This window comes from Burkholderiales bacterium, from assembly GCA_035560005.1.
Classification (GTDB): domain Bacteria; phylum Pseudomonadota; class Gammaproteobacteria; order Burkholderiales; family Eutrophovitaceae; genus DASRFY01.
The window spans coordinates 1-56865 of record DATMAN010000031.1; the positions used below are offsets into that span (position 1 = coordinate 1).

The following is a 56865-nucleotide window of genomic DNA, read 5'->3' on the forward strand; positions in this document are numbered from 1 at the left end:
GGGGGGTCGATCAGCCCGCCGTTGATCACGATCTGCAGCTCCGGAAAGTCCCGTTTGAGACGGAAGACGTAGTCGTACTTGAGCGGCGGAATCTGACGATTTTCCCTGGGCGATAGGCCTTTGAGGACGGCGTTGCGGGCATGAACGATGAAAGTAGCGGCACCCGCGCGCGAAACGATCTCGACGAAGCGGTGCACAAAATCGTACGCCTCGATGGAGTCGATGCCGAGGCGGTGCTTCACGGTCACCGGCACGGTCACGGCGTCCCGCATCGCGCCTATACAGTCGGCCACCAGTTCGGGTTCGGCCATCAGGCAGGCGCCGAAGGCTCCCTTTTGCACCCGCTCCGAAGGACAGCCGCAGTTCAGGTTGATTTCGTCGTAACCCCAGTCCTCGCCCAGTCGCGCGCACTGCGCCAGTTCGCGCGGCTCGCTGCCGCCGAGCTGGAGCGCGACGGGATGCTCCTCGGGGTCGAAGGCGAGATGCCGCCGCAGGTCGCCGTGAAGAAGCGCCCCGGTGGTTACCATCTCGGTGTATACGACCGCGTGCGACGCGAGCTGGCGGAAGAAGTAGCGGCAGTGCCGATCCGACCAGTCCATCATCGGTGCGGTGCACAGGCTGTGTATCGGGGTGACCATTTCAAGCGTGCAAATGGCGGGTGCGAACCGCACCCTATTCGACGGCGGTGGGCATACGTCGGCTCCGGTCTCAGCGCAGGCGGTACTCGAGCTTCAGGCCCACGATCGACAGCGTACTCTCGGGTTGCAACAGGAACACCGGCGTGCCGGAAGCCACCTCGTTGACTTGGACGACGTTGGACTCCCTGAAGCGGTATCCGTCGTAATAGCCGACCAGGCGCAGGCCCGATTCAAAGTGGTATCCGACCTCGGCATAGGCCGAGACCGCGCCTTCGGGTTTGAGTTTCGGATTCGCATCGAACCCGATGTTGTCGAGATGCGCATCTTCGCGGGTCCAGAAAGGATACTTGGCGCCGGCCGCGAACGACCAGGAATCCGAATTGCGCGAACTGCCCTCGATGCCCAGGCGGGCATAGAGCACCTGGTAGTCTTCACGCTGCACTGCCGAGAGCTTGCGCTCCCAGCTCTCGTAGCCCAGCCCGAGCACCAGATCGGTGACCTGGCCGCGCTCTGCGGGTACGCGGTGGCGCAACTGAAGTTCGTTGCCGAAGCCGGTGTAGTGGGTCGTGCTCTCGATCAGAGTTCCACTGAACAGCAGCGCGCCGTCGTAATCTACCCGGCCCAACCAGAACTTGCCGCGGTAGCCGAGGACCGGTCCTTCCTCTCCCCGCGTGAAGTATTCGATCCCGAACGCATAGAGCGGGCCGGTTTCCGTCACCGAAGGCGTCGTATCCTCCTTCCACCAGAAGTACTCCGCGCCGACGGAAACGGCGAGTTGCGAGACCGCCGGACTCGGAACGAGCGCCGCGAGCAGGAAGAGCTTGGGAAGTAATCGCCGCATCGGTCGCCTCCGCAAGGATGACCGGCGTATTGTGCCCGCGCGCAGCGCGGCGTCAATGCAAACGACAAGGCGCGCCGCAGCGCGCCTTGTCGTGGCCGGCTCCGCGTGGCGAACTAGCCGGCCACGACCTTCTGGCGCTGCTCGCCGAGGCCGTCGATGCCGAGCCGCATCTCGTCCCCATGCCTCAGGAAGATGGGGCTGGGCTTGATGCCCATGCCCACGCCGGGCGGCGTGCCGGTGGTGATGACGTCGCCGGGCAGCAGCGTCATGCAGAACGAGACATAGGCCAGGAGCTTGTAGCAGTTGAAGATCATCGTACTGGTGTTGCCGGTCTGCATGCGCTTGCCGTTGACCTCCAGCCACATCGCGAGGTTATGCGGGTCGCGGATCTCGTCGCGGGTTACCAGCCAAGGGCCGAGCGGGGCGAAGGTGTCGAAGCCCTTGCCCTTGTCCCAGGTCGGGCCGCGTTCGATCTGCCACTCGCGCTCGGAGACGTCGTTGCAGATCGTGAATCCGGCGATGTAGTTGATTGCGTCGGCTTCGGACACGCTCTTCGCTGTTTTGCCGATCACGAAGGCCAGTTCCACTTCCCAATCCCCCTTCTTGGAGCCCTTGGGCAGGACCACGGTGTCGTTCGGTCCGATGATCGCCGAAGTCGCCTTCATGAACACCACCGGCTCGGCCGGGATCGGCAGATTGGATTCCTTGGCATGGTCGCTGTAGTTCAGGCCGATCGCTACCAGCTTGCTTGGGCGCGCGACCGGAGGGCCAAGACGGGGATTGCCGGGCACCTTGGGCAGCGCATTGACATCGAGTGCGCGCAGCCTCTTCAGCCCGTCGTCCGACAAGGCTTCGCCGTCGATGTCGCGAACGATGCCCGAAAGGTCGCGGATCGCGCCTTGCGCATCGAGCATTCCCGGCTTTTCCCTGCCTGCCTCTCCATAACGTAGCAGTTTCATTTCTTTCTCCCGATCGAACTGAAGCTCTGGTGAGAGCCTGCTCTAGATTGTTATTCCACCGTCGATGATCACCGCCTGGCCGGTCATGAACGCCGACTCGTCGGAAGCCAGATACACCGCGAGTTCGGCGACCTCTTCCGCCCGGGCAAGCCGTCCCATCGGTTGCCGCGCGATGAACTCGGCGCGCGCCCTTTGCTCGTCGCCCAGGGCCTTGATGCGCTCGTCCAGGCTCGGGGTGTCCACGGTTCCGGGGCAGATGGCGTTGGCCCGGATGCCCTTCTTCACGAAATCGATCGCAAGCGATTTCGTCATCCCGATCACGGCGGCCTTGGTCGCGCCATACACGAAGCGATTGGCGATGCCCTTGATCGAGCCGGCGACGGAAGCGACGTTGATGATCGAGCCCCCGCCATTGGCCAGCATCCCCGGCAGAAAGGCACGGGTGACGACGTAGGCCGCCCGGACATTGAGATTGAAGGAAAACTCCCAGTCCTTGTCCCCGCACTCCAGTATGGTGCCGTGGTGCACGTAGCCGGCGCAGTTGAACAGCACGTGGGGCACGTCCACCTCGGCGGCTGTGCGCGAAATCGCCGCGTCGTCCAGCACGTCGAGCCTGCGCACCTCGATTCCCGGAACGCCTTTCAGCTCGGCGAGCCTGGTTTCGTTGACGTCGGTGGCGAAGACGTTCGCACCCTCGCGCGCGAACGCGATCGCCGTGGCGCGCCCGATGCCCTGGGCCGCGGCTGTCAGGAACGCCACCTTGCCGCTCAATCTGCCCGCCACGCGCCCGCCTTTTTCATGTCCGCGTCTTTCGAAAGGGCGCTATTGTGCCACAGGCGATCGGCGCCGCCGGCTTCGACAGCCGCCGGCAGTCGCTCTTTCGGCTGCCGGGCAATTTCATTAGACTCCCGGCGCAACGAGTCCGGATTCGAGCTCGTGCGGGAGCGTCGGCGCGATCTATTCGCGCTGCAATGTGCAAACGACAGAGCTTTCTTCCAGGATGGCCGGACTCATCTGCTTGCCGGCGATCAGCCACGTCCTGGTCTTCCGCGTTCTTTGCGTTCCTCGCGTTCTTCCCGGCGAGCAGGTTTGCGTCTTGAAGTGGAGGAAAAGATGGCCGTAAGGAAAAGGCTTCGCAGTCACGACTGGTTTGGCAAGCCGGGCATCGACAGCATGGTTCACCGGTCCTGGTTGAAGAACCAGGGGTTGCCGCGTCATCTCTTCGAGGGCCGTCCGGTGATCGGGATCTGCAACACCTGGTCGGAGCTCACGCCGTGCAACGCCCACTTCCGCCAGATCGCCGAGCGGGTGCGGCGCGGGGTGCTGGAAGCGGGCGGTTTCCCGCTCGAGTTCCCGGGGATGTCGCTGGGTGAACCGGTGATGCGGCCCACCGCGATGCTGTTCCGCAATCTCGCAGCGATGGACGTCGAGGAAACCATCCGTGCCAATCCGCTGGACGGCGTGGTTCTGCTGACCGGCTGCGACAAGACCACGCCGGCACTGTTGATGGGTGCAGCCTCCTGCGATGTCCCGGCCATCGTCGTCTCCGGCGGCCCGATGCTGAACGGCCGCTGGCGCGACGAGACCATCGGCTCGGGCACGCACGTCTGGAAGTTCAAGGAGATGTTGAAGACCGGCGAGATGACCGACGAAGACTTGCTGGAGGCGGAGCAATGCATGTCGCGTTCGGCCGGTCACTGCATGACGATGGGCACCGCTTCGACCATGGCTTCGATGGCGGAGGCGCTCGGTATCGCGCTGCCCACCAACGCCGCGATCCCGGCGGTGGACTCGCGCCGCTACGTGCTGGCGCACATGGCCGGGATGCGCATCGTGCAGATGGTGAAGGATGACCTGCGCATGTCGAGAATCCTTACCAGGCAGGCTTTCGAAAATGCGATTCGCGTCAACGGAGCCATCGGCGGTTCGACCAACGCGGTGGTGCACCTGCTGGCTATCGCGCGCCGCATCGGGGTCAAGCTCACGCTGGATGACTGGGACCGGCTCGGCCGCGACGTGCCCTGCATCGTGAATCTCATGCCCTCGGGCGCGTATCTGATGGAAGATTTCTACTACGCCGGCGGGCTGCCGGTTGTCATCAGAGAGCTGGGCAAGGCCGGCCTGCTGCACAGGAACGCCGTTACGGCCAACGGCCAGACGATCTGGAACAACGTCAAGAATGCGAAGAACTACAACCCGAAAGTGATTTTCTCGGTCGACAAACCGTTCAAGAAGCAGGGCGGCATCGCGGTGCTGCGCGGCAACCTGGTGCCCAACGGCGCGGTGATCAAGCCTTCGGCCGCCACGCCGCATCTGATGAGGCATCGCGGCCGGGCGGTCGTCTTCGAGAACATCGAGGACTACAAGAAGCGCATCGACGATCCCGCCCTCAAGGTCGACGAGACCTGCGTGTTGGTGCTGAAGGGCTGCGGGCCGAAGGGCTACCCGGGCTTCCCCGAGGTCGGCAACTTCGCTCTGCCCGCGAAGATCCTGAAGAAGGGCATTACGGACATGGTGCGCATCTCCGATGCGCGCATGAGCGGCACCGCCTATGGAACCGTGGTGCTGCACAGCGCGCCGGAAGCCGCCGTAGGCGGACCGCTCGCGCTGATCCAGGACGGCGACATGATCGAGATCGATGTTCCGCGGCGGCGCCTGCACCTGGACGTGTCGGACGCCGAGCTGGAACGACGCCGCAGGAAATGGCGGGCGCCCAAGCCGCTGGCCGATCGCGGCTACGTCAGGCTCTATATCGAGCACGTCAACCAGGCCGACGAAGGCTGCGACCTGGATTTTCTGATCGGCGGCAGCGGCACGCCGCCTCTTCGCGAGTCGCACTGAGACGGGCAGGCGCCGGACCGGACCGGGGGTTGGCGGTGGTCGGCGACGCGGGAAACTACAAAGGACAAAGGATCACAAAGGCGATCTGTTCGTCTTCGTGTTTCTTGCCTTGATGTCTTGATGGCGAAATCTTCTCTCGCAAGGACAAAGACCGTCTAACCGCGGAGCACAAGCTCGCGGCGCACGCCGCGGGTTTCCAGCTCGACCTCCGAATCGAGAATCGGCGGGCGTGCGAAATGCACCCGCAGTCCGCGAGCCGCCGCGCCATGCAATCCCGGCACCACCACGGTTTCCAGAAGATCGCCGATGTCGCGCGTGACGCACAGATCGGTGTGGGTCGAGTCCGCCCAGGACAGCCCGAGCTTGCCGAGCCGCTCGGTGATGACGCCGATCACGTACTCCAGCTTTTTCTTCATCCCTTCACGCGAGACGTCACCCTGAGCGACGATCCTTCCACGCGGATCGATGTCCGCGGTGCCGGAGACGCAGAACGTCGTCCCGCTCTGTTCGGATGCCGCGGCATAGGAAAACGCGTGCACAGACGGCACGGCGGGCGCGTCGAGAAACGGCGCGACGTTGGTGCGGGATACCGCGCTGTATTCACCGAAGATCAGACCCCACTTGCGCAGTTGATCGATGTAGGGCGCGTTGAACGACCGGAAGCCTTCGAAGCTGAGCTGGCGCGCAATGCGCAGTTCCATTCCGCACAAGGCCTGCCGCGGGCGGCCTGCGTCGCGCAGCGCAGCCTCGATGGCGGACCAGGCGCGGTCGAGCGGCATCCACGGGTGGAACAGTACGTGCACGATCTCGTATCCCGCCATGGCAATCGCGCCGGCGTTGAAGACCGGGCCGGCGGGCAGGAACCGGTAACCTCCGGCAGCGTTGTCGATCAGGGATGCCGGCTGCGCGGCCGTGGACTCCGGCCGGCTGAAAACGGACACGGTCGCGGCAAGTGCCATGCTCCGTAGCAGGAAGCGGCGTCGGGCGGGCGCGACGGCGGACAGTTTCAAGGGGGCCATGGGCAACTCCGGTCGAGGGGGCGGTTGCAGCCGCTCGATTATAGGCCCGCGTGCGACCCCTCCGAGCGTATAATCGCGTGCTCGATCAGTGCCCGTGGGCAGCCTGGAGCGAGCGTACCCACGCCACCGCAGAGCGCAAGGAGACACCCAAATGCTGCAAGCCGCCGATCTGACCATTCGTCTGAATCCCGCCGACGACGTGGTGATCGCCCGCATCGAGCTTCCCGCCGGCACGGAGATCATCCGCGAAAAAGTCCGCACCGTCGTGACCGTTCCGGCCGGGCACAAGATCGCCACGCGCGAGATCAAGGTCGGGGAGCCCGTGCGCCGCTACAACCAGATCATCGGTTTTGCCACGCAGCCGATCAAACCGGGCGATCATGTCCACGTGCACAATCTGGCGATGGGCGACTTCCAGCGCGACTACGCGTTCTGTGCGGATTACAAGCCGGTGGACTACGTGGCGAACCCGGCGACCTTCATGGGCATCAAGCGGCCCGACGGGCGCGTGGCCACCCGCAACTACGTGGGTGTCATCTCGAGCGTCAACTGCTCCGCGCACGTGTGCCGCCAGATCGCGAAGTATTTCGACGAAGACTACATGGCGCAATATCCGAACGTCGATGGCATCGTGCCGATTCACCACAAGACCGGCTGTGGCATGGGCTCCGAGGGCGAACCGGTCGATCTGTTGCGCCGCGTGCTCGCCGGGTATGCCACGCATCCCAACTTCGCGGCTGCGCTGATGATCGGTCTGGGCTGTGAAGCCAACCAGATCAACAATCTTCTGGCCGCGCAGGGACTGAAGCGCTCCGACAAGCTGCAGACGTTCACCATTCAGGAGACCGGAGGGACCCGCAAGACCATCGAGAACGGAATTGCCCGTGTCAAGGAACTGCTGCCGGAAGCGAACCGGGTCAAGCGCGAGGAAGTACCGGCGAGTCATCTGATTCTCGGTCTGCAGTGCGGCGGCTCGGATGGATACTCCGGCATCTCCGCCAATCCCGCGCTCGGCGCCGCGGTCGACATTCTGGTCCGCCACGGAGGCACCGCCATTCTCTCCGAGACACCGGAGATCTACGGTGCGGAACACCTGCTGACGCGCCGTGCGGTGTCGCGCGAAGTCGGCGAAAAGCTCATCAAGCGCATTAAGTGGTGGGAGGACTACACGCGCAGGCTCGGCGGCGAAATGAACAACAATCCTTCTCCCGGCAACAAGGCGGGCGGGCTCACCACCATCCTGGAGAAATCGCTCGGAGCGGTCGCCAAGGGTGGCACGCAACCGCTGATGGACGTCTACGAATACGCGCAGCGCGTGACGGCCAGAGGCTTCGTGTTCATGGATACACCCGGCTACGATCCGGTGTCGGCGACTGGGCAGGTGGCCGGCGGCGCGAACATGATCTGCTTCACCACGGGCCGCGGGTCGGCGTATGGCTGCAAGCCCGCGCCGTCGCTGAAACTCGCGACCAACACCGCGCTGTTCAATCGTCAGGAAGACGACATGGACATCAACTGCGGCGTGATCGTCGACGGCAAGGCCAGCATCGAGGAAGTGGGCCAGCAGTTCTTCGAACTGATTCTGAGGACCGCCTCAGGGCAGAAGTCCAAGAGCGAGCTATGGGGCTACGGCGAGGATGAATTCGCGCCCTGGGTGCTCGGTCCGACGATGTAGCTCTTGCGGCAGCGCGGTTCTGTTCGCAGGGCTTGACTGACCCACGGCTGCCGGTACCGATACCGGCGGCCGTTTTCATTTGGAGAGCGTCGTGGCCGAAGATTTCTCGTCCAAGGACTGGTTCGAGCACTTTCAGAAGATGTGGAACCCGATGAACTTTCCGCTGCCCGGCATGTTTCAGCCCACGATGGACATCGGCGAGATCGACAGGAAGATCGCCGAGTTGAAGGCCGTGGAAAGCTGGCTGCGGATGAACCTCGGTTTTCTCGACATGACGATCAAGGCGCTGGAGATGCAGAAAGCGGCGCTGCAGGCACTGCACGAAGCCGCGAAGAACCCGGAAGGCGGGAAGCCGAAGGGCGAAGGCGGCTCAAGCTGACGCGGCAAGCACGAGCAGCCTTTCAGGCCGCACCCGACACGATGCGGATCTCGCGTTGCGGAAACGGGATGCAAATGGCCTTCGCGCGGAAGGCCTCCACGATCGCCTTGTTGATCTCGCCTGTCGTGATCCAGTAATCCGGGACATTCACCCAAGGCTTGACCGCGATTTCGATCGACGAATCGGCGAGCAGGCTGACGGCAATGACCGGCGCCGGATCCTTCAGCACCCGCGGATTGCCGTGCAACAGCTCGTTCACCGCAGCGAGCGCACGGTTCAGATCGGTGTCATAGGCCACGCCCACGGAGACGCCGATCTGGCGGATCTTTCCGTAGTTGTGCAGGATCTCGCCGACGATCTTGCGATTGGGCACGACCACCCTGGACAGATCGGCATGGCTGAGCACGGTGTTGAACAGCGTGATCGCCTCGACCCTACCCTCGACGCCCAGCATCGACACGTACTCCCCGACCCGGAACGGCCGGGTGAAGATGATGGTCAGTCCGGCTACCAGATTGCTCAGAACTCCCTGCATCGCCAGCGCGACCCCGGCGCCTGCCACGCCGAGGCCTGCGATGAGCGGCAACAGTTCCACGCCAAGGTTTTGCAGCGCCATGATCGCAAACAGGCCGAGGATCACGATGCGCACGATGCGCACCAGCAGTTCGCGCACCGGAGCTTCGAGCTCGAGGTTCCTCAGCCCACGCGACAGCGCTTCGGCCGCCCATCGCCCGACGACGACGCCGGCCGCGATGATGAGGATCGCCACGAGTACCCTCGGTCCGAACTGGGTGGCCAAGTCGATGACGGCACGCTTGACATGCTCCAGCGTCTGCAACTGCTCTTCCATGATCGTGTCCCCCGCGTTGCAATCGGGCGCAGTGTGCCGGGAGCGGTGCCCGAGGTCCAGACCGTCGGTATGCGCCCGCGCACGGGCGCGTTGCCCTCGCCGGCGCGATGGTACTATCCGCCGTCGCGCGCGCGGTGAACGTTTCCATGCAGATCCTGAACAAGTGGCTCAATCGCGTGATCGCTTTCCTGGGGCTGGCGATCCTGGCGGCCATGCTCGCCACGGGGATCGTCGCGGCGAGGGCGTGGAAGCTCGGCAAGGACGCGCAAGATTATTTCGAATCGAGCGTGCGCTCGATCGCGACCGGCTGGGAAGTGAGCGAGCTGAAGAAGCGCTTCGTGCCCGAGATGCTTTCCCCGCAGGCCGAGAGGGCTTTCAGGGCGTATTTCTCCCGTCTGTCCGCGCTGCGCACCATGAAGCGACTCGGAAAGCCGGCCGGGCGGATCGGGACCGGCGCCTATCCCGGGACGACCATCAACGGCACCTGGGCGGAATACACGGCCCACGCGGAGTTCGAAAGCGGCGGGGCGCAGATCACGCTGGTCCTCAAGCGCGTGTCGGGTGGCTGGCAGATCGCGGTCTTCGAGGTTGGGCTACCGGCCAAGCCGCAAGCCCGGTCTGCCGACCCGATGCTCGTCAGCCGGCGCTCGCGGGCCGGATCCGCTCTTTGAGTTTGATTAGCGCGGCGATCGGTTGGGCGCAGATGCCCGGCTTCCGGACCGAGTGACCGGCGTCGGCCACCACGATACAGTCGGCCTCCCGGCAGGCCTGATGCAATGCCGTGGGGGCTGCCGGTACGTTGAACGGCGTGCGTCCAAGGCCAGATAATCGCCGGCGTGCAGCTCCGGTTCCAGAGCTTGGTGCGCACCACGCAGGATGCGTTCATCGGCTGCGCGCTACAACTGCTTGATGCGGTAACCCTTCTTCTTCAGCAGCGCCATGATGCCATCGTCGCCCAGCACATGCGCCGCGCCCACCGCGACAAAGGCCACCGTGCGCTCGCGCAACAAGGCCTCGATCTTTTCCGTCATCGCGGCGTTGCGGGCAGCGAGGAACTTGTCGTGAAACTCGGCCGCCCGTGCGTGCGAAAGCCTCCTTTCCTCGGCCGTCAGCACTGCGGAGAGCTTGTCCAGATCCGAAGTCGTCCAGGCTTTCACCATCGCCTCCACCAGGGAGGGCAGTTCGTTGTCCTCGATCTCCTTGAGCGTGAGCTCGAGCAGCTCCTGCTGCAGCCCCGGGGACAGACTGTTCATCATGGCGAACTGGCTCGCGGCCGATTCCAGCTGCACGATCTTCTTGCCATCCTTGACGGCGCGGTCCGCGAAATGGATATCCAGGCCCATGGCACTGTCGTAGCCCAGCCGCGCGTATTCGAGCGAAGTCAGTGTGAGCATGACCATGAAAGGCTTCATCGGCTGCACCTGATCGAAGGGCAGTCCGAGACGGTTGAGCACCTTCTTAAGCCTGGCTCGCAGTTCCTCCGGCAGGTGCGACTCCAGCTTGTCCGGCGGCGTGTAGAACGCAGTGGATACCGCGTCTGTCAGCGCCTGCACGTCGGTCGAGTCGACCTCCAGCGCCAGCACCGAAGCGCGGCGGTATGCGTTCTCCACCGCCGCCGGCAGAGGATAGAACTCCCGCTTGCCGACGTGGATCGTTCCGAAGAGGTACACCGTGGTGGAGTCCGAGCGGATTTCCCACAGTGGCATCCGGACATCGGCTTCGAGCGCGGGTACCGGAATGGACAGCAGCAGCGCCGCGAGGAGCAGGAGCGCGCGGCCGAGAATGCGTAGCGCGTAGGCGAACATGATCTCACCGGATGAAGGTTGGAAGCGGCGGGCTGCTCCGCTGTGCGCGAACGACGCAGCAGCGCGGGCCGCTACGGACGGCAGCGTATAATTCGACCCTCTCGGAGTCAAACATCTTTCCGAAACAATGGACGAGCAGTTGCGCAGGGCCGCGCTCGACTATCACAGCAATCCCATCCCCGGAAAACTCTCGGTGACGCCGACCAAGGGCCTCACCAATCAGCGTGATCTCGCGCTGGCCTATTCTCCGGGCGTTGCCGCGGCGTGCAACGAGATCGTCGCTGATCCGGCCGCAGCGTCGCTCTACACGAGTCGCGGGAATCTGATCGGCGTCATCACCAACGGCACCGCGGTGCTCGGCCTCGGCAACATCGGCCCGCTCGCCGGCAAGCCGGTGATGGAAGGCAAGGCGGTGCTTTTCAAGAAATTCGCCGGCATCGACGTGTTCGACATCGAAATCAACGAGCGCGACCCCGACCGGCTGGTGGACATCATCGCCAGCCTGGAACCGACCTTTGGCGGCATCAACCTCGAGGACATCAAGGCGCCCGAGTGCTTCGATGTGGAGCGCAAGCTGCGTGACCGCATGCGCATCCCCGTGTTTCACGATGACCAGCACGGCACCGCGATCATCGTCGGCGCAGCGGTGTTGAACGGCTTGAAGGTGGTCGGCAAGGACATCGGGAAGATCAGGCTCGTGTGTTCCGGCGCGGGCGCCGCGGCACTGGCCTGCCTTGATCTGCTGGTGAGCCTCGGGCTGGCGATGGAAAACATCGTCGTTGCCGACATCAAGGGCGTGGTCTACCGAGGCCGCACCGAGGAAATGGACGACAACAAGGCGCGCTATGCGAAGGACACCAGGGTGCGCACCCTCGCCGAAGCCATCGAGGGCGCGGATGTCTTTCTGGGGCTCTCGGCCGGCGGCGTGCTCAAGCCCGAGATGGTGAAGCGCATGGCGCGCAAGCCGCTGATCCTGGCGCTCGCCAACCCCGAGCCCGAGATCATGCCGGACGTCGCGAAAGCCGCGCGCCCGGACGCGATCATCGCCACCGGACGTTCCGACTATCCCAACCAGGTCAACAACGTCCTGTGCTTTCCCTTCATCTTCCGCGGCGCGCTGGACGTGGGAGCGACCACCATCAACGAGCCCATGAAGCTCGCGGCGGTGCGCGCGCTCGCCGAGCTTGCGCAGGCCGAGCAGTCGGACATCGTGGCGATGGCCTATGGCGGAGAGGAGCTTCAGTTCGGCCCCGACTATCTGATCCCCAAGCCGTTCGACCCGCGGCTCATCATGCGGATTGCGCCTGCGGTGGCGCGGGCGGCGATGGAAAGCGGGGTGGCCACGCGCCCGATCCAGGATCTCGCTGCCTACCGCGATAGGCTCGCCCAGTTCGTCTACCACTCCGGCCTGATCATGAAGCCGGTATTCGCTGCGGCGAAGAAGAACCCGAAGCGGGTCGTGTTCTGCGAGGGCGAGGAAGAGCGCGTGCTGCGTGCCGTGCAGGTGGTGGTGGACGAGAGCCTGGCCAGGCCGATTCTGGTCGCGCGCCCCGAAGTGCTCAACCCGCGCATCGAGAAGTACGGGCTGCGGCTGCGCCCGGGGCGCGACTTCGAGCTGGTCAACCCGAACTCCGATCCGCGGTTTCGTGATTACTGGCAGGAGTACTACGGCATCATGCAGCGCAAGGGCGTGACGGTGGAGTACGCCAAGCGCGAGGTCACGCGCCGCACGACACTGATCGGCGCGCTCATGGTCCGGCGCGGAGACGCCGACGCCATGCTCTGCGGCACGATCGCGCAGTTCTCCGTGCACCTGGAGTACGTTTCGAACGTGATCGGGCGGCGCAAGGGCGTCAACCAGTTCGCAGCGATGAACATGCTCATCCTGCCCAAGCGCACGCTGTTCATCTGCGACACCTACGTCAACCACGATCCGGCCGCCGAGCAGATCGCGGAGATCACCGTTCTGGCAGCCGAGGAGGTGATGAGATTCGGGATCGTGCCCAAGATCGCGCTGCTGTCGCACTCCAACTTCGGATCCTCGCGCGCGGCATCCGCCGCCAAGATGAGCCGGGCCGTGGAGATCCTGAACGAAAAGGCGCCGCACCTGGAAGTCGAAGGCGAGATGCACGGCGACGCGGCGCTCGACGAGCAGATCCGGATGCGTATCTTCCCGAACTCCAGGCTCAAGGGCGGAGCCAACCTGCTCATCATGCCGAATCTGGACGCAGCCAACATTGCCTTCAACCTCCTCAAGGTCACCGCCGGCGAAGGTATCACCATCGGTCCGATGCTGCTCGGTGCCGCCAAGCCGGTGCATATCCTCACGCCGACCGCGACGGTACGCCGGCTCGTGAACATGGCGGCGCTCGCATCGGTGGACGCAACTTCCGGCAAGTGATGGTCCTGGCAGGTATTCACCGCGGCGGACTGGCGAGAAGCGTAATGACGAACCACCAGGATCACGAGGGGCATCAAGAAAGACACGCCGCTGTGTGGAATCCCCTGGTGTTCTTGCCCTGGATGGTCAGTCTTGCTCGTTGTGGGGGTCTGGGAGACGAAGATGGCAGCGATGGATAAACGCGTGGCCGTGGTGACCGGCGGCAACAAGGGCATCGGTTTCGAAATCTGCCGCCAGCTGGCGGCTAAAGGCCTGCGCGTGATGCTCACCAGCCGCCATCCCCTCAGGGGCGAAGAAGCCGCCAGCCGTCTCAAGGCCAACGGATTCGAGGTGCTGTTCCATCCGCTGGACGTGGACAGCGACGACAGCGTCGCCACCCTGCGGCGCTTCATCGAACAGGAAGTCGGGCGCGCCGATGTGCTGGTGAACAACGCCGGGGTCCTCATCGACAGCCGCTCCACCAGTGTGCTCAAGGAGCCGATCGAGACGTTCCGCAGAACGCTGGAGACAAACTTCTTCGGCGCGCTGCGCATGTGCCAGGCTATCGTGCCGCTGATGCGCCGCAACCGCTATGGGCGGATCGTCAACCTGTCGAGCGGGCTCGGCCAGCTCGAGGATATGGGCGATGGCACGCCCGCCTATCGGGTGTCCAAGGTGGCCTTGAACGCGCTGACACGAATGGTCAGCGTCGCGGTTCGCGGTGAGGATATTCTGGTCAACTCGATGTGTCCCGGCTGGGTACGCACTGACATGGGCGGACCAAACGCCAAGCGCAGCGTCGACCAAGGCGCGGAGACCGCGGTATGGCTGGCGATGCTGCCCCACGACGGGCCCACCGGCGGCTTCTTCCGCGACAAGCGGCCGATTGCCTGGTGAGAAGGCCCTTCGCGGCATCTCTGTGCCTCTGTGGCGAGACAACTTCATGACGGCGACGAGGATAGAACGAGACACCTTCGGGGAAATCGAGGTGCCCGCCGAGCGGCTCTGGGGTGCGCAAACCCAGCGCAGTTTGCAGCACTTCCGCATCTCCGGCGAACGCATGCCCACGGAACTGATCCGGGCGCTGGCGCTGGTCAAGCGTGCGTGTACCCGGGTCAACGTCGAGCTGGGTGTTCTCGACGCCCGCAAAGGCGAGGCGATTATCCAGGCGGCCGATGAGGTGATCGCCGGGCAGCACGATGCAGAATTTCCGCTGGTGGTCTGGCAAACCGGGTCGGGAACGCAGACCAACATGAACATGAACGAGGTGCTGGCGAATCGCGCCTGCGAACTGCTCGGTGCGCAACGGGGAGACAAGCGCGTCGTTCACCCCAACGACGACGTCAACCGGGGGCAGTCCTCCAACGACATCTTCCCCACCGCCATGCACGTGGCCGCGGTGCGCGGGTTGCACGATTGGCTGGTTCCCAGCCTGCGTCGACTGCGGGATACGCTCGGCGCCAAAACCACCGAGTTTGCGGACATCGTGAAGATCGGGCGCACCCATCTGCAGGACGCCACGCCGCTCACGCTCGGCCAGGAGTTCTCCGGCTACGTCTCGCAGCTCGAGCATGGTATCGCGCACGTGCAGGCTTCGCTGACACATCTGTGCGAGCTGGCGGTGGGAGGCACGGCCGTGGGCACCGGACTCAACGCCCATCCGGAGTTCGGCGAGCGGGTGGCGAAGCGGCTGGCGAAGGATACCGGCTTGCCGTTCGTGCCCGCGCGCAACAAATTCGAGGCGCTCGCAGCCAATGACGCGATCGTGCATGCGCACGGCGCGCTGAAGACGGTCGCCGCCTCGCTGATGAAGATCGCCAACGATATCCGCTGGCTGGCCTCCGGTCCGCGCTGCGGGATCGGCGAGATCCGCATTCCGGAGAACGAGCCCGGCAGCTCCATCATGCCGGGCAAGGTGAATCCCACGCAGGCCGAGGCGCTCACCATGGCCTGCTGCCAGGTCTTCGGCAACGACGTCGCGATCAACGTCGGCGGCTCCATGGGCAATTTCGAACTCAACGTCTTCAAGCCGCTGCTCATTCACAACTTCCTGCAAAGCGTGCGCCTGCTGGCCGACGGCGCCGCGAGCTTCAACGACCACTGCGCGGCGGGGATCCAACCCGACCGCGAGCGCATCGAAGCGCTGGTGCGGCAATCGCTCATGCTGGTAACCGCGCTCACCCCCTACATCGGGTACGACAAGGCGGCGCAGATCGCCAAGAAGGCCCACGCGGAAGGGACCACGCTGAAGCAGGCGGCCCTTGACCTCGGCTACGTGACCGCGGAGCAGTTCGACCAGTGGGTCCGCCCGGAGGACATGGTCAAACCCGGCAGGCAATCCTGAGTGTAAAGGAAAGAACGATCCGACTGAGAAGCGCTTGCTGCGACGCTGTCGAGCGGTCTTGCCGCGTTCGCGGGAAAACAAAAAGCCCCGCGCGAGGCGGGGCTTGCTACAGGCGTGGACAGGCCGGATCCGAAGATTGCCGTACCGGCCTCCCCGGCCAGGTAAGAGGCTATTGGATGCCGAGAATCTTCATGGCCTTGGCCAGGGTGTTCACCGACTCCTGGTGCTTGCCGGCGTTGTGCAGCTTTTCACCTTCGGCGCGCAGTTTCTTGACCTCGGCGAGCTGCTCGGCGCTCAGACTGGGCTGTTTGGCGAGCGCTTCGTCGATCTTCTTCATGTCCATCGGGCAGTGCATCGCAAAGGCGCTGCCGGCGATGCCTAGCAGGGCGGCGGCGAGAAGATAACGCAGCTTCATGATCGTTCCTCCTTCGTGGTTGGTATCGATGTCGTCGAGGCGGTTCCTGGCCGCACCCGGTAGACCGGCTCAGGCGCACTGTGGTTCCAGGTGCGTCGAAGAAGCATTGTAGCGCCGGCGCGCGGCCCCCGGCAGCGGCACGCCGGCGACAGGATCGCGAGCGACGGGCGCGGTAGAATGCAAGCCTCGTACCTGAATTCTTGCAATTTTCGTGTCCGTAACCAGGGAACTCCCGCTCACCCGCGAGTGGCTCGCGCAGCGGCTCCAGCGCAACATCGTTCTTCCGGACGATCCCGACTGCCCGCGCTACGTTCATCCGCGCGGGCGGCAGCCCATTCCGGCGGCTGTCCTGATCCCGATCATCAACCATCGCACCAATCCGAGCGTGCTGCTCACTCAGCGCACCGATCACTTGCACGATCACGCGGGTCAGATCAGCTTCCCGGGCGGCAGAGTTGACGAGGCAGACCCGGATCGCGCGTCGACCGCATTGCGGGAAGCCGAAGAGGAACTCGGGCTGCCGCGCAGCCGCATCGAGATCGTGGGGCGTCTGCCGGATTACGACATCATGACCGGCTTCCGGGTGACGCCGGTGGTGGGATGGATCGAGCCGCCCATCGAGCTGAAGCCAGACCGGTTCGAAGTCGCGGAAGTGTTCGAAGTGCCGTTGCGATTCTTCCTCGATCCCGCGAATCATCAGCGGCACCGGCGGGACATCCACGGAGTCCTGCGTCACTACTACGCGATGCCGTTCGGCCAGCGTTTTATCTGGGGCGCCACGGCGGGGATGCTGTTCACGCTCTATCAGGTTCTCAGCGCACGGGAGTAGGTCCGGGCGCATGGCCAAGGTCCCTGTTGCCCCTGCGGTGGGCGTGCTGCAGGGGCATGAGAGCGACTTCAAGGATCATCTCTACAGGTACGAGGCCTTTGGCGGTACGGCGATTTCCGCGCGAGGAAACCATCCTGGATCTGCCCCGGGGTCTAGATCAATTGCGGCAGCCGCGGCTATCTCGTCGGTATGGACCCGGGCGATGCGCTGCGAATGCCGGGCCCGGTGCCGGTGCGGGTGGGAGTGAAAGAGTCGTGACTGTCGTGACGATCGGGGTCATCGGGGATCGACGTGCCTGCCTTGGGACCGTCGTGATCGCCGCGTAGTCTCGCGTCACGACACTCACACGACCGCAATGCTCGAACTGGCCACTCTCGCGATCTTTGTTCTAGCCGCCTGGTTCTGGGTGGACAGCATGCGCGCGCGCGAGGCAGCACTGGACGCCGGCCGACGCGCGTGCGCGGCGGAAGGGGTGCAGTTCCTCGACTGGACGGTGGCGATGAAGGCCATGCGGCTCGCCAGAGATGCCGAAGGGCGGCTGCGCGTTCGCCGTCTCTACGAGTTCGAGTTCAGCGATACCGGTGACAACCGACTGAAGGGCTCGATCATGCTGATCGGCGCCGAGCCCGTTGCCATTCACATGGCATCGCGCGAACCATCGCCTCACGGCGTGACCCGCCTGCATTAGGCCTGCGGCAGCGAATGTCCATCGCATGGCGGCGTGCAATGGCCTGTGGCAACATGGACACCGGATTCCGGCCTGCGAGGAACATTATGACCATTGAACAGCACCGGGCGGAGCTCGAAATGCTGCGCGGAGAGATCGAGTTGCTGATGAGCGAGCGCCAGAGCCTGTTGCGGGCCGCAGGCGCAGCCGCGGTCTTCGTGGCACAACTGGACAGCTCCGTTCTTCCCGAGAACACTTATACCGCCGCCGATATCCTGGCGCATGCCCTGAACGCCTTGCGCGAGGATACGCTGAAAGACGCGCTCGAGATCGTGCGACCGGAGTTCGAAGGCGGCGCATCGGAGGAGGGCCGCGGCCGCTAGCGGGCCGCGGTGCATGGCCGCATGGACGAGCGCGGGCCTCGTCCACTGACCGGCCTTGTGCTGACCGGGGGTGGTGCGCGCGCCGCGTACCAGGTCGGCGTGTTGCGCGCCTTGTCTCATATCCTGCCGCGCGGCTGCCCCAATCCGTTTCCCATCGTGTGTGGGACTTCGGCTGGCGCCATCAATGCCGCCGCGCTGGCCGCGTCGGCCACCGATTTTCATCGCGCGGTGCGTCGGTTGCTGCTCGTCTGGAAGCACTTCCACGCCGACATGGTGTACCGTGCGGACCCGTTCGGCGTGCTGAGCACCGGTCTGCGCTGGCTGAGCGCGTTGGTGGTGGGCGGGCTCGGCAAAAGCAACCCCCACTCCCTGCTGGACAATACCCCGCTGGTGCAGCTGCTCAACCAGCTGCTCGACCTGGACGGAATCCAGCACTCGATCGACGCCGGTGCGTTGCGGGCGGTGGCAGTCACGATGTCGGGGTACAGTTCCGGGCAGTCGGTTACCTTCTTCCAAGGAGTACCGGGGCTTGCTTCGTGGGAACGGGCGCGCCGCATCGGCGTGCCGGCCCGCATCGAGATCGACCATCTGCTGGCTTCCAGCGCGCTACCGTTCATATTTCCGGCGGTGCGCATCCACCGTGAGTATTTCGGCGACGGCTCGATGCGGCAGATCGCGCCGGTCAGCCCAGCGCTGCACCTGGGCGCCGATCGCGTGCTGGTCATCGGTGTCGGGCGCCAGTTGACGACCCACCCCGAACGGGTGCGAAGCGAGGGATATCCCTCGCTGGCGCAGATCGCCGGCCACGCGTTGAACAGCATCTTTCTCGACACGCTGGAGGTCGATCTGGAACGCCTGCAGCGAATCAACCGCACCGTTAGCCTCATTCCAGCGGAGGAGAGACTGCGCAAAAATTTTCCGCTGCGGGAGATCGAAACGCTGGTGATCCGGCCGTCGGTGGATCTGGATGTCATCGCTGGACGTTTCGTGCATACCCTGCCCAGGTCGATCCGCTGGCTCCTGCGCGGTCTGGGCGCGACCCGTCGCACCGGCGCGACGCTGACCAGCTATCTGCTGTTCGAGCGACCTTTCTGCCGGACATTGATCAACCTGGGCTACCGCGACACGATGGCCCGCAGAGCTGAAGTGCAGAAGTTCATTACCTCTGACGGCGGCCGTCCGCTTCATTCGGATCCTCTGCGCCTCGAGCAGGAAGAGGGTCCCTGAGCGACAGCCGTGGTGAAGATTTCAAGGAAATGTCGGCGATGAAGCGGAAGGACGATCCGGCGGCCGAGGAGCTCGTTCGCCAGCACATCATCGAGCGCGAACCCTATTATCGCCAGGTCGACGACGAGGTTCGGCTTTTCGAGGCGGCCTATGTTGCACGCATGCCCATGATGCTGAAGGGCCCGACCGGGTGCGGGAAGACGCGCTTCGTCGAGTACATGGCGTGGAAGCTTGGCCGGCCCTTGGTGACGCTGGCCTGCAACGAAGACGTGACGGCATCCGATCTGGTCGGACGCTACCTGCTCGACGCCGGCGGTACGCGGTGGGTCGATGGTCCGCTCACGATCGCCGCGCGCTATGGGGCGATCTGCTATCTGGACGAGATCGTGGAGGCGCGCCAGGACACGACGGTGGTCATCCACCCTCTCACCGACGCCCGTCGCGTGCTGCCGCTGGAGCGGAAGAACGAACTGGTGCGCGCGCATCGCGACTTCTACCTCGTGATTTCCTACAACCCGGGCTACCAGAGCGTGCTGAAGGATCTGAAGCAATCGACCAGGCAGCGCTTCGGCGCGCTCGACTTTCACTATCCCCCGCGCGACATCGAGATCGAGATCGTGGTGCACGAGTCGGGCTTGAACCCGGAACTGGCCGCCAAGCTGGTGTCCGTCGCCGAGCGCTCGCGCAATCTCAAGGGCCATGGTCTCGAGGAAGGCATCTCCACGCGCATGCTGATCCATGCCGGGTCGTTGATCGTTCAGGGGATCGACCCGGTTTCCGCCTGCCAGGTGGCGCTGGTGAAACCCATCACCGACGACCCCGATGTGCGCGATGCGCTGTGTGCCGCGATTCTTGCCTGTTTCTAGGGAAGAGCACGGCGCAAAAACCGCACGGAGCGCAGAGACGCAATTGCGAAGCCACGTGTTCCGAGCGACTGTTCGTCTGTTCTTGGTGTGCTTACCGTTTTGTTGCGTGTGACTTTTCTGTTGACTCATGGTGAAGTTCGAGAACGTCGAGCGCGGACTCTCGCTGTACCTGCGGGCGCTGTGGGGATGCGACTTCCGGCTGCGTCCGGCGTCGCACACGAAGCAGCCTTGGCGTAGACGGCGCGCGACGATCGACGGCGACTTGGTGCGGCTGCCGCAGGCATGCGCGGGTCTGGCCGGGCAGAGTGGGGCTGCGCTTTACCGGGCTGCGGCTGCGCACGCGGCCGCGCATGTGCGGTTCACCACGCGGCGGTTTTCCGCTGCCGGGCTCACGCCCATCCAGGTTGCAGTGGTCTCGCTGATCGAGGACGCGCGTGTCGAGTGCCTGGCGATACGGGAGTTTCCGGGGCTCAAGCGCCTCTGGGCGCCGTTTCACGTGGTGCGGGGCGGCGCAGTGGCGGGCTCTGCCGCACTGATGGTGCGGCTCGCCCGTGCGCTCATCGACCAGGACTACCAAGACGACGACCCGTGGGTGAGAGAGGCGCGCCGGCGTTTCTTCGCACAGTGCGACGCCTGGCAAGACCAGTCGGTCTCGCGCGCGATCGGTTCCCTGCTCGGCGGCGAGCTGGAACGGATGCGCGAGCCGTTCGACTTCGCGACCTATGTGGTCGAACCGGCGTACCGGGACGACAACCTGGGGATGTGGGACTTCGCGAACCAGAACCGGAACAGCCGGGATGACAGCGTTCACGAAGGCGTGCATTCCTCGGACGGGGACGAGGGCGAGCCGCCCGAGGAGCGCGCGTCGGGCGATCCCGCGGGCCGCGCGGCCCGAAGCCGCTTGTTCCCGGGGCGCGAGCGCAGCGAAGCTCCGGAAGAGCGGCTCTCACCCGCCGTTCGCTATGACGAGTGGGACTACCTCGTCGGGCGCGAACGGCGCGCCTGGTGCACGCTGCTCGAGAAGTCCGCTGCCGAAGGCGACGCACGGCAGATCGACGACATGATGAAGCGCAACAGAGAGCTGGTGACCCGCATGAACGCTCTTGTCAGAGCGCTCCTGGTGAAACGGCTGATGCCGATGAAGCTGCAACTGGAAGGCGAGCGGCTGGATCTCGACGCCTCCATCAACGCGCTGGTCGATCTGCGTTCGAACATCGCACCCGACCTCCGCGTGCATACCCTGCTTGGGCGGCGGCGGCGCGACCTCTCGGTTCTGGTGCTTCTGGACCTTTCACAATCCACCAATGATCTCGCACCCGGCGCCGGTACCACCGTGCTGCAGCTCGCCCGCGAGGCGACCGCGTTGCTGGCCGACGCGATGGAGCGCATCGGCGACAGTTTTGCGATCCACGGGTTTTTCTCCAACGGCAGGCACGAGGTGGGCTACGTGCGCATCAAGGACTTCGACCGGCCTTACGCAGAGCTGGCGAAGGCGCGCCTGGCCGGGATCACCGGGCGGTTTTCCACCCGCATTGGCACTGCCCTGCGTCACGCCGGCTCGTTTCTGAAAGACCGGCGCTCGGACAAAAAGCTGTTGCTCCTCGTCACCGATGGCGAGCCGTCCGATATCGACGTTCAGGACCCGCATTACTTGGTCTTCGACGCGAAGAAGGCTGTCGAGCAGAATCAGAGTTACGGCGTCTACACCTACTGCATGAGCCTCGACCCCAGGGCCGATTGCTACGTCTCCCGCATCTTCGGTGTGCGCAACTGGACGGTGGTCGATCATCTTCGGCGGCTGCCCGAGAAGCTTCCGCTGCTCTACGTGCGGCTGACGCACTGATGTCTCCGGCCCGGCGCCGCAGACGCGGCGGATTGGTGCAAGTGCGTTTGGCGAACCGGCCCCATCGAGCGCCGCTCCGACAAGCTGGCTCGAAAATGGCTTTGCCTCATCACGAACTGGCATCACTTTCGAGGATGATCGCGTAGTATGGATCTTGTCGCAGTACTCCGACTGTCATGACCCGTCGTCTTGTCCGCGCCTTGTTGCTCGTTTCATCACTGTGCGCGGACGGTTGCGGCAACGGAAGTTCTTCGCCTGCCGGGCCTGCGTTGTCGACCGGCCTCGCGCTGCAACCCGTCGCGAGCGGGCTCGGTTCTCCGGTATTCATGACGTCGCCGCCCGGCGACAGGAAACGTCTGTTCATTGTCGAGCAGGCCGGACAAATCCGCATCTTCGATGTGACGACCGGCACGCTGAGGGCCACGCCGTTTCTCGACGTCGCCGGCCGCATTGTCAGCGGGGGCGAGCAAGGCCTCCTCGGCATGGCGTTCGATCCCGATTACGCGAATAACCGCCGCTTCTATGTCTTCTATACCGACCGCAGCGGCGATCTCGTGATCGCCCGCTACCTGCGCCACGCGACCGACGCGAACCTCGCCGATCCGACGAGCGCGATGGTGCTGCAGACGGTGCAACATCCCGTCCACGCCAACCACAACGGCGGCATGCTGGCGTTCGGTGCGGACGGCTGCCTCTACGCCGGCATCGGCGACGGCGGTAGCGGCGGCGATCCGAATGACAACGCGCAGAATCCCGATTCGAAGCTCGGCAAGCTGCTGAGGATCGATCCGGATACCGGAGCCGCCTGCGCCAATGGTATCGCCAACCCGTTTGCAGGCGGCGGCGGTGCGCCGGAAGTGTGGAGCCTGGGACTGCGCAACCCGTGGCGCTTTTCCTTCGACCGCCAGACCGGCGACCTGTACATCGGCGATGTTGGGCAGGGCGCGCGCGAGGAAGTCGATGTCGCGACCGGATCGAACCCGGGGCGCGGTGTGAACTACGGTTGGCGACTGATGGAAGGTTTCCTGTGTTTCAATCCTTCGACCGACTGCAACCCTGGAACCCTGACGCTGCCGGTACTCGATTACCCGCACATCGAGGGGGCTTGCTCGATCACCGGCGGCTACGTGTATCGCGGCACGGCCATAGCCGGGCTGCAGGGCACCTACTTCTATGCGGATTTCTGCGCAGGGTTCGTCAGAAGCTTCCGCCTCGGTAACGGCCAGGCGATGGATCAAAGGGAATGGCCGCAACTGAGTCCGCCCGGCGGGTTGATATCGAGCTTCGGGGAAGACAGCGCGGGCGAACTCTACCTGATGTCTCTGAGCGGCGGGCTCTGGAAAATCGTTCCAGATTGAAACTGTCCCGCTGCACATCGCCTGGCGCCCCGACGGCCTGAAACCGGCGCGCCCAGCGCCCGAATTGCACTTGAGGTAGACGATGGAGACGACCACTGTCGAAATGGCGCCGCGCAAGCGCATCGCGCTGATCGCGCACGACAACCGCAAGCAGGACCTGCTCGAATGGGCGCGCTACAACCAGGGCACGCTCAGCCACCATGAGCTATGCGGCACCGGCACAACCGGTGGGCTGATCGCGCAGGAGCTGGGACTGACGGTCAGGCGGTTCAGAAGCGGACCGCTCGGCGGCGACCAGCAGGTCGGCGCGGCGATTGTGGAAGGCGAGATCGACATGGTGATCTTCTTCTGGGATCCGCTGACTCCGCAGCCGCACGACGTGGACGTGAAGGCTCTGCTGCGCATCGCGGTCGCCTACAACGTGCCGATTGCCTGCAACCGCGCGACCGCCGACTTCATGCTCTCCAGCCCGCTGCTCAACAGCCGCTACAGCCGGATGGTGCCGGGGGCCGAACGCTGGGTTTCCATGTAAGGGCCGGATCAGAGCGCGGTGTATCGCAGCGCGAATCCGAAGCCGGTCGGTACCGCTTGCGCTTCGAGCACACCGCCCGCACCGAACATGATCGGCGAGTGGACGACGTCACGCTCGAGCAGATGCGTGCCGAAGGCGCCCTCCTGCGCGTACAGAATGTCGCGTGCGCTGTTGGCAACGGCGAGCGCCGCACGGGTGAGCAGCGAGGTTTCGCCCACGTGCGCGCCGACGATCATCTTCAGTCCTGCCTGCCGTATGCGGTGCGCGAGCCGCAGCGAGCGCAGCAGCCCGCCCATCTTCGATACACGCAGGTTCACGAGCCAGCGTACCGCAGAGTCGCCAAGGGCATTGAGCTGCCTGTCGCGCAACAAGCTCTCGTCGAGGATAATGGCGCAGTCGAAAGTGGCGGCGATCCGCCTCATTCCCGGAAAGTCGCCGGCCTTGAGCGGTTCCTCCAGCGCGACGAAGGGAAAGTCGAGCCCGGAGAGAAAGTCGATTGCGCGGTCCGCGCTGGTCCACAGATTGTTGGCGTCGGCCCGCACCGCGGCGCCCTCGATCCCGGCCGCCTTCAGTGCAGCGACTTTCGCGCGATCCAGCGCAGCGTTTCCAGACAGCTTGATCTTGTAGTCGCGGAATCCGGCCGTCAGATAGCGGGCGAGCTGCGCGTGAAAGCGCTGCGGCGACACGTCCCCAATGACGGCGGTATAACGAAACCGTCCCGACAGCCTCGGCAGTTCCAGCAAGGCTTCCACCGTCTGCCCGTTGCGCCTGGCGAGCAGATCGAGCAACGCAAGCTCGATTGCGCACCACGCTGCTGGATTGGCGTCGATCTCTGGGCCATGCCGCTCGACCCGGCTTCTCAACGTATCGAGGTCCCGGATCGTGGCGATGAGTCCTTCGCGCTGCGATTCCACGAACGCGGCTGCGCCTGCCAGCGTTTCGTGGCTGACGTATTCGCGCGGACATCCTTCGCCGTAGCCGAGCAGGCCGTCGCGGCTTCGCGCCTCCACCCAAAGCGTATGGGTGGCGTCGCGCGATGCCGACGCATGCGCGAACGTTTGTTTGAACGCGATGTTCAGCGCTCGCCATGACAGAGATTGCAGCATTCGCTCTAGACCTGCTCCACGAGTCTTTCCAGGTCGACCGGAATTCTGCCCTTGTAGGCCAGGGCGACGATCTTGAACTGGTTTTCGCGCTGACCTTGGCGAACGCTTTCGCGCTTGTAGGCTTCTTCGGCGCCGGGGGCGAGCCATGCCGCGGAAAGGGCAGCCAGCCGCCCGCTCTCCCGCTTGGCTTCGTACTCGATGTTGAGCGCCCGCAGCTGCCCGTCGACCATCTGTGCCAGACGATCCGCGTGGGGTTTCGGCCCGCCATCCACTTCGACATAGAGCCGATACGCGCGCGCCGGCTCGTCGGCCAGCATCATCACGAAGCGCGCCGTCCGGCCGATCCGCGCCACGGCCTGGCGAACGGCCGCCAGCACCTGCGACTCGTAAAGCTTCTCGCCGGTGATGTTGGTCACGCCCTTGCCCTTCTGCACGAACTGGAGTAGCGGCGTGCGGCGCAGAAACCCGGTCACGCGAACCAAGTCGTTGATGAAATAGCGGTACAGTCCCGAGGGCGTGGTGACGATGACGTAGTAGTCCACGCCTTTGCGAATCCGGTCGAGAGTGAGGAACTCGGGTTCGCCGAGGTCCCATCGGTCGCGCTCGACGAATTCGAAGAAGTGCGTATCGAACGTCGGCAGGCCGCTGCCGCGGCGGCGGCCCAGCGTGATCGTCCCGCGGAACTCGCTGGACACGTAGCCGAGTTCCTGGATGTGCGTGCGAGACGACAGCTCCTGTCGCAGCGCGCTCGCTGCCACGCCTGCGCTGGCGCATGTCCAGGTCACCACCATCCTCAAGGCCGGCCACAGATCGGCAATGCGCCGTTCGCCACCTCCGGCGCACAGCCGTTCCAGCTCTTCGGCGCGCGCCGGAACAGAGCCCAGACGCCGACCGAGCGAGGATAGGACTTGTGCCGGCACCTTGTCCGCGAGAAAGAAACCGCCCTGGCGCAGGTCCGCGATCAACTTGGCCTCGTGCTCGCGATACAGCGCGATGAGCGTGAGCAGGGTACTCGCGTTCGCGCTTCCCAGATAAGTGACGTCCCTGTGCGCCAGACCCAGCCGCAGGATAAGCAGGTACTTGACCCTGCTGTCGGGGATGGTGAGAACTTGCGGCGGCACGATGAACTTCTCTCGCACCAGCGTCGGGGTACTTGCGGCTACTATCCCGGATGCCGACCCGAACGGCTTTCCGTTGGGCAGCACGCCCTCGACCGCGGGACTGGTGATCACCAGGATGCTTCCGTCGAACGCCTCCGGGCAGACCCGATGCTGCGCCGCCACCGACAATCGATGAACGACTCGCAGCCTGCGCAGGTGAGACGGCGTTAGCGGAATGTCCTTGGGCTTGCCCGTGGTACCGCTGGTGCGCAGGTACTGCAGGGGCGCTTCAGCGCTCAGCGCGGGTTCGCCGCGCTCGATCTGCGCCTCGATGTAATCGCGCAGCGCCTCGTAGCCCCGGACCGGCACGCGCGCGGCGAACGTCCCGTAGCCTTCGATGGTCTCGAAATCATGCTTGCGACCGAAAGTCGTTGAGCGATTGCGGCTGAGGATGGCGGAAAGCAACGCGCGCTGCGCGCGCATTGGCTCGCGCGCCGCCTTTGCGATTGCGCGGCCATGCACAAGGCGAGTCCAGCGCAACAGCATCGCGACAGCCAGATCCGCGAGGCGCTCCTTCAGGCTGCGCCGTAAGCCGGCCCGGCGGCGAAAAGGCGCGAACATCTGGGCCCAGAAACCTTTCGGATAGCCAGGGTCGGGGATGCCGATGTCGAGCAGCCGGTGTTTGGGCAGATACCAGGTGCCGAACACCAGGTCCCAAACGATGGTGGTATTGCTGAAGTTGCAATACGCCGTCCTGGGATCTCGCGCATGGTGCCAGCGGTGGGTTTCCGCGCTGCCCACCAGATAGTTCAGGAATCCGTAGCGCAGCCGCACGTTGCTGTGCTGGAAGAAGCCGTTCACCGCGTAGAGCAGAAAGTAGGCGGCGATCACCTCGGGCGCCACCCCGAGCGCCACGAAAGGTACCGTGTCCAGCCCGAAGTGCAGCGCTTTTTCCAGCGGGTGGAAACGGCCGGTGTTGAGTGTGTACAGGATGGCGGGCGAGTGGTGCACCTCGTGCAGCCGCCACAGCGGCGCGAAACTGTGACAGGCGCGGTGCAGCCAATAGCGCAGGAAATCGACCGCAAGCACCATTGCGATCACCTGCGCCCAGAGCGGCCAATGGTACGGCCACCAAGGGTTCGCCGCCGTCTCGTGCGTGCGTCCAGCCAGCAAGAGGGCGAGCAGTGCCGCCAGCGCGCGTGGCAGGAATACCTGCACGACGCCCAGGAACATGGCGTCGGCTTTCACGTCGTGCCAGCCTGGGCGCCAGTCGTCTCGCTCCGGAAACCGCAGTTCCAGGGCGACGATCACCAGCGCAGCGAGCACGATCGGAACGTAGAGGGCGACCAGCAGATGCGAGCCGCTGGAAAGCATGGCGCCGAACAACGCGATCGCGGCCGCAAACACCAGCGGATACCAGACATAAGGCAGCGCGTGTGTCATCGGCTGTTCCTCATCACGAGGCCGGGCGGCGCGGGTGGTAACGCGCAACCGTCAACACGAAACCGGCGAGCACGACATGGAACACTGCGGGAATCCAAGCGGTGAACCAGGCCGGGGCAGCAGGCATCGCCAGTCCCACCAAGAGGCGCAACAGCGAGCCGGCCATGTACACCGCACCTGCCCAAAGAAGGATGCGCCCGAGCCGGGGATTGACGATCAGCGTCCCATTGGCAGCACGCCAACATACCCGCACCATCACCGCGAGAATCACGATCTGTGCCGAAAGCAACGACCAATAAGGCAGCCGGCTGCCTTGGAACGCTTCGAACGCCGGGAGAAACGCCTGGGGAATCCAGCGCTGCACGGCCTGCCCGGCCACGCGCAGGGCGAACAGCCCGGTGAGCAGCGCCAGCAAACCGGCGTGCCTGCGGCTGGCAGGCGGTTGCGCGCAGCCGCGGAGGGTTGGTCTTGCCGTCGTCACGGCGCTGAGCTTCCATGTTCCGGTCGGATTGCGCAAGCGGCAGCGGAAGGGCGAAGTCGCTGAGGAGCTCGACGCGCCGGTCGAGCGGGTCAGGCAACGCGACCAAGCGATGCGTGAGGCACCACCCTCCTGCCGGGGATAAGATATCGGCTGGACTCTCTCAGGGGGAACCCGATGGCTGACAACAAGACCAAAGTCACCATTCTCACGGGAAGCTACCGTATCAAGGGCTATATCGATCTGATGCCTGGGGCGCGCGTAACGGACTACATGATCGATGCTAAGGATTTCATCGCGGTGACCGAAGCCGAAGTCTGGGAGGCGGGCGACCGCAAGGTGGCGAGCGCTCCTTTCATCAACGTCAGCCGCGAGCATATCCAGGTCGTCATTCCGGGTCATTGATGCGCTCACGCCCTGTGCGCCGCGCCTGATGGATCCGATAAAATGAGGCGGTAGCCGCTGCATTCATCATGTCCTTTCTCTCCTTATTGGCTGCGCTGCTGATCGAACAGGCTTGGCCGCTCAATCCACGCTGGGCCGTCTTTCGCCTGTTCGCGCGGTACGCAAACAGCCTTGGCAAGCACTTCAACGCCGGCGAACGGCGACAGGGAATGGTGGCCTGGCTGCTCGGCGTGCTGCCGTGGGTGGTCGCAGCAGCCTTGGTGCACTATTTCCTGGCGTCGATGAGCCTGGCGCTGGCTTGGGTGTGGAACGTGGGCGTGTTGTACGTGACGATGGGGTTTCGCCAGTTCAGCCATGCCTACACCGCGATCGTCGAAGCCCTGCGCGGCGGCGATCTGGACACGGCCCGCAGGGAACTGGCGGAATGGCGCGGCCAGCCGGCCGACGAGTACAACGGTACGGAGATCGCCAAGCTCGCGATCGAAGAAGGACTGGTGGACGCGCACCGCCACGTGTTCGGGGTCATGTTCTGGTTCGTCGTGTTGCCGGGGCCGGCCGGCGCGGTGCTGTATCGGATCTCCGCCCTTCTTCATGAAAAATGGGGGGCGCGCGACGAGGAGGAATATCGGGAGTTCGGTCGATTCGCACGCAAGGCTTTCGAGCTGATCGACTGGGTCCCGGTGCGCCTGACCGCGATGAGCTTTGCGATCGCGGGCGACTTCGAGGATGCGGTCTACTGCTGGCGCCAGCAGGCGCAACGCTGGATGAATCCCGAGCAGGGCATCGTGCTCGCCTCTGGCGCCGGGGCGTTGGGCGTGCGTCTCGGCGAGACCGTCCACCAGCAAGGCACGGTGAGCTTCCGCCCGGAGCTCGGTGTCGGCGACGAGGCCGACGTGCATTACATGACCAGCGCGGTGGGCCTGATCTGGCGCGCGGTGGTCATCTGGATGTTCGTCATCGGCCTGGTCACGGCCGCGCATTATCTGGGCCGCTGACGCCCGGGTTTCAGGCCCAGTCGGGCCGTTTCTCTGCGAGTTCCTCTGCGATCGCACGGTAGGCCTGCCAACGCCGCGGCTCGATCTTGCCTTCTTCGACGGCCGCGCGGATCGCGCAACCCGGCTCGATGACATGGCGGCAGTCCTTGAAGCGACACGCGCCGCGCAGCGGACGCAATTCCGGAAAGGCATCGGCCAGTTCCGACAGTGAAAGATGCTGCAGGCCGAAGGTCTGCATCCCGGGCGAATCGATGAGGTGGCTGTCCCGGTCGAGGTGATACAGGCGCGCGCTGGTGGTGGTGTGCCGGCCGGCGCCGAGAGCCTCCGAGATCTCTCCGATGCGTACTTCGGCATCGGGCACCAAGGCTTTGACGATGCGCGACTTGCCCATTCCGGACTGACCCACCAGGACGCTTGTCTGCCCGGAGAGCCAAGGGCACAACGGCGAAACGTCTTCTCGGGCCGAGAGCTTCAGTAGCGGATAGCCGAGCTGCTCGTAGAGCCGCAGCCGCTTGCTTGCGGCGGCGCTTTCCACCTCGAGGTCGATCTTGTTCAGTACGACCAATGCCTTCAGCCGCTGCTGCTCGGCGGCGACGAGGCAGCGGACGAGCAGCTCCTCGCTGAATGGCGGCCTTCCAGCGACCACTACCAGAACCTGCGTGACGTTGGCCGCGATGACCTTCTGCCGGAAATCGTCGGAGCGATACAGCGCCGAGGTTCGCTGCGCGACGGACTCGATCACGGCCTGGTCGGCCGCCGCGCGGCGCACCCGTACGCGGTCACCACAGGCCAGATCGCTCCTCTTGCCCCTTGGGTAGCAGTGCAGGGCAGTACCGTCGGCAAGCTCCACGACGTAGTGTCGGCCATGCGCCGACACGACAAGGCCATCGACGAGCCCGCTCTGTCTTGCTTCAGCCAATGGACGTTCGCAGAGGCGTTCGCGATCGCGCAGCCTTGTCGCGAGCGATGTCTTCGCGTTGGCGTCGCCGGGACAACCAAAGGCTCACGCCTGCGCCATCTGCTGCAGCCGCAGGATTCGAGTGGCCGCGGGCGGGTGCGAGTCGTACCACGCGGAGTGCAGGGGATCGGGCGTGAGCGTCGAAGCGTTGTCTTTATAGAGCTTGACGAGCGCCCTGATGAGATCGCGCGCGGGCGTGTACTGCGCAGCATACTCGTCCGCCTCGAATTCGTGCTTGCGCGAGTACATCGCCATCAACGGCTGCAGCGGGAACACGAACACCGGCACGACGAGGAAGAAAAGCGCCAGCGCCATCGCGTCGGTCGCAGGGTAGGCAACCCCGAGGCCGACGAAGAACCACGGCTGATCCATCAGCGCTCCGAGTACGGCGAGCAGGACCAGGCTCGCGGCGAATGTCCACGCAAGGCGCTTGAACACGTGCCGGCGGCGAAAGTGCCCAAGCTCGTGGGCCAGCACGGCTTCGATCTCCGGCGCTTCCAGCCGGTTGAGCAGCGTGTCGAAGAAGACGATGCGCTTGGACTTGCCGAACCCGGTGAAGTAGGCATTGCCGTGGGTGCTGCGCTTGCTGCCGTCCATCACGAACAGCCCCTTCGACGTGAACCCGCAGCGCTCGATCAGCTTCTCGATGCGGCGCTTCGTTTCCCCTTCCTGCATCGGCGAGAATCTGTTGAACAGCGGCGCGATGAAAGCCGGATACACCGCAAGCAGCAGGGTGCTGAACCCGATCCATACCAGCCAGACGTAGAACCACCACAGCTCCCCCATCCGCTCCATGAGCCACAGCACCGCGAGCACCAGCGGCAGGCCAAGCACGGCGCCGACGGCGGCATGCTTGACGAGATCCGCAATCCACATGCCGAGGGTCATCTTGTTGAAGCCGAATCGGGTCTCGATGACGAAAGTGCGGTACAGCCCGAAGGGCAGCTCGAGCATCGAGGTAAGCACGACGAGCAGCGCGACGAACGCCGTGCCGCGCAGGATGTCGTTCTGGAACAGCGCAGCCGCGAGTCCATCCAGCCATTGCAGGATCCCGCCGAAAGTCAGCGCGAGCAGAACCGCGGCATCGAACGCGATGGCAGCGGCGGACAGGCGCGTCTTGGCGCTCGTGTAATCGGCCGCCTTGCGGTGCGCCTCCAGATCGATGTCGGCGGCGAATGCCTCGGGGACGCGCTCACGGTGCGCCTGCACGTGACGGACGTGGCGAAAGGCCAGCCAGAGCCGGGTCGCTGTTGTGGCCGCCAGCGCCAGCACGAAGACGATGGAAAAACCGTTCATGAGCGTCGACTTCGGAGAGAAACCTCAGTATGACAAAATAGCCGCCGGGAAAACTCAAAGAAGAAACGCAGGGCGATTATGGCACAGGACCCCAGCGCGTTGATCTGGATCGACATGGAGATGACCGGCCTCGATCCCGAGCGCGATCGCATCATTGAGGTGGCGCTCGTGGTCACCTCATCGAATCTCGAACCCGTGGCGGAGGCGCCCGTGCTGGTCGTGCACCAGGCTGCCGAAGTGCTCGAAGCGATGGATGCTTGGAACAAATCGACGCACGGAAAGTCCGGCCTGCTTGACAGGATCCGGGCTTCCCGCCTCACTGAGGCGGACGTCGAGCAGAAGATGATCGCTTTCCTAGAACTGCACGTTCCACCCAACACCTCTCCGATGTGCGGCAACTCGATCTGCCAGGACCGGCGCTTTCTCGCGCGCTGGATGCCCAGGCTGGAGCAGTACTTCCACTACCGGAATCTGGACGTATCGACGCTGAAGGAGCTGTGCAAGCGCTGGAAACCGGAAGTCGCTGCCGGCTTCACCAAGAAGAGCAAGCATGAAGCGCTCGCCGATATCTACGAATCGATCGACGAATTGAAGTACTATCGGGAACACTTTCTGAAGCTTTGAGCGCGGTGAGGCAGGCGTAGGACCTGGAGCAAACAAGGCGCGGCCCGCTCCGGAGCCCGCACGCGAGCCTGGATCATCTCTTCCCTGTTCGCTCCCCGCGTCTTCGGCCTTCACTCCAGCGTAATTTCGCCGTCAAAATCAACCTCCAGACCCACGGCGGGAACGATCAGCTTCATTTTCGCGGCTAAGCGTTCGTTGCCTTTGAGCCCGCCGGACGCCATCGCCTTCGCCACCGCCTGTTCGATCTCCCGCTGCGAGCCTACACCGGCCATCTTGAGAAACTTGCGGATGCTCATGTTGAAGGTTTCCTCTTTCATCCGGTCCTCCTCATTGCGATGATGCGGTCGATGAGCGCGCGGGTCGAGGGGTCGTGGGCCGCGGACGCGCTCCCTGCTCGCAGATCCCGGAGCACGCCTGCAGCCAGTTGCTTGCCCAGCTCGACCCCCCATTGATCGAAGGAGTTGATGTTCCACAGCGCGCCCTGCACGAAGACCTTGTGCTCGTAGAGCGCGACGAGCGCGCCGACCGATCGGGGGTCGATCCGCGGCAGCACGATCGTGTTGCTCGGGCGGTTACCCGGAAAGGTGCGATGGGCCGCGAGTCGCGCGGCCTCCTCGCCCTCGAGCCCCTGAGCCCTCACCTCGGCCAGCGCCTCTTCGGTGGTCTTTCCGCGCAGCAAGGCCTCGGTCTGCGCCAGGCAGTTGGCGAGCAGGAGTTCGTGGTGCTCCGGCAACTGCCACTCGGAGCGCGCGGCGACGATGAAATCGCACGGCGTGACTTGGGGGCTTTGGTGCAGGTGCTGAAAGAAAGCATGCTGGCCGTTGGTTCCGGGCGCTCCCCAGATGACCGGTCCGGTCGCGTAGTCCACCGCTTCGCCCGCGCGATCTACTCGCTTGCCGTTGCTCTCCATGTCGAGTTGCTGCAAGTGCATCGGCAGCCCGGCCAGATCCTGCGCGTAGGGCAGGACGGCGTGGGTCGGGGCACCGAGGAAATTGCCGTGCCAGACGCCGATCAGGCCCAGCAAGGCCGGCATGTTGCGCTCGAGCGGCGCGGTGCGGAAGTGCTCGTCCATCGCGTGGGCGCCTTCGAGCAACTGCTCGAAACGCTCGAATCCGACCGCCAGTGCGATGGGCAGGCCGATCGCCGACCACAGTGAATAGCGGCCGCCCACCCAGTCCCAGAAACCGAATACGCGCTCCGGCGCGATGCCGAACTGGCTGGTCGCTTCCAGGTTCGTGGACACCGCGGCGAAATGCGCGGCGATCACCGCGTTCGCGGGGCTGGCGCGCGCCAGCCGCGCGAGCAACCAGTCGCGCGCGGACCGCGCGTTGGCCAGGGTCTCCTGAGTGGTGAAGGTTTTCGACGACACGATGAACAAGGTGGTTTCGGCGTCCAGTCCTGCCACGGTAGCCCCGAGATGTGCGGCATCGACGTTGGAGACGAAATGCACCCGCAGCTTGCGCGAGGCGAATGGGTTCAGAGCCCGAGTCACGGTGAGCGGCCCCAGATCCGAGCCGCCGATGCCGATGTTGACGACGTCGGTGAAAGGCCGGCCCGTGAAGCCGCCCACGCGCCCTTCGCGCACGCTCTCGGAAAACTGCTGCATGCGCGCGAGCACGGCATTGACTTCGGGCATCACGTCCCGACCGTCCAGCAGGATCGGGCGATTCGAGCGGTTGCGCAACGCGACGTGCAGCACAGCGCGCTTCTCGGTCGTGTTGATCCGGCGCCCCTCGAACATCGCTTGGATCTGCTGCGGCAGGCTGGCGTCCCCGGCGGCGGCGATCAGCAGCGACAAGGTTTCGCGCGTGAGCGGATTCTTGGAGTAGTCGAGAAAAAGGCCGCAAGCCTCCAGGGAAAAGTCCTGCGCGCGGCGCGGATCGCGCTCGAAGAGGTCCAGGATGGACACGTGGCGCATGCGTTGCGCGTGTGCGTGCAGCGCTTTCCAGCTTGAACGCTCGGTCAGCCGCGCCATGGGCTGGACGCCGACGCAGGCCTCGGGCGAACGCGAAAGTGCGGGTGCGGGAACAGCCGATCGGGCATTTGGGTGAATGCAGCTTTCGAGAAGGCGGCAGGAGGAATTTTAGGCGAGGCAGCCGCTCGTCCGAAACCTGCGTTACCGGCTCGGGCGAGCAGGGTACAGCGCACAAAAAGGCCTCCGAGGCTGCCCTCGGAGGCCCGCGACACAAGGAGGGAGGAGGAGCCCCTTACGCCGCTTTCTTCTTCGCCGTGCTGTTGGTGGCAGCGGCGAAAGTCGCTTCGGTGGCTTCGCTGACCTGGCGCGCCGCCTTCGAGAAAGCGTCGTAGGCCTGGTTTGCCGTCGCTACGGCGGACTTGATCGCGGCGACTGCGGCTTCGGAACCGGCTGGCGAATTCTTCGCGGCCTGGTCGAGGGCCCCGATCAGGTTCTTGTTGAACTCGGTGACCTTTTCGTCGAAGAGCCTGGCGATTTCCGCCTGGGTTTCGGACGCCAGTGTGTAGACGGACTTCAGATAGCTCGCGTACTTTTCCGCTGCGGGTTGAGCCCACGCGCCCGGCAGGGTGGCCAGCTCCTGGGGATCCTTGGCTTCCAGCGCGGCCTTGGCCGTCTTCACCGCTTCGGCGAACGCGCTCTTCGCGGTCCTGAGGTTCAGGTCCGCGAACTTCTCGGCTGCGGTCGCGGTGACCCCGGCAAACGCCAGAAACGTGTCGAGAGTTTCCTTCTGCGTCGTGACTACTTGCTCTGGTACGGTAAACATCATGCCTCCTGAAGAAAGCGTCTTAAGGTCTCGGCCGTGGACAACGGCCCCTTGTCCCGGCGACGAGAGATTTGCTGCGCCGCACAAAACAGGCCTCATTGTACTGTCCGACGCGAGGCTGTCAACAGGTCATTCAGGTCCGCCAAGAAAAAAATAAACCCGCAAAATCAGCATAGTAAGTGTTTACTATTGATCTCGCCCCATGTTAGGGATTGTTCAGGCAATGATCGGTGCAGCGCGCAATCTGTTGTCCGCCAAAGTCTTGGCCATCGCAGCGTTGCCGATGCTCTCGGCGCTTGTCTTGTGGGCCGGCCTGGCTGGGTGGTTCTGGAATGGTTGGGTGGAGGCGGTCCGTTCGGCGCTGGTCGGTATGACCGATTTCCTGGACTTCGGCTGGTTCGACGTCTCGGAACTGGCCGGAGCGGCGGCCAAGGGCCTTCTGGTCTTGCTGCTGCTGCCGGCAGTGCTTGCGACCGCTTCGCTGATCGCAGCGGTGCTTGCGATGCCCATGCTGGTGGGCTTGGTGAGCCGGCGCGACTTTCCTCGGCTCGATCGGCGCCAGGGAGGCAGCCTGCTCGCAGGTCTGTGGAACGCGTGTGCTGCTTTGGGCGCGTTTCTGGCACTGTGGCTGTTGAGCCTGCCGCTCTGGCTCATCGCGGGTCCGTTCGCGGCCATTGTTCCGTGGTTGCTCTCGGCCCACCTGAACCAGCGTTTGTTCCGCTACGACGCGCTCTCCGAACATGCCAGCGCAGAGGAAATGCGCTGCCTGTTCCAGACCCGCGTCGGCGGGCTCTTCGTCCTCGGGCTGGTGACCGGCGCCCTGTATTTCGTGCCGTTCGTGAACCTCTTTGCGCCAACCTTTTCCGCGCTGGCGTTCATTCACTACTGCCTTGCCGAACTGCAGCGCCTTCGGGTTTGCGGGCAGGGCGCAGTGAGCTGAAGCGGGACTGCCGCGAAATCGAGGACTGGAAAGAAGCGGACCGCGATGAATTGAGAGAGGCGCTTTTGACCTGCGGCTCCGCCTCTTCCAGTCGGCTCTTACAAGCCCGGGATTTCGGCCTGCCCTTTCAGATTCTTTCGTAAATGGCGGCGATGCCCTGGCCGCCGCCGATGCACATGGTCACCAGCGCATATCGGCCTTTGATCCGCTGCAGCTCGTAAAGCGCCTTGATCGAGATGATGCAGCCGGTCGCGCCGACGGGATGACCCAGGGCGACCGCGCCGCCGTTGGGATTGGTTTTCTGAGGATCGAAGCCGAGGTCTTTCGCCACTGCGCACGCCTGCACCGCAAAGGCTTCGTTCGACTCGATCACGTCCATGTCTGCCACCTTGAGCCCGGCTTTCTTCATCGCGTTCTTTACGGCCGGAATCGGTCCCAGGCCCATCACGGTCGGCTCCACGCCGGCGTGGCCATAGGCGACGAGCCGCGCCAGCGGCCGAGCGCCGCGTTTCTGCGCCATCTTCGCTTCCATCAGCACGACTGCTGCGGCACCGTCGTTGATCCCGGAAGCGTTGCCCGGCGTCACGCTGCCGTCTTTCTGGAACGCGGGCCGCAGCTTCGCGAGATTCTCCATGCTGGCGTCCGCGCGCACGTGCTCGTCTGTATCGAAGAGCTTCACGCCTTTCCTGTCCTTGATCTCGATCGGCAGGATCTGCTCCTTGAAGTAGCCGTTTTGGATCGCCCTGGTGGCACGCCGGTGCGATTCGACCGCGAGGCGGTCCTGTTCTTCGCGGCCGATCCCGTACTGCTTGGCGACGTTTTCCGCCGTCACTCCCATGTGAATGTTGTGGAAGGGATCGGACAGCGCGCCGATCAACGCGTCCATCATGACCTGGTCGCCCATCTTCGAACCCCAACGCGCCGATGGGACCCAGTAGTTGGCGCGGCTCATCGATTCCGCGCCGCCCGCGACCGCGATATCGGCATCGCCCAGCGCGACGATCTGCGCGGCGCTCACGATCGCCTGCAGCCCGCTGCCGCACAGCCGGTTCAGCGTTAGCGCCGGCACTTCCCTGGGCACCCCCCCCTCGATCGCCGCCACCCGCGCGAGGTACATGTCCTTGGCTTCGGTGTGGATGACGTTGCCGAACACCACGTGGCCCACTTCTTCGGGCGCGACCTTGGCCCGTGCCAGCGCCTCCTTCACGCAGCGCGCCGCCAGCTCCGTCGGCGGAAAGTCTTTCAGGCTGCCGCCGAAATCCCCGATTGCGGTTCTTGCTCCTGCGACCACCACCACATCACGTCCGTTGTTCATCTGCGTCTCCAGAAAAAACTGATCGAACCAGCCAGGGCACCAGGCGTAGCAAATAAAGCCGAGCGATCGAGCAACGAGCAAGCCGGTCTGTCCAGTTTTCGCCTTTCTCGGTGCCTGACTGACTCGGCTTGGTTGTTGCGTCGCTTCAGCGTTCCACGGCGAGGGCCACGCCCATTCCGCCGCCGATGCACAGCGATGCCAGGCCCTTGCGTGCGTTGCGCCGGATCATCTCGTGCAGCAGCGTCACCAGAATCCGGCAGCCGGAAGCGCCGATGGGATGACCGAGCGCGATGGCGCCGCCGTTGACGTTGACCTTCGAGGTATCCCAGCCCATCTCGCGGTTGACGGCGATCGCCTGGGCGGCGAACGCTTCGTTGATTTCCATGAGGTCGAGATCTTCGGGCTTCCATCCGGCCTTTTTCAGGCAGCGCTGGCTTGCGGGAATCGGGCCGATGCCCATGATGCTGGGGTCCACGCCGGCCGATGAATAGGCCTTGACCCGCGCCAGGGGCCTCAGGCCGAGATGCTCCGCCCGTTGGGCCGACATCATGAGCACGGCTGCGGCGCCGTCATTGATTCCCGAGGCATTGCCGGCGGTGACCGTGCCCGCCTTGTCGAACGCCGGCTTGAGCGCCGCCAGGGCTTCGATCGTCGTGCCGTGACGCGGGTACTCGTCCGTGTCGAACACGATGTCGCCCTTCTTGCCGGGGATCGTGATCGGCACGATCTCGTCCTTGAACTTGCCCGCCTTCTGGGCCGCCTCGGCCTTCTGTTGTGAAGCCGCGGCGAAGGCATCCTGGGCCTCGCGGGTCACACCCCACTTCTTCGCCACGTTCTCCGCGGTGATGCCCATGTGGTACCGGTTGTACACGTCCCACAGGCCGTCGACGATCATCGTATCGACCATCTTCGCATCGCCCATGCGCACGCCGTCGCGCAATCCGGACACCGCGTGCGGCGCGAGGCTCATGTTCTCTTGGCCGCCGGCCACCACGATCCCGGCGTCGCCCGCCATGATCGACTGCGCGGCGAGATGAGTCGCTTTGAGCCCGGAGCCGCATACCTTGTTGATGGTCATGGCGGGCACCATGTGCGGAATGCCGGCCTTGATGGCGGCCTGGCGCGCCGGATTCTGACCGGCTCCCGCGGTGAGCACCTGGCCCATGATCACTTCGTCGATCATGTCCGCGGGCACGCCGGTTCTCTTCAGCAGAGCGGAAATGACGTGCGCACCCAGCTCGGGTGCGGGGGTTGTGCCCAGCGTGCCGCCGAATTTGCCGATCGCGGTGCGCACCGCGCCCACGATCACTACGTCTTCCATGCCAAGTCTCCTCCTGTTCAATGAAGCCGGACCCCGTTGGGGTTCGTGTTCGCCACTTGGGCTCTCGGGTCCGTGGGCGGGAAAGAAGAAAGCGGGGAGGCTGCCAGTTTACGCCCGCATTTTGCCGCTTGTCGAGCCTCTTGCTGCATTGCCGCAGGTCTGCAGTGAAAGTCTAAGAAGTGGATATAAAAAATGTTTTATGTCTTTGTGGTACCCGAAAAGGACGCTGTTCGCCGCGATGCGCTGCCCCGGCTGCCAGCTCGCATTTCGAAGGCAGGCGCAGGTCCTAAGTGTCCTGAGTGAAGCGGGTAAGCTGGCGGCGCGCCTTCTTGGTGGGCCTGCCCTTTGAGAACGGGGCGCTGCGCCGCTGCGCGGCGAGCAGCGCGGCTTGCTCCTCGCGCTCGCGACGCCTGTCCTCGCTTTCCAGGTAGAGCTTGCGTGCCTCGTCGGCCGGACCGCGCCGCTCGGACAGCACGGTGACCGTGACTTCCCAGCTGAGGGTGCCCGTGCGAATGCTCAGCCGATCGCCGACTTTGAGCGCCCTGGACGGTTTGGCGCGTTCGCCGTTGACCTGCACCTTTCCACCCGCCACCGCCTCGGCGGCCAGCGAGCGCGTCTTGAAGAACCGGGCCGCCCACAGCCACTTGTCGATGCGAAGCCGATGCTCCGGCCCGGTCACTGCATGGTCCTCCAGCAACTTGGCCGGTGGCGCGAAAAAGGTTGCAGCCGCCTCGCGCATCGTACCGGCACCCATTCACCAGCCACGGGCTGTTGCTACTGTCGCGTGGACGGGCCGCGCATCGCGATCTCCGAGGCGAACACCTGCTCCGCATCGACCGCGTCGAAGCTGTAATGACGCCCGCAGAACTCGCAGTCCACGTCGACCTTGGCGCGCTCTTCGATGATCGAGCGCACTTCCTCGCGGCCCAGCATGCGCAGCATCGCCGTGACCCGTTCGCGCGTGCAGGAGCAGCGGAACGCCACCGGGCGCGCTTCGAACAGTCGCACGTCCTCTTCGTGATAAAGCCGGTGGACGATGTCCTGCGCGGGCAGGCGCAGCAGCTCCTGCGCGGTGATGGTCTCGCCCAGCTTGACGGCGCGATTCCAGGCGTCCGGATCCTGGGCCTTGGCGGTCGGCATCTTCTGCAGCATCATTCCCGCCGCCTGCTGCTCGTCGCAGGTGAGCCACAGGCGGGTTTCGAGTTGCTCGGACTTCAGCATGTAGTGCTCCAGAACCTGCGACACCGAGGCGCCTTCCAGGCTTACGATCCCCTGGTAGGTGTGCTTTTCGCCGTTGGGGACGATGGTGATGGCGAAATGCCCCTTGCCCAGCAGCGACCTCAGGTCGGCACTGCGGACCTCGCCGTGCCATTTCGCCATCGCGCGCATCGTCTGCTCGCTGGTGACCTCGACCACCAGCAGCCGTACCGGCCCTTCGCCCTGCATCTGCATGATCATCGCGCCGTCGAACTTCAGCGTGGCGGAGAGCAGGGCGCCAGCCGCCATCATTTCGCCGAGCAGCCCGCGCAGCCGTTCCGGATAGTCGCGGCGATCGAGCACCGCACGCCAGGTCGCGTCCAGATGCACGATCTCTCCGCGCACCGGCGTGCTTTCGAGGATGAAACGCTGCAGCGAATCCCCCATGTCGGATCACTCACGAAGCGAGCCGGCGATAGAGCCGGTAACGCTCCTCTTTGTCACCAGGGCGCTGTCCCTCCCAAATGAGTTCCCACGGCGCGCCCAGGACCTGTGGCTGGTCCCAGTTGTCTTGCGTGATCAGCAGCTCACACCGCGGCCGCTCGCCCGCCCGCTCGAGGCGCACGGTGGTGATCTGCGCAAAATAATCCAGCATGGCGCGCTGCGGCTCCCCCAGCCCCTGACTGTAGATGCACCCATGGCTGGCCGGAAGCGCCTGGGCAAGTCGCCCGATCACGTCGCGGTAAGTCTTGCCCGTGTCGATCCAGCCCACCATGAGGGTGGCGATCAGGGTCCAGACCGTGGTGAGACCAGCCGCCCACAGAATGACCGGCCGCTCCGGTGCCCGTTTGACGTTGAACACCAGTGCCAGCCAGACGACGGTTATCAGCGCGGCGAGCACGATGATCAGTGGGTGCGTGTTGGGGGCGTAGGCCGGTTGCAGCTCGAACATGTGGTCGGCCAGGCGGCGCGGCACCTCCCATTCCACCGCGCTGAAGTAGACCCAGGTCACCAGCGAGAAAAACGTCCCGACCGCAATCGTGAACCAGTAATAGGCGTTCAGCGCCCCGCGCGGCAGTTGCTCGAAGGCCATGGACGCGAGCAGCGCGAGTGGCAACAGCAGCGGCAGTCCGTAGATATCCCGGCCTTCCCCGGCAATGCTGAGAAACAGGAAGAAGGCGGCGAACAAAACCAGCGGAAGCTGTACTTCCCGCCGGCTCATCCCGTCACGCCCGGCCACCCACAGCGACCAGGCGGCAAACGGCCACGCGGGCCAGGAAAACCAGGGCAGGATGTTCAGGTAATAGAGGTAGTCCTCGTCGCGGCTGAACGAGAACAGGGAGCGAATTCGCGTCCAGTTCTCGCTCCAGAACCACTCTCTGAACAAGTGGGGCGAGTCCGCGGCGAGCGCGAGCGGCCACACCAGCCCCCAGGGCACCGCGATCAGCAGCGCGGTGATCACGCAACGAGCGAATTGCCGGGTCCGGTACAGCGGCGACACGACTGCCATGGCGGTGGTCGCCAGCGCCAGCATGATCGGCTCGAACAGACCGCTTGACAGCAGCGTCACGCCACAGCCCACGCCCAGCCACAACCCTCCCAGCAGCGGCCGCCGGGGCGCGGCGGCGAGGCCATAGACGGCGATCGCCATTCCGGCGAGCAGCACGATCTCGCTGGTGAGCTGGTGTCCGCGCACCAGCAGCCCGCCGGATCCCAGCAGCATCAGCGTTGCGACCCAGCGGGTCTTGCCTCCGAACAGTTCGCGCGCAGCGTAGGCGGTGAACAGGAAGACAAGCGCCATCCAGAACCCGGTGGCGAGCCGCGCAGCGTCGTGCAGCGGCAGGATCGGGGAAAAAATCAGGCCGGTGAGCGCCGCGGCGTAGTACGCCAGCGGCGGCTTTTCCAGATACGGTTCTCCCGCGAGCGAAGGCACGATCCAGTCGTCGGTCTGCAGCAGGCGGTAGACCACGCCAAAGGTGTGCGCCTCGTCGGGCTTCCAGGGATCGTGCCCGACCAGTCCCGCGAGGATCCAGACGGCGCAGATCGAGATCGTGAGCTGTGTGGGATGGACGGAAAGCCAGCTGGCGAGCTTGTCGTGTCGAAACAGGTGTGCTGGACGCAGCATTCTTGTTCAAGGCGTCATCTGCGGGCTGGCACTTCTTCGGCCCGGAAAGGACGGACGGGCGCCGCGGCGTGTGGCATGGTCCGTATTCTAGCCCCGGGCAGTCCGCCGACCGGAAAAAGAAAAGGCAGCCGAAGCTGCCTTTTCGTGGAGCGGCCGAAGGTGGTCAGGCAGCCTTGGATCTGCCGCCCGCGCGCGCGTATTTCTGCTTGAAACGCTCGACCCGGCCTGCAGTGTCGACGATCTTCTGCTTGCCGGTGTAGAACGGATGGCATACCGCACACACTTCGATATGCAGGTCACGCCCGTAGGTCGAGCGCGTCTTGAACGTGTTGCCGCAGGAACACGTCACGGTGATCTCCCGATACTCGGGATGAATGCCCGATTTCATCGCAGTCCTTTCTTGGCGGCGGATTGTGCGCCGGCCCCTGAGAGAAGGGCGGCATTATCCTCGCCGCTTCAGGCCTTTGCAAGCCGGATAGCCGCCGCGGTGAGGCGACAGGGCGAGCGAAGCGTGGTGCGCTCACACTTCAATCCTTGCTCCTCACTCCTTTCGCCTTACGGCTTTTCTCACCTCCCTGCCATCGAGTCGACGAACTGGCGCGCGGACTCGTTTGCGACGCAGTCGCCCGTTTGCGGGTAGCGCGCCGAGCGCAGTTCCTTCAGGGGGCTGAACGAAGCCTCAACGGTCAAATCTATCCCCGTCTCATGGAGTCAAAGAACTCCGCATTGTTCTTGGTGGCCCTAAGCTTGTCCACGAGGAATTCGGTTGCTTCCAGTTCATCCATCGGGTAAAGCAGCTTCCGTAGGATCCAGACCTTCTGCAGGATCTCCGGCTTCAGCAGTAGTTCCTCGCGCCGTGTGCCGGAGCGGTTGACGTTGATCGACGGGTAGATCCGCTTCTCGGCCATGCGCCGATCGAGGTGAATCTCCATGTTGCCGGTGCCCTTGAACTCCTCGTAGATCACGTCATCCATGCGCGAGCCGGTGTCGATCAAGGCGGTGGCGATGATAGTGAGGCTGCCGCCTTCCTCGATATTGCGCGCGGCACCGAAGAAGCGCTTCGGCCGCTGCAGGGCATTGGCATCCACGCCGCCGGTGAGCACCTTGCCGGAGGCCGGCACCACCGTGTTGTAGGCGCGCGCCAGACGCGTGATCGAATCGAGCAGGATGACCACGTGCTTCTTGTGCTCGACCAGGCGTTTGGCCTTCTCCAGCACCATCTCCGCCACTTGCACGTGGCGCGTGGCCGGCTCGTCGAACGTGGAGGACACTACCTCGCCGCGCACCGAGCGCTGCATTTCGGTCACTTCTTCCGGCCGCTCGTCGATCAGCAGCACGATCAGGTAAACCTCCGGGTAGTTCGCCGCGATGGAGTGCGCGATGTGTTGCAGCATCACCGTCTTGCCGCTCTTGGGGCTCGCCACCAGCAGGCCGCGCTGGCCGCGCCCGATGGGAGCGATGATGTCGATGATGCGTCCGGTGAGATTTTCGTCTGATTTGATGTCCCGCTCCATGATGAACTGTTCGGTGGGAAAGAGCGGGGTAAGGTTTTCGAAGAGGATCTTGTGCTTGGAATTCTCGGGTGGTTCCGCGTTGACCTTGTCGACCTTGACCAGAGCGAAGTAGCGTTCCCCGTCCTTTGGCGTCCGGATCTCTCCCTCGATGGTGTCTCCGGTGTGCAGGTTGAAGCGCCGGATCTGCGAGGGGCTGACGTAGATGTCGTCGGGCCCCGCCAGGTACGAGGTGTCCGGAGATCGCAGGAAGCCGAATCCGTCGGGCAGGACCTCGAGGGTTCCGCCGCCGAAAATGCTTTCGCCTTTCTTGGCCTGGTTCTTCAGCAGCGCAAAGATCAGGTCCTGCTTGCGCATGCGGTTGGCGTTTTCGATCTCGTTGGCGATCGCCATCTCGACAAGTTCGCCGACGTGGAGGTTTTTCAGTTCGGATAAATGCATACGGTGAGGGCCTTACGGACTGCGAATAGCCAGGAAAGAACAGAGAAAGGAAAGAGAGCGGGAAGGAATCTTGCCCGCCGCCGGCCGCTCGCTTCTCCTCGGACGCGACGATCAGCCTGACAACTGCGAGCAAGCCTAAACGAGGTTAGATGTTGCTGTCAATAAAGGCCGCAAGCTGGGATCTGGATAAGGCGCCGACCTTGGTCGCCTCGATGTTCCCGTTCTTGAACAGCATGAGGGTCGGAATGCCACGGATGCCGTACTTGGGCGGTGTGGACTGGTTCTCGTCGATGTTGAGCTTGGCCACTTTGAGCCGTCCCTCGTACTCCTTCGCGACCTCTTCGAGAATCGGCGCAATTATCTTGCAGGGCCCGCACCATTCGGCCCAGTAATCCACCAGTACGGGCACGGGGGACTGCAGCACTTCGGATTCGAATGTGTCGTCGGTCACGTGGTGTATGCGTTCACTCATCAATAGACGCCTCTAGAAAGAGCCGGGACTGCTTCTCCAAATCGGGAACTGATCCGCCCGGATGGGCGGAAAGCGGGAATGACGGCGCCAATGCTAGCCAAAAACCCGCGCGACAATCAACGCGACCAGCTGCTACCAAGCAATAACCCATTGTTCCTCTGGGGAATACGGAGATGACCGGACCTTGCCCAGACCTGGGCGCAGAGCACGCTTTGCTACAATGCGCGCTTCCCGCCAGGACGATCTCCCGCGGTGTTTGAACTACCTCAAACCATGATGTGAAGCCGGCCGACGACTTTGTCAAGCAGTTTTTCCGGCTGGCCCGCTTTGCAAGGAACCCTCCAATGACTTATGTCGTCACCGAAAGCTGCATCAAGTGCAAATACACCGATTGTGTGGATGTCTGTCCGGTGGACTGTTTCCGCGAGGGGCCGAACATGCTAGTGATCGACCCGGACGAGTGTATCGACTGCACGCTGTGCGTGCCGGAATGTCCGGTGGAAGCGATCTTTGCGGAGGACGACGTGCCCGCAGAGCAGCGGGATTTCATCGCGCTGAACAAGGAGTTGTCCAAGGTGTGGAAGCCGATCACCGAAAAGAAGGAGGCACCGCCCGATGCCGACGACTGGAAGGACGTGAAGGCCAAGCGCCAGTACCTGGAGAAATAGGCCCTTCGGTGGCCGCAGCGGCTGCCCCATGTCCGAACCTTCCGCTGCACCGCTCGAGCGCGCCGCCGGCCCTGGAGCGCTGGTTGAGCGTGTCGCCCGCGATCTGCTGGAGGAACATCGCGAAACGCTCCCCGACCTGGGGCGTGCGGTCGTAGTCCTGCCCAATCTCCACTGCGCGTCCGAGATCGCGCGCGCGCTGGCACGCACGGCCGGGCGCATGCTCCGGTTACCACGCTTCACGACGCTCGCCGAATGGGTCGCAGCCGAGCCGGCGCCCGCCCCTGCGCTGCCGGAAAGCGTACGCGAAGCGCAGCTCTTCGATGCGCTGCGCTCGCGCAACTGGGTGCGCGCAAGCGACCTCTGGCCGCTGGCTGCCGAACTGGGCGCACTGTTCGACGATCTCACCCGCTTCGGCGTGAAGCTGCCCGCCACGCTCGAAGAATTCGTTTCACAACTGGAAGCCGCTTACCGGGCGCGCGCGGGAGAGCCGATGCAACTCGAAGCGCGGCTCGTCCACGAGCTTTGGCACGCAGCCTCGGCGCCCGACGCTGCGCGCCTCGGTGAAGCCGCGCTGTATCACCTGCGCCTTGCGCAGATCGCGCAAAGCGCGGATTCGCCGCTCTACGCGGTGGCGCTCCCCGAGCCCACTCCCGCCGAGGATGCCTTCTTTCGCGCATACGCACGGCGCGCTCCCGTGCGCCGGTACCGCTGCCATTCGAACTGCGACGACGATTCCCTCGCACGGCTGCTCGACGCCGCCTGGCCGCTGAGCGTGGACGGCCCCGACCTGCGCAGCCGCGCGCGCTCCGCCGCGAAGCGGCTCCCGCACAGTCCCGCGGCCGGCCGCCTTGCGCTTTATGGCGCGCCCGGCCTGGAACACGAGGCTCAGGCCGTAAACGCGCAGGTGCGCCGCTGGCTCGTCGAGGGCAGAAGCAGCGTGGCCGTCGTGGCGCTCGACCGGCTGGTGGCGCGACGGGTGCGCGCGCTGCTCGAGCGCGCGCAAGTGATGGTCACGGACGAAACCGGCTGGCTTTTCTCCACCACTTCCGCAGCCACGGTGATGATGCGCTGGCTCGACGCGGTCTCCGGCGACTTCTATCACCAGGACCTGCTCGACCTGCTCAAGTCGCCGTTCATCGCGGCCGACTGGCAGGCGCGTCGCGAGGCCGTGTTCGAAATCGAGCGGGTCGCGCGCGGACACTCGATCGTCTCCGGCCTGTCCGACTACATCGCGGCGGTGCAGGAGGAAGGCAGGGCCGGTGCCGCGCTCGAACTGCTGGAGCGCCTGCGCAGGGCGGCGCGCCTCTTCCACCGCGACCGCAGGCGCAGCCTGCACGACTGGCTGGAGCTGCTGTTCGGCAGCCTGGCGGCGCTGGGCGCAGACACGGGCTTGCGGCGCGACGCGGCCGGGCTGCAGCTCATGGAGCTGCTCGAACGGCTGGCGCGCGAGCTGCGCGAAGTGGACGCCACGTTTTCCTTCGGCGAGTGGCGTCAGTGGCTCAATCGCCGGCTCGAAAGCGCCGAGTTCCGCGACAGCGGCATCGCGAGCCCGGTGATCTTCACCCAGCTCTCGCTCACACGCCTGCGCCGTTTCGACGCGGTCGTGCTGGTGGGATGCGACGATGCGCATCTGCCCGGAGAGCTCGCGCGCGGCGCTTTCTTCAACGAGTCGGTGCGCGAGCAGTTGGGGCTGCCGACCGCGCAGCGCCAGATCGCCCAGATGCGCGACGATCTACTGGGCTTGCTCGCGCGCACTCAAAGCGCGCTGCTCACCTGGCAGTCGATGCGCTCCGGAGAAAAGAATCTGGCGAGCCCTTTCGTGGAACGCCTGCAGGTATTTCACGAGCTGGCCTGGGGCGAGCGACTCGGTGACGGGGGCATCGGCGCACTCGCCGCGGCGGCCGAAGTTCCGCCGCCGATCCTGGCTGTCGTGCCGGCGCAGACTCGGCGCCCCGCGCCCACCGCGCGCGCCGCGCTGCTGCCAAAGAAGGTGAGCGCGAGCGGGTACAACAGCCTGCTCGCCTGTCCCTATCAGTTTCACGCGCGCCATCTTCTCGGACTACGCGAGCCGCAGGAGGTACGGGAGGCGCTGGAGAAGCGCGACTACGGCGAGCACGTTCACCGGGTGCTGAAGCGCTTCCATGAATCCTGTCCGGTGCTCTCCGGACAACCGCGCGCGCAGCTCGAGCAATCGCTCGCGCGGTTGAGCGACGCCGTGTTTCAGGAAGCGACCGAGGCGGACTATCTCAGCCACGGCTGGCTGTTGCGCTGGAAGGCGTTGATTCCCGCCTATCTGGACTGGCAGCTCGAGCGCGAGAACGCGGGCTGGCGCTTTCACTGCGCCGAGCTGGTGCGCACGATCGACCTCGAAATTCCCGGTGGCCACGGCCTCACGCTCGAAGGCCGCATCGACCGGGTGGACGTGCGCGACGACGGCGGCGCGCGGCGCTTCGCGGTGCTCGACTACAAGACGCGCGACAAGGACGCGCTCAAGCGCGACCTGAAAGACACGGGCGAAGACGTCCAGCTCGCCGTGTACGCCCAGCTCGTGGAGGGCGAGGTTGTCGAAGCGCTCTATCTCAGCCTCGATCGCGGCACCGTGGAGCCGGTGCCGCTGCCCGCCGAAGTGCTGCGCGAGAGCGCCCGCGCGATTGAGCGACTGCGCGAGCTGTTTGGCCGTCTTCATGAAGGCGCGAGCCTGCCCGCACAAGGCATCGACGCGGCGTGCGCGTGGTGCGAAATGCGCGGCCTGTGCCGCCGGGACTACTGGCTGTGAGCGACCCGGTCCGCGAACTGAACCGCGCGGCGCTGGACCCCGCGCGCTGCGTGGTGATCGAAGCCTGCGCCGGTTCGGGCAAGACCTGGCTGCTGGTCTCCAGGATCGTGCGCCTGCTGCTCGCCGGCGCGAAGCCTTCCGAGATCCTGGCGATCACGTTCACCCGCAAGGCCGCGCAGGAGATGGCCGCCCGGCTGCACGACTGGCTGCACGATCTCGCCACGCTGCCCGACGAGGAGGTGATCGATTTTCTGCGCATCCGCGAAGTGCCCGAGAGCGAGATACGAGACTTGCTGCCGAAGGCACGCACGCTCCTCGAGGGCTTCCTGACCGATCAGCCCGGCATCACGGTGGGCACGTTCCACGGCTGGTTCCTGCAACTGCTCAGAAAGGCGCCGCTTGCGGCCGGAGCCGGCGCGGCGAGCCTGGTCGAGCAGACTTCGGCGCTGATCGACGAAGCGTGGCAGCTCTTCGCCGAACACTTGCGGCACAACCCGGAAAGCCCGCTCGCGCGCGCGCTCGATTATCTGTTCGCGACCTGCGGGCTCGCCAACACGCGCTCGCTGCTGATCGGGTTCCTGCACAAGCGCGCCGAGTGGTGGTCCTTCGTCCGCGGCGCACCCGATCCCGTGCAGTTCGCGCTCGACCGCCTGCGTGCACAGATGCCGGTTGCGCCGCAGGCCGACGTCTGTGCCGAGCTGTTCGGCGACGCGACGTTCATCGCGCAACTGCGCGAATACACCGCCCTGCTGGCGCGCAATGGCACCCCGGGCGACCGGAAGACGGCCACCGCTGTCCTGGCCAGCGAACCGTTGCCGCCCGCGCGGCGCTTCGAGATCCTGTGCTCGAAGCTGTTCAAGACGGACGGCGAGCTGCGGGCGCGTGCGCCGAATGCAGCCGTCGAGCGCCGCCTCGGCGCGGCGGGACAGGCGCGTCTGCTGGAGCTGCACGCCGGGCTTGGAGCGCGCCTTGCGGTGGCGCGCTCCCACCTGACCGAGCAGGCGATGTTTCGCTTGAACGAAGCGGGGCTTGCCTGCGGGCACGAACTGCTCGCGGCCTATCAGCGCATCAAGGCGGAACGCGGGCTGATCGATTACACCGACGTCGAGTGGCAGGCCTGGGAGCTGCTCAACGAAAGCCAGCATGCGGAGTACATGCAGTACAAGCTCGACGCGCGCTATCGCCATATCCTGCTCGACGAATTTCAGGACACCAACCCGCTGCAGTGGCAGGTGCTTTCGGCGTGGCTGACGGCTTCGGTGGAAGCCGGGTCGCGGCCCACCGTGTTCCTGGTGGGCGACCCGAAGCAGTCGATCTATCGCTTCCGCCGCGCTGAGCCGCGGCTGTTCGGCATCGCGGCGCAGTACCTGCAGGAACGCTTCGGTGCTCGTCGTCTGGAGCAGAATGTCACTCGCCGCAACGCGCCACCCATCGTGGAGGTTGTGAACGCGCTCTTCGGCCAGGAGCCGCTGTTCGAGGCATTCCTGGCGCACGAGACCCTTCGCCCGCGGCTGCCCGGTGCCGTCCAGGTGAAGCCGCTGATTGCGCACGACGAAGAGGAACTGGCGCCGGTCGCGTGGCGCAATCCGCTCGATGCGCCGCGCGTGGACGCCACCGACCGCCGGCGCGAGCGCGAAGCCCAGCAGCTCGCCCGGACCATCGGGCAGATCGTCGGCCGCTGGGAAGTGCGGGACGAAAGCGGCACGCCGCGGCCGGCGCGCTACGAAGACATCATGGTGCTGGTCGCGCGCCGCACGCACCTGGACATCTACGAGCGCGCGCTGCGCCATGCGCAGATCCCCTACCTCTCTTCGCGCCAGGGCGGGTTGCTGGACACGCTGGAGACCGGCGACCTCATGGCGCTGCTGCAGTTCCTGGTGCTGCCGTCCTCCGATCTGCACCTTGCCCACGCACTGCGCTCGCCGCTGTTCTCGGCCGCCGACGAGGATCTCGCGCTGCTCGCCTCTTCCCCCGGCTCCAACTGGTGGCGACGGCTCCAGAAGCTCGCGCACGAGGGTGCGGCGCCGGAGACTTTGGCGCGCGCGTACGCACTGCTCTCGGGTTGGCTGCGTGAAGTCGATCGCCGTCCCGTGCACGACCTGCTCGACCGCATCTATTTCGAGGCCGACGTGATGCGGCGCTACGAGGCCGCAGTGCCGGCCCCGATGCGCACCGCGGTGGCCGCCAACCTGCGTGCGTTCATGGAAGTCGCGCTCGCTACCGACGCCGGCCGTTATCCTAGCCTTCAGGGCTTCCTGCACCAGCTGGCCGATCTCAAGCGCGCCACGCCAGAGGAGGCGCCGGGCGAGGGCATCGTCGTGGAAGGCGCGGACGCGGTGCGCATCCTCACCGTGCATGGCGCCAAGGGGCTCGAAGCGCCGATCGTCTGGCTGCTGGACGCCGCCGCCAGCGATCGGCGCGCGGAAGGCTACAGCGCGCTGGTCGACTGGCCACCCGAAGCAGCGCTGCCTGGGCACTTCTCGCTGCTGACGCGCAAGAGCGAGACCGGCGCGAGCCGCGAACCGCTGGTGAGCCGCGAAACGCAACTCGCCGCGCGCGAAGACTTGAATCTGCTCTACGTCGCGATGACTCGCGCGAAGCAGGCCCTGATCGTGAGCGGCATCGACGGCCGTGGCGCCGACTCGAGCTGGCATGCGAAGGTCGCGGCCGCGGTCGAGCGCGTGGGTGCGCTCCCGGTCGCGTTGCCGCCGGCCGCAGCGCAGCCGGCGCCGCCGACCGCGGTGCCGGTGCTCGACCGCGCGCTGCTGGAAGCGCTCTCGGCGCCGCTCAACGTCGGGCGGCGCGTGGACAATCTGGTCGATCCGCGCCGGCGCCACGGCACGCTATTGCACGCGCTCCTGGAACACATGGCCCCGCCGCGCGCGATCGAAGACCGCGACTTTCTGCGGCGCAAGCTCGGTCTGGACGAGAGCGAGTTCGAGCGCATCTGGAAGGAAGCTCACGCGATCCTCGCCTCGCCGGAACTCAGACGCTTCTTCGACCCGAAACAATACCTGCGGGCCGTCAACGAGCTCGCCTACGTCTCCGAGTCCGGCGAGTTGAAGCGCATCGACCGGCTGGTCGAGCTGGAGGGCGAGATCTGGGTGCTCGACTACAAGACCGGAGAGGCGATCGATCCCGAGAACCTGGCCGCGGCAGCGAAGCCTTACCGCAAACAACTGGAGGAGTACCGCGCGGCGGTGTCGAAGCTCATCCCGGGCAAGCCGGTGTCATCGGCGCTTGTGTTTGCCGGCGGGTATCACTACGCGATGCCGGCCAGCATTTGTTGAAGTCCTGGTAGGCAGGCGATTCCCCGGGCTTGTTCCGACCCAGGGGGCATCGCCCGCGGCGTTCTGATCGGCGTCGCCAAGTCCAAGGGTGTGCCCTACCTGCCATCGTCCTACGCCATCACCCCGGCGGACCTGCAGGAAGCGCTGAGGAAGCAGGGCACCACGCTTCGCCCGGGCGACGTAGTGCTGAGGCGAACCGGTCTGATGACCCTGCGGCCCGACGTGGAGCAGTACCGCCTTCTGGATCAGGCCGGAGTGAGCCCGCAGGCGGCGCAGTGGCTGGTGGAGACGCAGCAGGCGATGCTGCTCGGCGCAGACAACTTCGGGGTCGAGAGCTTTCCCTCGAAGGACCCGGAGAACTTCGTACCGGTGCACACTTATCTGCAGGCCGAGAAAGGCGTCTCGCTGCTCGAAGCGGTTTGGCTGGAGGATCTGTCGAGGGACCGGGTGTACGAGTTCCTCTTCATCGCGGTGCCGCTGAAGATACGCAACGCGACTGCCTCTCCCTTGCGCCCGATCGCGATTCCGATCAGGAGCAGGTAGGGCACACCGGCACTCCCGCTCCCGCGGTGGGCGAAGGCGTCGCAGTGGCGACATACGACCGCCGGCTGTGGGGCGGCGCAAGAGCGAGTGGTCTTTCCGCGTGGCCGGCGGAAATGCCATGATTCCGCGAGGAGCGCGATCTGATCCCGCGCAGACCGCGAGGAGGAAGGAGGCCATATGGGAGAGGCACTGCTGTTCGACCACATTCACCTCATCAGCCGCGATCCGAAAGCGGCGGCCGACTGGTATTGCGCGATGTTCGGCGGCGAGATCAGCGCGGTGCAGGAGAATCTGCGCGGCGCGCCGCAGATCGACGTCCGGGTCGGTGGCATGACGATCGTCATCCGCGGCCAGCGGCCGGGCGAGCAGCCGGCCCGGCCCCGCCCCATGCAGCACTTCAACGGCTTTTCCAGCCACAACGAATGGGGGACCGACCACTTTGGTTTCAGCTATCGCGGCAACCTGCGTGCCTTCTGCGACGAACTCAAACGCAAAGGCGTGCGCATGGCCGTCGAGCCTTGGGAATTCAAGCCCGGAATGGTGCTTTGCTATGTCGAAGCGCCTGATGGAGTGAGTATCGAGTTGATTCAGGTAAATAGCCAAGAATAGGGACCGGTTGACGTAACCGTAATGGCCGATTCGGTGGGCATATCGGAATCGGCCAGCCCGACCGATACTGCATCGCTCCTATGCACCAGCCCGGCGCCTTTGCGGTTTCGCTGCCGCAGGGGGGCAAGTACAGCGAAGCCCAACTGCGAGCCGTGATCATGCTCGATTACGCAAGACTGCAGACTTCCTTCCAACAGCGACCAGCGGCGGCCCTCAGGGCAACGCGCCGCAAGCGGCGCGCCTGAAGTCGGACCCAGGCGCACTAAGAGGACATCAACGCCTGAAGTGCCGTTCATTCCTCATTTTGGCCCGCTTGTCACCCGCCGTTCTCAGTCCTGGAAACCGTCTGTCCTGCCCTGGCCGCCATACGGCGGATTCGGCTTTTCCCGAGAGCGGGATAGGAGTGAAATAGGTACCAAGGGAGGGTACGGTCCCCGCAAGGGGAAAGGAGGGCGACCATGACTGTACCTTCAACGCCGGTCGGCAACCGGCCCGGCGCGCTCGCGAGGCCCCCGCTTACGGCGGCGCAGCATGCCCTGCTCGAACACAAGGTACTGTCGATCAGTTCGCTGCAGCACGGCGCCTACTACGGCGGGTATCTCGACAACACGATGACCACCGGCCGGTGGCACGCCGAAAGGCGCCGCTTCATCTTCTGGGAAAACGGCATGCCGCAGCCCCAGTCCAGGGCGACCCCGCACGTAGCGGATCTCGGAACCGGTCCGCGCTTCGCGCCGCTGTGGCGCCGGGAGCCCGATCCGAAGTACGTGGTCAGCGACTTCGCGTTCGTCACGACTCGCTGAGCGAGAGCGACCACTCGGTCGCTTCCGCGATCCAAGCGTCGGGCTGGCGCACGCCCATCTCGGCCAGACAGGCGCGCGGGTCGACCGCGGACGCAAGCGCGCCCTGGTAGCGCTCCCCCCGGGTCATCCCGGTCTGCGTCCTCAAGTCGGAAGAGCGCGTGCGCGCGATGCCGAAACCCATCGACACGCGGTCTGCTGGCGAAGCGCGTGAGGCGGTGATAGCCTTTGGCGCATATGCCCGACGCGGCCCGTGCATTCGCGCAAGCGCAAAGATCGATGCCACTGATCGTGGGCTGCGCGTTGCTGCTGGCGGTCACGATCTGTCGCGCCGAGCAGCGGTCCGAGCCGCCGGAACTGCCGAGCGCCTGGGAAGTGCCACCGGGCGATCCCCTGGAGCACATGATCGCCGGCTACGCGAAGATCCTGTGCTCCGCGCTGTTCATCACCGGCCGCGACCTCGCCAGCGCGTCGGAGGAAGACGGCTTCTTCGTCGCGCCGCGCGCCGCACGGCGTCATGCCACCAGGATCGCGGTGGACGAGAAGGCGAAGGCCGTGCACGTTGCTCTGGCCAACGGCGTCATCCGCAGCGCCAGGCTGTACGCCGATCAGGGTTGCGTCACGCTCCCGCGCGGCGCCGATTCCGTGCACTTCACGCCGGTTCGCGTGCGCTCCTCGCTCCCCGACCCCGCGAAGCAGGACTGGCCGATGGGCGACCGGCTGCCGGAAGTGCCGCTGCCGGCGGAGATCGACGCGAACAAGCTCGCAGCCGCGGTGGACGCCGCATTCGATCCGTCCGAAGCGCTGACCGCGGCCTTCCTCGTGGCGTACAAGGGGCGCATCCTCGCCGAGCGCTACGGGCGCGGCATCGACGCCGCCACGCCGCTGCCGAGCTGGTCGATGGGCAAGAGCATCGGCGCCACGCTGATGGGGCGCCTGATCCACGAAGGCGTGTACGACCTCTGGCAGCCCGCCCCGGTCGAAGAGTGGCAGCGACCCGACGACCCGCGCCGCGCGATCCGCATCGCCGACCTGCTGCGCATGTCGAGCGGGTTGCGCTTCGTCGCGCCGCAGGACCCGGATTTCGACCCCGCGCGTGGCTATCCCGATCACCTCTACATCTACACCGGCGCGATCGACGCGGTGCGCTGGGCGATCACGCGCCCGCTGCAGTGGGCGCCCAATACGGTCGGACGCTATCGCAATTCCGACCCGCTGACGATCGGTTATCTGATCCGGAAAGCCGCGGCGGCGCGCAAGGAGGAATATCTCTGCCTTCCGCAGCGCCTGCTCTTCGACCGTATTGGCGTGCGGCGCATGGTGCTGGAGACCGATCCCTATGGCAATCTCATGCTGCAGGGCTATGATCTGGGAACGGGGCGTGACTGGCTGCGGCTGGGATTGCTCTACCTGCAGGACGGCGTTTGGAACGGACAGCGGCTGCTCCCCGAGGGCTGGAGCGACTTCGTGCGCACGCCCGCGCCGGCGTGGTCGACGCCGGTGTACGGCGCCTTCTTCTGGCTCAACCGCACCGGGCGCTGGCCGGTGCCCGAAGACGCTTACTTCATGGCGGGTGCGGGCGGCCAGTACTCGATCATCGTGCCGACGCACGATCTGGTGGTGGTGCGCCTCGGCCACTACAGAGGCGCCGCGCAAGGCGAACAGGCGCTGGCTCGCGCGCTCGCGCTGCTGATGCAGGCCGTGCCGCAGGTGCGCGCACCGTGGCGGCCACCGGCACAGGCGGCGCAGCGTTGAGCAGCACCTCGCAGATTCGGCACAATGCAGTTCGTCGCCACACTGCGGAAGCTCCAGCCGGTGCGGAGGAGACGACAATGAAACAACTCGCGATGAGCCGCGCAGCCTCGGTTGCGCTGCTGGCCCTGCTCTGCGCATTCGTGTCGAGTTGCGCCGGCGTGCGCGGGCACCACACCACCACCAGCGTCGTCGACTATCTGTATCCGGACGCGAAGGAGGGCGTGGTCGCCGACCAGGGCATCCCGGTCCTCACGCTGCCCATGCGCGTGGGCATCGCCTTCGTCCCGGAAAAGGGCGGAGGCGCCACGCTCTCGGAGGCGAAGAAGACCGAGCTGCTGCAACAGGTCGCGGACCATTTCCGCAAGCTCGAGTTCATCCAGTCCCTGGAGATCATCCCTTCGGCCTATCTCACGCCGCGCGGCGGATTCCAGAACCTCGAACAGATCCGGGCTCTGCACGGGATCGAGTCGATCGTGCTGGTCTCCTACGACCAGAAGCAGTTCACCGACGAAGGCGTGGCCTCGCTCGTCTACTGGACGATCGTGGGCGCCTACGTGATTCCGGGTGAAAAGAACTCCACCTACACCATGGTGGACGCGGTAGTCATGCACATCCCCAGCCGCAAGCTGCTGTTTCGCGCGCCGGGCACCAGTCAGGTGAAGGGCTACTCCACGCCCGTCAATCTCAGCGAGGAGCTGCGCCGCGACAGCGAGAAAGGTTTCGAGGAAGCCGTGAAGAGCATGATCCCCAGTCTGGAGCAGCAGCTCGCGCTGTTCCAGGAGAAGGTCAAGGCCTCGCCCGAGGAGTACCAGGTGGTACGCGCGCCGGGGGCGCGCGGCGGCGGGGCGCTCGAATGGCCGATGGCCCTGGTGCTGGCCCTGATGGTCGCCGGGGGTTGGTGGTGGGCGCGCCGTCGGTAAAGGTCGTTCCCTGGCGAACGTTTGCGTTGGCGGCCGGCGCGCTGGTCGCGTACGCCTGGCCGGGTGGTGCCGAGATCCTTATCTACGATCGCGCGGCCCTGGCTCACGGCGAAGCGTGGCGTCTGTTGAGCGGGCACCTGGTGCATTACTCGGCCGGTCATCTGCTGGCCAATCTGGCGCTCGTTGCGCCGGTTGCGCTGCTTGTGGAGCTGCGGTACCGGCGCGACTTCGTCTGGCTCCTTCTCGCCACCGCCTTGGCCATCGGCTGCGCGCTGTTTTTGCAGCGGCCGGAGATCGTCGAGTACGCGGGCCTGTCCGGTGTCGCACTGGCCTTCCTGGTGTATGCCTGTCTGCGCGGCCTGCACGAGCAGCGGCGCTGGCGCATCGTCTGCGCGGCCGTGCTCGCGGTCGTGTGCGCCAAACTGTGGGCCGAGTCCGTGTGGGGATGGAGCGTTCGCGACTGGCGGGGAACGGACGCCTTCGTCTCCGTGGCGTTGAGTCACCTGCTCGGCGCCGCGACGGGCGCGGCGCTGTATTGTGTGCGGGTCGCATCGCCGGGCTGGCGTCGCGCAAGCCGTCAGCCGCCACGGTATCGCCCGGAGCGCGTCCGGAGGCGGGCATTGCCGGAGGTCGACTGAAGCAACAAGGGAGAAGAAGGTGAGGCTGAAGAACAAGGTTGCGCTTATCACCGGCGCGGCATCGGGGATGGGCGAGGCGACGGCGCTGATCTTCGCGCGCGAGGGCGCGAAGGTGGTGGTGTCCGACGTGCTGGAGATTGAAGGCAGCTCGGTGGCCGCCGCGATCGTCTCGGGCGGAGGAGAGGCGATCTTCGTGCCGCTGGACGTGACCGACGAAGCGCAGTGGCAGAAGGCCGTGCAGGCGAGCGTCGTGCGCTACGGACGCCTGGACATCCTGGTCAACAACGCCGGCATCAGCGGTGCGGTTCCCGACCGGACGGATACCGCCTATTTCGACCAGTTGATAGCGGTGAACGCGCGCGGGACTTTTCTCGGCATGAAGACCGCCATTCCCGAGATGAGGAAAGCGGGTGGTGGATCGATCGTCAACATGTCTTCGATCTCCGGCTTCGTCGGCCAGCAGTTCGTGCACATGGGCTACAACGGCGCGAAGGCCGCGATCCGGGTGATGACCAAGTCCGCCGCCGTGCAGTACGCGCGCGACAACATC

54 protein-coding genes (1 of these 54 only partly in view) are annotated in these 56865 nt (G+C 65.1%); 29 read left to right on the forward strand and 25 right to left on the reverse strand.

Annotation, left to right across the window (positions count from 1 at the left end; genetic code table 11):
* From dusA to VNM24_03975, 4 genes are all read right to left on the reverse strand, one after another.
* Positions 1 to 638, reverse strand: a 638-nt coding sequence (gene dusA, locus VNM24_03960; GenBank protein HWQ37755.1) for a tRNA dihydrouridine(20/20a) synthase DusA, incomplete at its 3' end; no start/stop codon positions are given.
* Positions 639 to 708: 70 nt separating this feature from the next.
* The gene (locus VNM24_03965; GenBank protein ID HWQ37756.1) at positions 709 to 1479 is read right to left on the reverse strand and encodes a hypothetical protein; all 771 of its coding nucleotides are present in this window, start codon (positions 1477 to 1479) and stop codon (positions 709 to 711) included.
* A gap of 113 nt (positions 1480 to 1592) precedes the next feature.
* Complete coding sequence (locus VNM24_03970) at positions 1593 to 2438, reverse strand: fumarylacetoacetate hydrolase family protein (GenBank protein ID HWQ37757.1); 846 nt, start codon at positions 2436 to 2438, stop codon at positions 1593 to 1595.
* Between the two features lie 42 nt (positions 2439 to 2480).
* Positions 2481 to 3221: an SDR family oxidoreductase gene (locus VNM24_03975; GenBank protein HWQ37758.1), complete on the reverse strand. Its 741-nt coding sequence runs from the start codon at positions 3219 to 3221 to the stop codon at positions 2481 to 2483.
* 330 nt (positions 3222 to 3551) lie between these two features.
* On the opposite strand from VNM24_03975, the gene araD reads away from it, so the two are divergent.
* Positions 3552 to 5279 carry an L-arabinonate dehydratase gene (gene araD, locus VNM24_03980; protein ID HWQ37759.1) on the forward strand — a complete coding sequence of 576 codons (1728 nt, stop codon included), beginning with the start codon at positions 3552 to 3554 and terminating at the stop codon, positions 5277 to 5279.
* Between the two features lie 155 nt (positions 5280 to 5434).
* Here the strand turns inward: araD and VNM24_03985 are convergent, their stop codons facing one another.
* Positions 5435 to 6238: a hypothetical protein gene (locus tag VNM24_03985; protein HWQ37760.1), complete on the reverse strand. Its 804-nt coding sequence runs from the start codon at positions 6236 to 6238 to the stop codon at positions 5435 to 5437.
* 211 nt (positions 6239 to 6449) lie between these two features.
* On the opposite strand from VNM24_03985, the gene VNM24_03990 reads away from it, so the two are divergent.
* Together VNM24_03990 and VNM24_03995 are read left to right on the forward strand one after the other, a co-directional pair.
* Positions 6450 to 7973: an altronate dehydratase family protein gene (locus VNM24_03990; GenBank protein HWQ37761.1), complete on the forward strand. Its 1524-nt coding sequence runs from the start codon at positions 6450 to 6452 to the stop codon at positions 7971 to 7973.
* Positions 7974 to 8064: 91 nt separating this feature from the next.
* Positions 8065 to 8352, forward strand: coding sequence for a PhaM family polyhydroxyalkanoate granule multifunctional regulatory protein (locus tag VNM24_03995; protein ID HWQ37762.1), 288 nt, complete (start codon positions 8065 to 8067; stop codon positions 8350 to 8352).
* Between the two features lie 22 nt (positions 8353 to 8374).
* Here VNM24_03995 and VNM24_04000 read toward each other — a convergent pair whose 3' ends face one another.
* Positions 8375 to 9202, reverse strand: a complete 828-nt coding sequence (locus tag VNM24_04000) for a mechanosensitive ion channel family protein (protein HWQ37763.1) — start codon at positions 9200 to 9202, stop codon at positions 8375 to 8377.
* Positions 9203 to 9309: 107 nt separating this feature from the next.
* Between VNM24_04000 and VNM24_04005 the strand changes: the two genes are divergently transcribed.
* Positions 9310 to 9873, forward strand: coding sequence for a hypothetical protein (locus VNM24_04005; GenBank protein ID HWQ37764.1), 564 nt, complete (start codon positions 9310 to 9312; stop codon positions 9871 to 9873).
* Positions 9874 to 10098: 225 nt separating this feature from the next.
* On the opposite strand, the gene VNM24_04010 is transcribed toward VNM24_04005, so the two are convergent.
* The gene (locus tag VNM24_04010) at positions 10099 to 11007 is read right to left on the reverse strand and encodes a TraB/GumN family protein (GenBank protein ID HWQ37765.1); all 909 of its coding nucleotides are present in this window, start codon (positions 11005 to 11007) and stop codon (positions 10099 to 10101) included.
* Positions 11008 to 11134: 127 nt separating this feature from the next.
* Here VNM24_04010 and VNM24_04015 point away from each other — a divergent pair, with 127 nt between their 5' ends.
* The 3 genes from VNM24_04015 to fumC all read left to right on the forward strand — a co-directional run bounded on the left by VNM24_04015 (position 11135) and on the right by fumC (position 15731).
* Positions 11135 to 13408, forward strand: a complete 2274-nt coding sequence (locus tag VNM24_04015; protein ID HWQ37766.1) for an NADP-dependent malic enzyme — start codon at positions 11135 to 11137, stop codon at positions 13406 to 13408.
* A gap of 189 nt (positions 13409 to 13597) precedes the next feature.
* Positions 13598 to 14284, forward strand: coding sequence for an SDR family oxidoreductase (locus VNM24_04020; GenBank protein ID HWQ37767.1), 687 nt, complete (start codon positions 13598 to 13600; stop codon positions 14282 to 14284).
* Between the two features lie 46 nt (positions 14285 to 14330).
* Positions 14331 to 15731, forward strand: a complete 1401-nt coding sequence (fumC, locus tag VNM24_04025; GenBank protein ID HWQ37768.1) for a class II fumarate hydratase — start codon at positions 14331 to 14333, stop codon at positions 15729 to 15731.
* A gap of 169 nt (positions 15732 to 15900) precedes the next feature.
* Here fumC and VNM24_04030 read toward each other — a convergent pair whose 3' ends face one another.
* On the reverse strand, positions 15901 to 16146 hold the full coding sequence (locus VNM24_04030) for a hypothetical protein (GenBank protein HWQ37769.1): 246 nt from the start codon (positions 16144 to 16146) through the stop codon (positions 15901 to 15903).
* Positions 16147 to 16357: 211 nt separating this feature from the next.
* On the opposite strand from VNM24_04030, the gene VNM24_04035 reads away from it, so the two are divergent.
* The 8 genes from VNM24_04035 to VNM24_04070 all read left to right on the forward strand — a co-directional run bounded on the left by VNM24_04035 (position 16358) and on the right by VNM24_04070 (position 23851).
* Positions 16358 to 16975 carry a CoA pyrophosphatase gene (locus tag VNM24_04035; GenBank protein ID HWQ37770.1) on the forward strand — a complete coding sequence of 206 codons (618 nt, stop codon included), beginning with the start codon at positions 16358 to 16360 and terminating at the stop codon, positions 16973 to 16975.
* A 355-nt stretch (positions 16976 to 17330) separates the two neighbouring features.
* Positions 17331 to 17663: a DUF3301 domain-containing protein gene (locus tag VNM24_04040; GenBank protein HWQ37771.1), complete on the forward strand. Its 333-nt coding sequence runs from the start codon at positions 17331 to 17333 to the stop codon at positions 17661 to 17663.
* Positions 17664 to 17749: 86 nt separating this feature from the next.
* Positions 17750 to 18025 (forward strand): hypothetical protein, encoded by a 276-nt coding sequence (locus VNM24_04045; protein ID HWQ37772.1) that lies wholly within the window; start codon positions 17750 to 17752, stop codon positions 18023 to 18025.
* A 21-nt stretch (positions 18026 to 18046) separates the two neighbouring features.
* Positions 18047 to 19252, forward strand: a complete 1206-nt coding sequence (locus tag VNM24_04050; protein ID HWQ37773.1) for a patatin-like phospholipase family protein — start codon at positions 18047 to 18049, stop codon at positions 19250 to 19252.
* Positions 19253 to 19290: 38 nt separating this feature from the next.
* Positions 19291 to 20118, forward strand: a complete 828-nt coding sequence (locus VNM24_04055; GenBank protein ID HWQ37774.1) for a CbbQ/NirQ/NorQ/GpvN family protein — start codon at positions 19291 to 19293, stop codon at positions 20116 to 20118.
* A gap of 127 nt (positions 20119 to 20245) precedes the next feature.
* Positions 20246 to 21961 (forward strand): VWA domain-containing protein, encoded by a 1716-nt coding sequence (locus VNM24_04060; GenBank protein HWQ37775.1) that lies wholly within the window; start codon positions 20246 to 20248, stop codon positions 21959 to 21961.
* 269 nt (positions 21962 to 22230) lie between these two features.
* Positions 22231 to 23319 carry a PQQ-dependent sugar dehydrogenase gene (locus tag VNM24_04065; GenBank protein ID HWQ37776.1) on the forward strand — a complete coding sequence of 363 codons (1089 nt, stop codon included), beginning with the start codon at positions 22231 to 22233 and terminating at the stop codon, positions 23317 to 23319.
* Between the two features lie 82 nt (positions 23320 to 23401).
* Complete coding sequence (locus tag VNM24_04070) at positions 23402 to 23851, forward strand: methylglyoxal synthase (protein ID HWQ37777.1); 450 nt, start codon at positions 23402 to 23404, stop codon at positions 23849 to 23851.
* An 8-nt stretch (positions 23852 to 23859) separates the two neighbouring features.
* On the opposite strand, the gene VNM24_04075 is transcribed toward VNM24_04070, so the two are convergent.
* The 3 genes from VNM24_04075 to VNM24_04085 are packed head-to-tail and all read right to left on the reverse strand — an operon-like array spanning position 23860 to position 27981.
* Positions 23860 to 24957, reverse strand: a complete 1098-nt coding sequence (locus VNM24_04075) for an enolase C-terminal domain-like protein (GenBank protein ID HWQ37778.1) — start codon at positions 24955 to 24957, stop codon at positions 23860 to 23862.
* A 5-nt stretch (positions 24958 to 24962) separates the two neighbouring features.
* A complete protein-coding gene (locus VNM24_04080; GenBank protein HWQ37779.1) occupies positions 24963 to 27500 on the reverse strand; it encodes a GH3 auxin-responsive promoter family protein in 2538 nt (845 codons plus the stop codon).
* Between the two features lie 13 nt (positions 27501 to 27513).
* Positions 27514 to 27981, reverse strand: a complete 468-nt coding sequence (locus tag VNM24_04085) for a hypothetical protein (protein HWQ37780.1) — start codon at positions 27979 to 27981, stop codon at positions 27514 to 27516.
* Between the two features lie 174 nt (positions 27982 to 28155).
* On the opposite strand from VNM24_04085, the gene VNM24_04090 reads away from it, so the two are divergent.
* The gene (locus VNM24_04090) at positions 28156 to 28383 is read left to right on the forward strand and encodes a hypothetical protein (protein ID HWQ37781.1); all 228 of its coding nucleotides are present in this window, start codon (positions 28156 to 28158) and stop codon (positions 28381 to 28383) included.
* Between the two features lie 68 nt (positions 28384 to 28451).
* Positions 28452 to 29378 (forward strand): CobD/CbiB family protein, encoded by a 927-nt coding sequence (locus tag VNM24_04095; GenBank protein HWQ37782.1) that lies wholly within the window; start codon positions 28452 to 28454, stop codon positions 29376 to 29378.
* A 10-nt stretch (positions 29379 to 29388) separates the two neighbouring features.
* Here VNM24_04095 and rsgA read toward each other — a convergent pair whose 3' ends face one another.
* Positions 29389 to 30297 (reverse strand): ribosome small subunit-dependent GTPase A, encoded by a 909-nt coding sequence (gene rsgA, locus VNM24_04100; protein ID HWQ37783.1) that lies wholly within the window; start codon positions 30295 to 30297, stop codon positions 29389 to 29391.
* 84 nt (positions 30298 to 30381) lie between these two features.
* Positions 30382 to 31632 carry a M48 family metallopeptidase gene (locus VNM24_04105; protein ID HWQ37784.1) on the reverse strand — a complete coding sequence of 417 codons (1251 nt, stop codon included), beginning with the start codon at positions 31630 to 31632 and terminating at the stop codon, positions 30382 to 30384.
* Positions 31633 to 31710: 78 nt separating this feature from the next.
* Between VNM24_04105 and orn the strand changes: the two genes are divergently transcribed.
* Entirely contained in the window at positions 31711 to 32256 is a 546-nt protein-coding gene (gene orn / locus VNM24_04110) for an oligoribonuclease (protein HWQ37785.1), read from the forward strand.
* Positions 32257 to 32366: 110 nt separating this feature from the next.
* Here orn and VNM24_04115 read toward each other — a convergent pair whose 3' ends face one another.
* From VNM24_04115 to VNM24_04125, 3 genes are all read right to left on the reverse strand, one after another.
* On the reverse strand, positions 32367 to 32573 hold the full coding sequence (locus VNM24_04115) for a DUF6494 family protein (GenBank protein ID HWQ37786.1): 207 nt from the start codon (positions 32571 to 32573) through the stop codon (positions 32367 to 32369).
* Positions 32570 to 34231, reverse strand: coding sequence for a glucose-6-phosphate isomerase (gene pgi / locus VNM24_04120; GenBank protein HWQ37787.1), 1662 nt, complete (start codon positions 34229 to 34231; stop codon positions 32570 to 32572). The genes VNM24_04115 and pgi overlap by 4 nt, the downstream gene beginning before the upstream one ends.
* A gap of 232 nt (positions 34232 to 34463) precedes the next feature.
* A complete protein-coding gene (locus tag VNM24_04125) occupies positions 34464 to 34994 on the reverse strand; it encodes a phasin family protein (protein HWQ37788.1) in 531 nt (176 codons plus the stop codon).
* 223 nt (positions 34995 to 35217) lie between these two features.
* Between VNM24_04125 and VNM24_04130 the strand changes: the two genes are divergently transcribed.
* Positions 35218 to 35934, forward strand: coding sequence for an EI24 domain-containing protein (locus tag VNM24_04130; GenBank protein HWQ37789.1), 717 nt, complete (start codon positions 35218 to 35220; stop codon positions 35932 to 35934).
* A gap of 127 nt (positions 35935 to 36061) precedes the next feature.
* Here VNM24_04130 and VNM24_04135 read toward each other — a convergent pair whose 3' ends face one another.
* The 8 genes from VNM24_04135 to trxA form a co-directional block, all read right to left on the reverse strand.
* Entirely contained in the window at positions 36062 to 37249 is a 1188-nt protein-coding gene (locus VNM24_04135; GenBank protein ID HWQ37790.1) for an acetyl-CoA C-acyltransferase family protein, read from the reverse strand.
* Positions 37250 to 37394: 145 nt separating this feature from the next.
* The gene (locus VNM24_04140) at positions 37395 to 38570 is read right to left on the reverse strand and encodes an acetyl-CoA C-acetyltransferase (GenBank protein ID HWQ37791.1); all 1176 of its coding nucleotides are present in this window, start codon (positions 38568 to 38570) and stop codon (positions 37395 to 37397) included.
* Positions 38571 to 38856: 286 nt separating this feature from the next.
* Entirely contained in the window at positions 38857 to 39324 is a 468-nt protein-coding gene (locus VNM24_04145; protein ID HWQ37792.1) for an RNA-binding S4 domain-containing protein, read from the reverse strand.
* Positions 39325 to 39344: 20 nt separating this feature from the next.
* A complete protein-coding gene (hslO, locus tag VNM24_04150) occupies positions 39345 to 40214 on the reverse strand; it encodes an Hsp33 family molecular chaperone HslO (GenBank protein ID HWQ37793.1) in 870 nt (289 codons plus the stop codon).
* Between the two features lie 10 nt (positions 40215 to 40224).
* Positions 40225 to 41892 carry a hypothetical protein gene (locus VNM24_04155; GenBank protein ID HWQ37794.1) on the reverse strand — a complete coding sequence of 556 codons (1668 nt, stop codon included), beginning with the start codon at positions 41890 to 41892 and terminating at the stop codon, positions 40225 to 40227.
* A gap of 163 nt (positions 41893 to 42055) precedes the next feature.
* Entirely contained in the window at positions 42056 to 42280 is a 225-nt protein-coding gene (gene rpmE / locus VNM24_04160) for a 50S ribosomal protein L31 (protein ID HWQ37795.1), read from the reverse strand.
* 304 nt (positions 42281 to 42584) lie between these two features.
* On the reverse strand, positions 42585 to 43844 hold the full coding sequence (gene rho / locus VNM24_04165; protein HWQ37796.1) for a transcription termination factor Rho: 1260 nt from the start codon (positions 43842 to 43844) through the stop codon (positions 42585 to 42587).
* Positions 43845 to 43989: 145 nt separating this feature from the next.
* A complete protein-coding gene (gene trxA, locus VNM24_04170) occupies positions 43990 to 44316 on the reverse strand; it encodes a thioredoxin TrxA (protein HWQ37797.1) in 327 nt (108 codons plus the stop codon).
* Between the two features lie 344 nt (positions 44317 to 44660).
* Between trxA and fdxA the strand changes: the two genes are divergently transcribed.
* The 6 genes from fdxA (at position 44661) to VNM24_04200 (ending at position 53005) form a co-directional block, all read left to right on the forward strand.
* Complete coding sequence (gene fdxA, locus VNM24_04175; protein ID HWQ37798.1) at positions 44661 to 44984, forward strand: ferredoxin FdxA; 324 nt, start codon at positions 44661 to 44663, stop codon at positions 44982 to 44984.
* Positions 44985 to 45012: 28 nt separating this feature from the next.
* A complete protein-coding gene (locus tag VNM24_04180; GenBank protein ID HWQ37799.1) occupies positions 45013 to 47760 on the forward strand; it encodes a PD-(D/E)XK nuclease family protein in 2748 nt (915 codons plus the stop codon).
* Positions 47757 to 51050 carry a UvrD-helicase domain-containing protein gene (locus tag VNM24_04185; GenBank protein ID HWQ37800.1) on the forward strand — a complete coding sequence of 1098 codons (3294 nt, stop codon included), beginning with the start codon at positions 47757 to 47759 and terminating at the stop codon, positions 51048 to 51050. The genes VNM24_04180 and VNM24_04185 overlap by 4 nt, the downstream gene beginning before the upstream one ends.
* A 48-nt stretch (positions 51051 to 51098) precedes the next feature.
* The gene (locus tag VNM24_04190; protein ID HWQ37801.1) at positions 51099 to 51593 is read left to right on the forward strand and encodes a cyclase family protein; all 495 of its coding nucleotides are present in this window, start codon (positions 51099 to 51101) and stop codon (positions 51591 to 51593) included.
* A gap of 177 nt (positions 51594 to 51770) precedes the next feature.
* Positions 51771 to 52202, forward strand: coding sequence for a VOC family protein (locus VNM24_04195; protein ID HWQ37802.1), 432 nt, complete (start codon positions 51771 to 51773; stop codon positions 52200 to 52202).
* A gap of 458 nt (positions 52203 to 52660) precedes the next feature.
* Positions 52661 to 53005, forward strand: a complete 345-nt coding sequence (locus VNM24_04200; GenBank protein ID HWQ37803.1) for a hypothetical protein — start codon at positions 52661 to 52663, stop codon at positions 53003 to 53005.
* Here the strand turns inward: VNM24_04200 and VNM24_04205 are convergent.
* Positions 52992 to 53186 carry a hypothetical protein gene (locus VNM24_04205; protein ID HWQ37804.1) on the reverse strand — a complete coding sequence of 65 codons (195 nt, stop codon included), beginning with the start codon at positions 53184 to 53186 and terminating at the stop codon, positions 52992 to 52994. The two genes, VNM24_04200 and VNM24_04205, sit on opposite strands and share 14 nt — an antisense overlap.
* A 95-nt stretch (positions 53187 to 53281) precedes the next feature.
* Between VNM24_04205 and VNM24_04210 the strand changes: the two genes are divergently transcribed.
* The 4 genes from VNM24_04210 to VNM24_04225 all read left to right on the forward strand — a co-directional run.
* Entirely contained in the window at positions 53282 to 54757 is a 1476-nt protein-coding gene (locus VNM24_04210) for a serine hydrolase (GenBank protein HWQ37805.1), read from the forward strand.
* Positions 54758 to 54834: 77 nt separating this feature from the next.
* Positions 54835 to 55677: a rhombotarget lipoprotein gene (gene rhlP, locus VNM24_04215; protein HWQ37806.1), complete on the forward strand. Its 843-nt coding sequence runs from the start codon at positions 54835 to 54837 to the stop codon at positions 55675 to 55677.
* 26 nt (positions 55678 to 55703) lie between these two features.
* A complete protein-coding gene (gene rrtA / locus VNM24_04220) occupies positions 55704 to 56315 on the forward strand; it encodes a rhombosortase (GenBank protein ID HWQ37807.1) in 612 nt (203 codons plus the stop codon).
* A gap of 19 nt (positions 56316 to 56334) precedes the next feature.
* On the forward strand, positions 56335 to 56865 hold the 5' portion of the coding sequence (locus tag VNM24_04225) for a glucose 1-dehydrogenase (protein ID HWQ37808.1). It continues 219 nt past the right edge of the window; only the first 531 of its 750 coding nucleotides appear in the window; it begins with the start codon at positions 56335 to 56337; its stop codon lies beyond the right edge, outside the window.

Excerpts from the sequence above, each read along its gene's own strand:
- VNM24_04195 (HWQ37802.1), top strand. The coding sequence starts at position 51,771 with ATGGGAGAGGCACTGCTGTTCGACCACATTCACCTCATCAGCCGCGAT.
- VNM24_04070 (HWQ37777.1), top strand. The coding sequence starts at position 23,402 with ATGGAGACGACCACTGTCGAAATGGCGCCGCGCAAGCGCATCGCGCTG.
- VNM24_04000 (HWQ37763.1), bottom strand. The coding sequence starts at position 9,202 with ATGGAAGAGCAGTTGCAGACGCTGGAGCATGTCAAGCGTGCCGTCATC.
- VNM24_04050 (HWQ37773.1), top strand. The coding sequence starts at position 18,047 with ATGGACGAGCGCGGGCCTCGTCCACTGACCGGCCTTGTGCTGACCGGG.
- VNM24_04075 (HWQ37778.1), bottom strand. The coding sequence starts at position 24,957 with ATGCTGCAATCTCTGTCATGGCGAGCGCTGAACATCGCGTTCAAACAA.
- VNM24_03970 (HWQ37757.1), bottom strand. The coding sequence starts at position 2,438 with ATGAAACTGCTACGTTATGGAGAGGCAGGCAGGGAAAAGCCGGGAATG.
- VNM24_04140 (HWQ37791.1), bottom strand. The coding sequence starts at position 38,570 with ATGGAAGACGTAGTGATCGTGGGCGCGGTGCGCACCGCGATCGGCAAA.
- VNM24_04040 (HWQ37771.1), top strand. The coding sequence starts at position 17,331 with ATGCTCGAACTGGCCACTCTCGCGATCTTTGTTCTAGCCGCCTGGTTC.
- VNM24_04205 (HWQ37804.1), bottom strand. The coding sequence starts at position 53,186 with ATGGGTTTCGGCATCGCGCGCACGCGCTCTTCCGACTTGAGGACGCAG.
- VNM24_04200 (HWQ37803.1), top strand. The coding sequence starts at position 52,661 with ATGACTGTACCTTCAACGCCGGTCGGCAACCGGCCCGGCGCGCTCGCG.
- VNM24_04005 (HWQ37764.1), top strand. The coding sequence starts at position 9,310 with ATGGTACTATCCGCCGTCGCGCGCGCGGTGAACGTTTCCATGCAGATC.
- rpmE (HWQ37795.1), bottom strand. The coding sequence starts at position 42,280 with ATGAAATCGGGCATTCATCCCGAGTATCGGGAGATCACCGTGACGTGT.
- hslO (HWQ37793.1), bottom strand. The coding sequence starts at position 40,214 with ATGGGGGATTCGCTGCAGCGTTTCATCCTCGAAAGCACGCCGGTGCGC.
- VNM24_04090 (HWQ37781.1), top strand. The coding sequence starts at position 28,156 with ATGGCTGACAACAAGACCAAAGTCACCATTCTCACGGGAAGCTACCGT.
- VNM24_04080 (HWQ37779.1), bottom strand. The coding sequence starts at position 27,500 with ATGACACACGCGCTGCCTTATGTCTGGTATCCGCTGGTGTTTGCGGCC.
- VNM24_04010 (HWQ37765.1), bottom strand. The coding sequence starts at position 11,007 with ATGTTCGCCTACGCGCTACGCATTCTCGGCCGCGCGCTCCTGCTCCTC.
- VNM24_04145 (HWQ37792.1), bottom strand. The coding sequence starts at position 39,324 with ATGGGTGCCGGTACGATGCGCGAGGCGGCTGCAACCTTTTTCGCGCCA.
- VNM24_03965 (HWQ37756.1), bottom strand. The coding sequence starts at position 1,479 with ATGCGGCGATTACTTCCCAAGCTCTTCCTGCTCGCGGCGCTCGTTCCG.
- VNM24_04115 (HWQ37786.1), bottom strand. The coding sequence starts at position 32,573 with ATGAAAGAGGAAACCTTCAACATGAGCATCCGCAAGTTTCTCAAGATG.
- VNM24_04125 (HWQ37788.1), bottom strand. The coding sequence starts at position 34,994 with ATGTTTACCGTACCAGAGCAAGTAGTCACGACGCAGAAGGAAACTCTC.
- VNM24_04135 (HWQ37790.1), bottom strand. The coding sequence starts at position 37,249 with ATGAACAACGGACGTGATGTGGTGGTGGTCGCAGGAGCAAGAACCGCA.
- araD (HWQ37759.1), top strand. The coding sequence starts at position 3,552 with ATGGCCGTAAGGAAAAGGCTTCGCAGTCACGACTGGTTTGGCAAGCCG.
- fumC (HWQ37768.1), top strand. The coding sequence starts at position 14,331 with ATGACGGCGACGAGGATAGAACGAGACACCTTCGGGGAAATCGAGGTG.
- VNM24_04030 (HWQ37769.1), bottom strand. The coding sequence starts at position 16,146 with ATGAAGCTGCGTTATCTTCTCGCCGCCGCCCTGCTAGGCATCGCCGGC.
- VNM24_04045 (HWQ37772.1), top strand. The coding sequence starts at position 17,750 with ATGACCATTGAACAGCACCGGGCGGAGCTCGAAATGCTGCGCGGAGAG.
- VNM24_04155 (HWQ37794.1), bottom strand. The coding sequence starts at position 41,892 with ATGCTGCGTCCAGCACACCTGTTTCGACACGACAAGCTCGCCAGCTGG.
- VNM24_04015 (HWQ37766.1), top strand. The coding sequence starts at position 11,135 with ATGGACGAGCAGTTGCGCAGGGCCGCGCTCGACTATCACAGCAATCCC.
- VNM24_04060 (HWQ37775.1), top strand. The coding sequence starts at position 20,246 with ATGGTGAAGTTCGAGAACGTCGAGCGCGGACTCTCGCTGTACCTGCGG.
- rhlP (HWQ37806.1), top strand. The coding sequence starts at position 54,835 with ATGAAACAACTCGCGATGAGCCGCGCAGCCTCGGTTGCGCTGCTGGCC.
- VNM24_03990 (HWQ37761.1), top strand. The coding sequence starts at position 6,450 with ATGCTGCAAGCCGCCGATCTGACCATTCGTCTGAATCCCGCCGACGAC.
- orn (HWQ37785.1), top strand. The coding sequence starts at position 31,711 with ATGGCACAGGACCCCAGCGCGTTGATCTGGATCGACATGGAGATGACC.
- VNM24_04055 (HWQ37774.1), top strand. The coding sequence starts at position 19,291 with ATGAAGCGGAAGGACGATCCGGCGGCCGAGGAGCTCGTTCGCCAGCAC.
- VNM24_04180 (HWQ37799.1), top strand. The coding sequence starts at position 45,013 with ATGTCCGAACCTTCCGCTGCACCGCTCGAGCGCGCCGCCGGCCCTGGA.
- VNM24_04130 (HWQ37789.1), top strand. The coding sequence starts at position 35,218 with ATGATCGGTGCAGCGCGCAATCTGTTGTCCGCCAAAGTCTTGGCCATC.
- VNM24_04095 (HWQ37782.1), top strand. The coding sequence starts at position 28,452 with ATGTCCTTTCTCTCCTTATTGGCTGCGCTGCTGATCGAACAGGCTTGG.
- VNM24_04105 (HWQ37784.1), bottom strand. The coding sequence starts at position 31,632 with ATGAACGGTTTTTCCATCGTCTTCGTGCTGGCGCTGGCGGCCACAACA.
- pgi (HWQ37787.1), bottom strand. The coding sequence starts at position 34,231 with ATGGCGCGGCTGACCGAGCGTTCAAGCTGGAAAGCGCTGCACGCACAC.
- VNM24_04210 (HWQ37805.1), top strand. The coding sequence starts at position 53,282 with ATGCCACTGATCGTGGGCTGCGCGTTGCTGCTGGCGGTCACGATCTGT.
- VNM24_03985 (HWQ37760.1), bottom strand. The coding sequence starts at position 6,238 with ATGGCACTTGCCGCGACCGTGTCCGTTTTCAGCCGGCCGGAGTCCACG.
- fdxA (HWQ37798.1), top strand. The coding sequence starts at position 44,661 with ATGACTTATGTCGTCACCGAAAGCTGCATCAAGTGCAAATACACCGAT.
- trxA (HWQ37797.1), bottom strand. The coding sequence starts at position 44,316 with ATGAGTGAACGCATACACCACGTGACCGACGACACATTCGAATCCGAA.
- rho (HWQ37796.1), bottom strand. The coding sequence starts at position 43,844 with ATGCATTTATCCGAACTGAAAAACCTCCACGTCGGCGAACTTGTCGAG.